Here is a 57671-nt window from a genome sequence, read left to right as displayed (position 1 = left end):
CTCACGAGGTCGCCTCGTCGGCGGGCGAGATCGGCCATCTCGGTGAACTGACCCGTCTCCTGGCAGAGTTGGTTGACCGGGGATTGCAGGGAGTTGCCCGCATCGCGATTCATCTTCGAGCGAGCCAGGGCGACCGCTTCATCGACACGACCCGCCGCTTGCAGCAAGCTGATCGCGACCTGCCAAGGGAAGATCCCCGTTTCCATCGGATCGGAACGTTCGGCCTTGGCGAGGAAGTGCTCGACCCCCTTGTTGATCTCGATCCCGGCCAGCGCCCGCAGGTAGATGAGGCTGTCCTCGTAGATGTCCTCGAAGGGAGCCGCCTCGGGATAGCGGTACTGCTCGGACAGACGACGCCCGTACTCGCAAAGCTGGATCGCCAGGAAAGTCTCTTGGCACTTCTCCAGAAGACGTGCCATCCGCACGACGGAACTCAAGTGGGAGGTATCGATGTGGTAGTTGTCATTGTCGAAGAGCCACGCGCGGTCCTTGAGCAGGAGGGGCACACTGGCGGCCGCCGGCGCGGAGCCTTCCTTGTCCTCGATCACGGCGGCGAGGTTGCGCGTCAACTCCTCGTGGAGCCGCTGGACCAGGAGCCGGACGCAAGCGTCACGGGCGGCCTTGGGAGTTCCCTGGTTAATGATTCCTTCACAGGCGGTGATCGCTTGGCAGGTGCCGTAGTAGTCGAGGATCAACGCGAGCCCCTTTTGGGGATGGACGCCCTGGGTGACCGCGATCTCGATGAGGTTCTCGGCCGCCTCGGGATCATCCTCATCGATGGTCACGTTTTCGATCGCTTCTCGAAGCGGCTCGAATTCCCCGACCATGTTGCAGTATTGAAAGGCCGAGGAGAGATCCCCGGCGTCAATGTAGCACTGGCCGATGTGGCGACAGGCTTCGATCACCTTCTGCTCGTAGACCGACTCTAGTTCCTTGGGCACCGTGCCGCTCAATCCGGTTTGCACCAGGGGGAGCCCCAATTCGTGGCGGATCTTCATGAGCAGGGCCTCGAAGAGGACGGCATAGTCGCCTTCCTTCTCGAGGGAGGAAACGAGCTTGTCGAAAAGGCCGTCCGCACCGCTGGTTTCGAGGGCCGCGGAGAGGTCGTCAAATGATTGATTGTCCATTCGTTCTCGTCTTTGGTTGGGAACTTCACGTTTCGGTTTCCTCTCATCCTAAGTCACGAGCGGTCAAGGCGGCAACCATCCTTCACAAGGACGGTGCACCGAAGGGCGCCGACCGATAGACTGTTCCTTGAGCGTCAAGCCGGCGTCGAGGGCCGAGGTGGATGTCTTCTCGTCCACGACCTCCGCTCCCGTCGCGGCGATGTGTCGGACGCTTGCGTTGGAGGTATGGAGCGACCCCATGATCTGCGTTTCGATTGCGCAAACGTCTCGCCATCTGGCCCTGGTTGATCTTTACAACGCCTCGGCGCGTTGTGATCTGATTGAAATCAGGCTCGATCGGTTCGAGAAATCCCCGGATGTCAACGAATTGATCAAAGCGGCGCGAAAGCCGGTGATCGTCTCTTGCCGCCGCCAGCAGGATGGCGGGAGTTGGCACGGCACCGAGGAAGCTCGACTGGCGCTGTTGCGGCAAGCGGTCGTCGAAGGGGCCGACTACGTCGAGATCGAACACGATTGTGTCAATCACGTGAAGAGATTCGGTCCGACGAAGCGAATCATCACCTTCACGAGTTGCGATGAGATTCCGAAGGACCTCGACGAGAAGTATCATCATTGCCTGGGCAGCGATCCGGATGTCATCAAGCTGACGTTGCCCGCCCGGACCCCGGAGGAAGCGTGGCCGTTCGTGAAGATCATGGCCAAGTCCGATGTCCCGACGGTGGCGGTTGGCTTGGGGAAGTCGGGGCGGATGCTCAACATCCTGGGGCCTCGTCTCGGGTCGCCGTGGAGCTACGCCGCCTTGGAGAAGGGGCTCGAAGCCGACTCGGGTTTGCTGAGCGTGTTCGATCTGGAAGAGGCGTATGACATTCGCAATATCGGTCGCAAGACCCCTCTCGTCGCGGTGACGGGGAACGCCGAGGAGCAGTTGGCGACCGCGCGGATCCTCAACCAGGCCTTCCAGATCCACAAGTCGCCGCTACGCTGTCTCCCGTTGGAAGTCGGAAGTATTCCGCTCTTCGCGAAGATCGCCAAGTCGATCCGGCTAGCGGGGCTGATCGTCGACGCGAAGCATCGCGAGGAGATTCTCGAGATCGTCACCAAGTGGTCGCGGTCGTGTCGTTTGGCCGAGTCGGCCGATGTGATCGCGATTCGCGAGGGGGAATGGCACGGGTTTCACACGCTCTCGCGTGCGGTGACCGCCTGCCTGGCGGAAGGGATCGATCGGAGTAATGAGGGAACCAAGTCGGTGTCGGGGCGGTCGGTCCTTGTCATCGGTGGCTCGGGAACGGCGCGAGCGATCGCGGCGACGTTGCTCGATCACGACGCACGCTTGGTCATGGCCGACGACGACAACGAACGAGCCGAGAAGATCGTCCACGAACTCGGCGGGCACGGTCGCTACGTGGCGAGAAATCAGGTCTTCTCGACGCTGAGTGACGGGATGGTCATTTGCAGCCACGATGAGAATCCCGGTCAGCCGGCGATCGACATTCCCATCACCATGGCGCGCCCCGGTCTCGCGTGTGTCGATCTGACGAGCTTTCCACAGCCGTCGGGATTCCTCAAGGAACTGGCTCGATTCAAGGGGGCACCGATCGAGCCGCTCGAGGTCTTCCTCCATCAGATGCAATACATCGCCAAACTCTTCACCGGCCACTTGCCTCCCATCGACAAGCTCCGGCAGTCGTTGGTCGACTTCGACATTGAGTCTGACCCTCGCGGCGACGAAGCCGAGGACGAGTACCAATCGATTTTTCTGTGAGTGAGTAGGTGGCGGCGAACGTTGTTCACGTCCCCGAGCAAGACGGGAGCGTTGGGGCCCAAGGGAGGCGCTGTTCGAGTCGTTCAACGGCCAGCGACGGTTGTCGCGGGGCGTTTCATTGCCCAAGGATCTCTTGGGCGCCATGCCAACGCTCGACCTGGGCATGCGGGAAACATTGTTGAGTGGGCCGAGCTACCGCCAAAGAGAGAGACGGAAGGTGGGTCGAGACCCACCCAACGACCGAGGCTTGAGAGACCCCTCTTTTCCCCCCTTGGACAAGGGAGGACTTCAGACGGCTCCCCCTTGTCCTCTCCGATGTTCCTCCTTGTCCTCTCTGATGCTTCCCCTTGTCCAAGGGGGAGATAGAGGGGGTCTCTTCTTTCTCCCCCCCGGCCGCGGCGGAACATTGACGCAACAAGGCGTCTTCACGGCGCCCACCGATCGCCTCTTCCTCCCAGCGGCTTGGGCCGACAGCCCCTCCTTCCCACGTTTCCGCGTTGCCTCATCTCGCGACATCGGATATGACTCTACACAACCGCTACGCGACTTTATGCCTTGAAGGAAAGACCACCCGCCATGCACTTATCTGTTCGCGCCCTCCTCTCGGGCATGATGTTCCTCCAGTATCTCGTCTGGGGACTATGGTTCGTGGTGCTCGGCGAGTTTCTCGCGAAGGGACTCAGCTTCGACGGCAGCAAGATCGGCCTGTGCTACATGGCCATTCCCTTGGCGGCGATGGTGTCCCCCTTCTTCGTCGGCTTGGTCGCCGACCGCTTCTTCGCCACCCAGTGGGTCCTGGCGGTCCTGCACATCGTCGGCGGCATCATCCTCTATTTCGCCTCGACGCAGGAGAGCTTTGGGGCGATGTTCCCGATGCTCTTCATCTACGCCCTCTGCTACATGCCGACTCTGGCGCTGACCAACTCACTCTCCTTCCGGCAGATGACCGATCCCTCCCGGCAATTCCCGGGCATTCGCGTCTGGGGTACGATCGGCTGGATCGTCGCCGGCATCTTCATCGGTCAGTTGCGTTACAGCGACACGAGTTGGTTTCTCCAAGTGTGGGGGCCGGCCATTGACAGCATCACCGGCGTGGAGGCGACTCGCATCCCCATGATGATTGCCTCGGTCACCGGCATCGTGATGGGCGTCTTCTGTCTCTTTCTGCCGCACACGCCGCCGAACAAGAGCGACGGACCGCCGAGCATTCGCGACATCTTGGGTCTCGACGCCTTGGCTCTCATGAAGGAGCGCTCCTTCGCCGTTTTCGTCATCGCGTCGTTCCTCGTCTGCATCCCGCTTCAGTTCTACTACGCCTTCACGAACATCTTCCTCAATGAACTGAACATGGAGTCGCCCGCCAGCAAGATGACCATGGGACAGATGTCCGAAATCTTCTTCATGCTGCTGATGCCCTTCTTCTTCGCTCGCCTTGGCGTCAAGTGGATGCTCATCGTCGGCATGGGAGCCTGGGTTATCCGCTACGCTCTCTTTAGCGCCGCCCAAGCGACGATGATCTCGTCCGGGGTCGATGCGGTTGGCGAGTATCCACTGTTGGATTTTGGCCCGCCGATGATGCTCTACATCGGCATCATCCTGCACGGGATCTGCTACGACTTTTTCTTCGTCACCGGCCAGATCTACGTCGATCACAAGGCGCCCGAGAAACTCCGGGGCGCGGCCCAGGGCTTCATCGCCTTCGTCACGCTCGGCGCCGGGGCGGCCGCGGGGGCGCTGATCTCGGGGTATGTCTTCGAGTGGTTCGCCGACGAGAATCTCGCCAGTGGCGCCCATTGGAATCGCTTCTGGCTCGTCCCGGCCATTGGGGCGGCGATCGTCCTGATCGCGTTCGGGTTCCTCTTCAAAGAGAAGGGAACGATCAGCATGGACGAAGTCGAGCAGGGAGCCGAGTCGGCCGAGGGGCAAACGCCCCAGGCGGGCTGACGCCGACGAGACATTGACGTGAGTTCGCCGGCGGACGTGAAGAAATGGTCGCCGGTGATGGGTTCCGGAAGTAGTGGGTCAAGACCCACCCTTCGAGTTCCCTGTGGGAGAGCGAGCCTCTTGTTCCCCCTCTCCCTGTGGGAGCGTGAGCCTCTTGTTCCCCTCTCCCTGTGGGAGAGTGAGCCTCTTGTTCCCCTCTCCCTGTGGGAGAGCGAGCCTCTTGTTCCCCTCTCCCTGTGGGAGCGTGAGCCTCTTGTTCCCCTCTCCCTGTGGGAGAGGGGTTAGGGGTGAGGGGGTTCGCATTCGCGAATCGCCCTTGATTCGCCGAGCCGGATCCTCCCTCCAGCCGGCGCGCTAGATTCCCCAATCTCTTCGAAGCCCAGCCCGCCAGGATCGCTTGGCGCTGCCTGGCTTGGAGAGGTGAGGAATACTCGACACCGCTACGAGCATGCCCACGCAAGCGTGAGCATGGCACCCATGAGTCTTTAGTCGCGATTTGAACGATCGGGTCATTGAGCCACGGGGGAACGTGGCTCAGTCTTCGTCGCTCAGCTCGTTGTCGGACCAACAGCCTGAGGAACTCGCCCCAACGTAGTAAATGCGGTTGCGGCCATTGCGTTTGGCGACGTAGAGGTTCGAATCGGCGAGCCCGATCAGTTCTTCCGGGGTCATCACCCGCTCGCCATTGGTCTCGGCGATCCCGACGCTGACGGTGACTTGGAACTCGCCGTCGGGACCGTCAAACGGTTCATCCGCCACGAGTCGCCGAAGCCGTTCCCCGAAGCCGACCGCCTTCTCGAGCGTCGACTCGGGAAGGAGAACGACGAACTCCTCGCCGCCGTAGCGCGCGAAGATTTCGTCGCGGCGGATCGTCTCTTTCAGGCGGGCGGTCAGCTCGCGCAGTACCGCGTCGCCGACGAGATGGCCGTGCTGGTCGTTGATCTCCTTGAAGTGATCGATGTCGAAGATCGCGAGTCCCAAGGGGCGCCGGTGGCGGGCGGTGCGGACCAACTCGCGCTCGATGGTTTCGAGAAAGTAGCGCTTGTTGTGGATCCCGGTGAGCCCGTCGTGGATCATCATCGAGTAGATCGTTTCGTGGTACTGCGTCTCGATGTGATCGCTGGAGAGGAACTTCATGATGGTCGAGCCGATGCGGACCAAGTCGCCGGCGACGAGGAATCGTTTCTCGATCGCCTCGTCGTTGACGAAGGTGCCGTTGGTCGAATCGAGGTCGGCCAGGACGTAGTTGCCGAGCTTGGGCTCGATCTTGGCGTGCTGCCGCGAGACCGCGGTATCTTCCAGTTCGATCTGGCATTCCTTGCCCCGACCGATCACGATCGGATCGTCGGGCAACTCGATGAGCTGCGGCCCGGTCTCGGTTGGATAGATTTTGACGAGACACCCCTTACCATCCGCCTTGAGCTGCGTCGGCAGTGGCGATCCCGTCTTCGCTATGATGGTTTGTTCAGTCGTCGGCGGGTGACCCACGGACCCTCCCTCTTCTTCCCCATTGGGATTCGGCGCCGCTCTCCCCCTCATCGCTGATTCAAGTGTACGAGATGAAGCCGGGGCGCCGCTAGTTCGATCACTGAAATCCTTCAAACGACCATTTCAGTTTGAGCGGAACAGCCTGCAAGACCACCTCGTCGCGGTCGACAACGGCCGTCCCAAACGGCTTTTTCCATCGACCGATCGGCAGCGTGGGGAAGGGTTTAGAGGCGAAAAACGACACCGGGCCGGATCCTCGCGTGAGGTTCCAGCCCGGCGTTCTGGTCGTCAATGTGGCGAAAGAGGATTGGGGCGTGCCGCTATTGGCCGGCGCCGTCGCCTTCCTCGTTGCCGGCGCCGGCAACGACAGGCTCCTCCTCCGTCTTCGGCGGAGCGATCGCCTCGAAGGCGAGCTTCTTGACCGCGTCCTCGCCTTCCCCTTCCTCTTGAACGGTCACCTTCACGGTGATGTTCTCGGTGAAGTTGCCCTTGAGCAACTCCTCGGAAAGGGGCTCCTCGATCAAATTCTCGATCGCGCGACGAAGCGGGCGAGCACCGAAGTCGGGGTTGTAGCCCTTCTCGATGATGAACTCGCGAGCGTCGTCGGAGAGGTCGAGCTTCATCTCGCGTTCGGCCATCCGCTCGCGAACCTTCTTGAGTTCCAGCTCGATGATGTGCTGGAGATTGTTGCGGTTGAGGCCGCGGAAGACGATCACGTCGCTGATACGGTTGAGGAACTCCGGACGGAACTCCTTCTCGACCCGCATCATCACCATCTCTTTCATCTTGTCGTAGGTGACGTCCTCGGTGCGTTTGGTGAAGCCGAACGAGGTTTGATCCTTGATCGCCTCGGCACCGATGTTGGTCGTCATGATGACGATGGTGTTCTTGAAGTCGACCTTGTGACCGTAGCTGTCGGTCAAGCGGCCTTCTTCCATGATCTGCAGCAAGATATTGAAGACGTCGGGATGGGCCTTCTCGATCTCGTCGAGCAGGACGACGGCATAGGGTCGCCGACGAATCTTCTCGGTGAGTTGGCCACCCTCCTCGTAGCCCACGTAACCGGGAGGAGCCCCGATCAGCCGACTGACGTTGTGCTTCTCCATGTACTCGCTCATGTCGATCTGAATGAGCGCGTCCTCGTTGCCGAACATGAATTCGGCCAGCGCCTTGGCGAGCAACGTCTTGCCGACGCCGGTCGGGCCCGCGAAGACGAAGACGCCGATCGGCTTGTTGGGATCCTTCAGTCCGGCGCGGCTGAGGCGAACCTTCCGCGAGAGCCCCTGGATCGCCTGCTCCTGGCTGACGACGCGAGCGTGCAGTTCGTCCTCCATCTTCAGCAGCCGTTCGGCCTCTTCACTCTCCAGACGCGTCAGCGGAACGCCGGTCATCTTCGAGACGACCTCGGCGACCACTTCCTCGTCGACGGCGCCGTCGATCTCCTTGGTCTTCTCGCGCCACTCGCGAGTGATGTTCTCCTTGCGCTGCTTGATCTTGTCGGCCTGATCGCGCAAGTGGGCGGCTTTCTCGAAGTCCTGGTTGGCGACCGCCTCTTCCTTCTCCTGATTGAGGCGTTCGACCTCGTCGTCGAGTTCCTTGAGGTCCGGCGGACGGGTCATCGCCTTGAGCCGGACGCGAGCGCCCGCCTCGTCGATGACGTCGATCGCCTTATCGGGCAGACAGCGCCCCGTGATGTAGCGGCTCGAAAGCTCGACCGCCTCGGACAGGGCGTCGTCGGTGATCTGGACGCGGTGATGCGCCTCGTAGCGATCGCGAAGGCCCTTGAGGATCTCGACGGCCTCGTCCCGGCTCGGCGGCTCGACGATGATCTGTTGGAAACGTCGCTCCAGAGCGCCGTCCTTCTCGATGTACTTGCGGTACTCGTCGAGGGTGGTGGCGCCGATGCACTGGATCTCGCCGCGAGCCAGCGCCGGCTTCAGGACGTTGCTGGCGTCGATCGCTCCCTCGGCCCCGCCGGCACCAACGAGCGTGTGCAACTCGTCGATGAACAGGATCGTGTTGCGGGCGCGGCGGACCTCGTTCATGACCGCCTTGATGCGCTCCTCGAACTGGCCGCGATACTTGGTGCCGGCGACCATCATCGCGAGGTCGAGCACGACGATGCGGCGGTCCCGAAGTAGTTCGGGGACATTGCCGCTGACGATCGCCTGGGCGAGGCCCTCGACGATGGCGGTCTTGCCGACGCCCGCCTCACCCAGCAGGACCGGGTTGTTCTTCGTGCGGCGACTGAGGATCTGGATGACCCGTTCAATCTCGTTGGTGCGGCCGATGACCGGATCGAGCTTGCTCTGGCGAGCCAATTCCGTCAGGTCTCGACCGAAGCTGTCCAGAGCGGGCGTCTTCGACTTGCTCCCGGTGGCGGTGCCGCCGCTGGGTCGTTCGCTCGCCTCGGAGGAGTCCATGCCGTGGCCGAGAAGGTTGAGCACCTCCTCGCGGACATCCTCGAGCTTGAGATTGAGGTTCATCAGGACCTGAGCGGCGACCCCCTCTTGCTCACGCAAGAGCCCCAGAAGCAGGTGCTCGGTACCGACGTAGTTGTGGTTTAGATTGCGGGCTTCCTCGATGGCATACTCGATGACCTTCTTGGCCCGCGGGGTGTGCGGCAGCTTGCCCATCGTGACCATATCCGGTCCCGCTTGGACAATCTTTTCGACCTCGAGTCGAATCTTGCGCAGATCGACGTCAAGGTTCTTTAGGACATTAGCGGCGACACCACTGCCTTCCTTGACCAGCCCAAGCAAGATATGCTCGGTGCCGATATATTCGTGGTTGAACCGCTGGGCCTCCTGGTTGGCCAATTGCATGACCTTGCGGGCCCGATCGGTGAAACGCTCGTACATAGGGTCAGCACTCCGGCGTTGTGTGGCTGGCGGTCGGCCTAGAGAGTCGAACGACGCCATGGTGCCCGATAGCGAGATCGCGACGAGCACCGTATGGTAGCACAACGACGCGATGCCACAAGGCAAACCTGTGGGAGGACGATGTCACGCTGCGCTCGTTGACGACCCGGAAGGGGCACCCCTCCCGTTCTGTCAATTCTAAGAGGCGATGCACCCACTTCAAGGAAGGGCCCTCATCCCGCCCCAGATGACGCCGCGAATCGCGCGCCACCTCGTCGTTGGGTTCCGCCAAACATCCCCCTTTTCCAGGGACACTTGGCAACCGAGATCGACGCCACCCCGAAGGGATCACCATGACCCGACCGCATGACACCGCGACCTTCCATACCCTCGTCCTCGGCGGCGGGATCCTCGGCCTCGCGGCCCTCTATCACCTCACTCGCATGGGCCATCGCCCCGTCGGTCTCGTCGAGCGATTCACCCTTGGACACTCCCACGGTAGCTCTCATGGTGCCTCGCGCATCATTCGCAGCACCTACGGCGACGTCGACTACGTCCACCTCATGCAACCCGCGGTCCGCGAGGAATGGCCCAGGCTCCAGCGCGACGCCGGCGAACAATTGATCATCCCGGTCGATAGCTGCTTTTACGGTACCGATGGCCCCGCCTTCAACGGCTACGTCGACAGCGCGACCGCGGCGGGCGCCGACGTCGAACGCCTCGACCCTGACGAGGCCCGCAAGCACTTTCCCCTCTTTCGCTTCCCCGGCGCCAAGACCGTCCTGCGCGACCATACCGCCGGGATGATCGCCGCCTCCCGAACCATGAGCGCCCTGGCTCGATGGAGCCAGCAGCACGGCGGCCAAGTCCTCGACCAGACCCGCGTCCGCGCCATCGAGTTGGATCGCGACCCGATTCGCCTCGTCACCGATCGAGGGACGCTCGCCACCGAACGACTCATCGTCGCCGTCGGAGCTTGGACCGGGGCGCTGGTTCCCTCGCTGGCGCCTCGTCTGAAGGTCCACCGCCAGACGGTCGGCTACTTCCGCCTGGAGGGTCCCGCCGAGCGGATGGCGCCCGAGCACTTCCCCGTTTGGTTCTACGTTCAGGATCGGGAAGACATCATCTACTACGGGCTTCCCGCCTTTGGAACCGGCGGGGTTAAAACGGCGCGACACGACACCATGTCCCCCGAGAGCGACGATCCCGAAGAGCTCGATCGACCGATCGACGAGAGCGTCCTCGCGACGACGCGGGCCTTTCTCGACGAGCACCTGAGCGTCGCGGTCGACGAGGTCGACGGCGCCGAGCACTGCCTCTACACCTGCACCGCCAACGAGGACTTCGTTCTCGGTCCGCACCCGGACAATCCTCGGGTCGTCGTGGCCGCCGGCGGTTCGGGTCACGCCTTCAAGTTCGGTCCCTTGCTCGGCCGGGTGCTGGCCGAACTCGCCGTCGAGGGTCGATCGAGCGTCCCGGAGTTCGAGGCGATGAGCACCCGATTCCAACCAACCTAGCCGCGAGTCCACGACTTCTTTGGGTGCCATGCCCCACCCTTGCGTGGGCATCCGGAGAGGGCGACGCTTGGACCGTCACCCTCGAAACGCAAGCAAGGCTTCGACTCACCCCGCCAAGCGACGAACGTCCCCATCGGAAGAATCCGGCTCACGCCACATCCCGCGAGGCGCCTCAAATGAATCACCTCGGTGCTTGACACGCCTATTCTTGTCGCTTAGCTTCCCATCTTGGCCTTTTTCCTCATTCTCGCGATCTAGGCACGCAGGCAACACCCGAGCCTTCCGCTTGGCAACGACGCCGGTGCTCGCGGGATGAAGAAACGAGCGCCTCGTTTCGGAAGAGTGCAGGGGGGTCGGCACTTCTTCTTCATCCGCAAGCCGTTCCACCAAGGGGAGTCCGACACGCATGAGTGAAGCCGTATCCGCGAAACCATCCGCTAACGACGTGAGGCTATTTTGGGCATGTTTCATCGCCCTGGTCGCCACGGCGTTCGGCTTCATCATCCGCGTCAGCCTCATCAATCAGTGGGGCGACGAGTTCGGTCTCAGCGAGACCCAGAAGGGCGAAATCCTCGGCGTCGGTCTTTGGCCGTTCGCGGTGAGCATCATTCTCTTCAGCCTGATCATCGACAAGATCGGCTACGGGGTGGCGATGATCTTCGCCTTCTGCTGCTACGTCGCCTCAAGTATCTGTTTGATGACCGCCAACCCGTCCAACGGCTACCAGGTCCTCTACTTCGGCTCGCTGATCCTCGCCCTCGGCAACGGAACCGTCGAAGCAGTCATCAATCCGGTTGTCGCCACGATGTTCTCCCAACAAAAGACCAAGTGGCTCAACATCCTCCATGCGGGCTGGCCGGGCGGCTTGGTGATCGCCGGCATCATCATGATCCTGATGGGCGGGATCGACGAGTGGCGCATCAAGGTCGCGCTCATCTTCATCCCGGCCATCGCCTTCGGCGTCCTGATGCTCGGCTGCAAGTTCCCTGTGCAAGAGCGGGTCAAGGCGGGGGTCAGCTATCGCGAAATGCTGCAAGAGACAGGCGTCCTTGGCGCCTTTGTCGCGTCGTTCCTGATGGTCGCGGAAGTCGGACGGTTCTTCGACTGGCCGATGATTCTGCAAGCGGGATTGATCATCTGTTTGGTCGTGGGCTTCGGTTTCTACGTCCAGGCGATTGGCCGGCTGATGTTCGCCTTCCTTCTTCTGGTGATGATCCTGTTGGCGACCACCGAACTCGGTACCGACAGTTGGGTCACCGCGTTGATGGAGCCCTCGATGGCCAAGATCGGGCTCGATGAGGGCTGGGTCCTCGTCTACACCTCATTCATCATGATGATCTTGCGCTTCTTCGCCGGCCCGATTGTTCACCGCATCTCGCCGCTGGGCCTCTTGGCGCTGAGCTGCGTCATCGCGGTGATCGGGCTTCTTTGTTTCTCGGTCGCCACCGTCGGCGTCATGATCCTCGTCGCGGCGACGATCTACGGGTTCGGCAAGACCTTCTTCTGGCCGACGATGCTCGGCGTCGTTTCGGAACAGTTCCCCAGGGGCGGCGCCGTCACGCTCAACACGATCGCCGGCGTTGGCATGCTCGGCGTCGGGGTCCTCGGTGGTCCGGGACTTGGCTTCGTCCAAGAGACGTCGATCGTGCACAAGCTCGAAACGACCGATCCGGAACTCTTCGAGCAAGTGCGCGGCGAGGAGACGCGAGGCATCTTCGGGACCTACGTGCCGATCGACCCGGAGAAGATCAAGGCGCTTCCCGAGGAGCAGCAAGCGGTCATCACCGGTATTCAGAACGAGGAGAAACGAGCCGCCTTCCGCACGGTCGCCATCCTCCCCTGCATCATGTTCGTCTGCTACCTGGGGCTGATCTTCTACTTCAAGGCTCGCGGTGGCTACAAGGCGGAGGTCCTCGTGGGCCACGAGGCCGACGACGCCGAGTTCACCGGCGGCACCGAGGGCCCCGGTGAAGGATAGTGCTCGGTGCCAACTTGAAATTGGTGTGGTCCCAACCCTTTTTCCGCTGGCTGACCAGCAGCCAGTGGCACCCAACGTTTCTGTTGGACTGGCGCGCTAGCGGACCTTCCCCCAATGCCAGCGATTCGACTCGCGGCGGTTCCCAGGAGCCGCCGTGTGGCGTTTTTGCCCGTCCCAGCGCCATTCCGACGCTGGGCAAGGGCTCCCTTCAGCCACGACGCCCATTTCCGGCAAAACGTGCTCCTGTTTGCTGATTCTAGTTTCGCTCTCCCACCCATCCCCTAAAGCGCCTACCATCCCCGCGACGCGTTGCGTCGTGAAGCCGCGACGGGCCGCTATCTAACGAGACAACAAGTTGACGACCGATGTCGCGTTGGTCCTCCGGCGAGGAACGCCGTCAACGCAGCCCCATGACTAGGCGCGCCGGAAACGCCCATCCCCGGCACCGCGACTTTTGCGAGCGGGATCGACCGCCCTCGGGACGGGGAAGCGGTTCGTTCCTATAACCCGGGGCGAACCGACGTCGGCACGCGGTGCGACGATGTCGGCTTGGGCAACGCCCGTAACTCATTCGTGGGAGACTCTTTCATGCCTGTGTCCGCTCTGCCCGGTTTGACCCTTTCCCTCTCCGCCATGTCGGTCTTGGAAGCTGCAGAGCGGGAGAATCGCCTGACGTTGGCCGGCTCGGTCGAGGAACTCGTCGCCTTCGCCGTGCCCAAGGACAAGGTCGATCCCGAGGGCTACTACACCGTCGGCTACGATGTCCCCGACAAGGGGTTCGTCCCCGAGGCGAAAGTCTGCCGCGTCCCCAACGGCATCGCCGCGAACTACTTCGACCCCTACATGCGTCGTCGCGACCCCGACTGCATGCTGATCGCCGACGAACAGGCCAGCGACAAGCCGACCTTCCGCAGCCGTTTTGGCATGGAGTTTGAGGGCGTTCGCGAGGAGACGCTCGCGTGGCTTCGGAACCAGCCGATCGCAGCCTTCTTCTTCGAGTCGGGACTGCCCGGCAAGCCGCTCAACGCGCTGGCGATCTGTCCCGCGAACGCCGGTTTCTTCGCGCTCGGCTTGGCACTGCTCCAGGGCATCGTTCCCCTCGAACGCGTCCTCGAACAGGGCGATGACTACTACCACGAAGCGGTCGTCTACGTCGCTCCGCCCTTCCGTCACACGCACTTCGACGGCAAGCAAGTCGTCGTTCACAACCGCCGGTTCGACGACAAGGACCGCTTGCACGAGCTCTTCAGCTACAACCTCTACCCAGGCCCGTCGGCGAAGAAGGGCGTCTACGGCATGCTCCTGACCCTGGGCGAACGCGACGAAGTTCCGTGGACCACCGCGCACTGCTCGACCGTCAAGGTCGTCACGCCCTACGACAACGTCACGACGATCATGCACGAAGGGGCATCGGGCGGCGGGAAGAGCGAGATGCTCGAGCACATGCACCGGACCGCGGACGGTCGATTGCAGCTCGGCCGCAATCTCGTCACCGACGACATCCGCTACGTCGCGATCCCGCGTGGCTGCCAACTCAAGCCCGTCACCGACGACATGGCGCTGTGCCACCCCGGCCTACAGCACCATCGCGATGGCACCGCCAACCGGCTTTGGCTCATGGACGCGGAACGAGCCTGGTTCGTGCGGGTCAACCACATCGACCGCTACGGCATCGACCCGCACATGGAGTCGATGTCGATTCACCCGCCGGGACCGCTATTGTTCCTCAACATCGAGGCGAAGCCCGGCGCCACCGCGCTAATTTGGGAACACATTGAGGACGAACCGGGCAAGCCGTGCCCCAATCCCCGGCTCGTCGTCCCGCGCGAGTACATCCCGGACGTGGTCGAAGGCTCGGTCCCGGTCGCGATCCGGAGTTTCGGCGTTCGTTGCCCTCCGTGTACCCGCGAGAAACCGACCTACGGCATCATGGGGCTCTTCCACGTCCTGCCACCGTCGTTGGCGTGGCTCTGGCGACTCGTCGCCCCGCGCGGCCATGGCAACCCGTCGATCGTCGATCAGGGCGGGATGCAGTCCGAGGGGGTTGGTTCGTACTGGCCCTTCGCGACCGGACGAAAGGTCGACCAAGCGAACATCCTTCTCAATCAAATCGTCGATACCGCCTCGACGCTATTCGTGCTCATTCCCAACCAGCACATCGGCTCGTGGGAAGTCGGCTTCGCCCCCCAATGGGTCGCTCGCGAATACCTCTCCCGTCGTGGCGGCGGCAGTTTCCGGAGAGAGGAACTCAGTAAGGCACGCTGCCCGCTGCTTGGGTACCATCGGGAAACGATCCAGGTCGAAGGTCAGATCATCGGCACTTGGTTCTTCGATGTCGCCAAGCAGCCGGAGGTCGGCGAGGAGGCGTACAACGCGGGTGCCCAACAATTGCGAAAGTTCTTCCACGATCAACTGAGCAGCTTCCTGCACGAGGATCTTGAGCCGCTCGGCAAAAAGATCATCCAGGCCTGCCTCGACGACGCCAGCGCGGACGAGTACGCCGAGTTGATTCCCTACGGGGAGGACGCGGAGTAATCCTCAACTCCCGACTACCTCACGGGTGACGGGGCATCGCGTCAAGGGTATCATTGCCCTCGCAAGGGGCGTGGGCATGCAAACAAGTCCCGCGCTCTCGCACGGAACCCTTGGCCTTTCGCTTCATCCTGGCCGAACACAGGAGGCGCGTTTCCCATGGCGATGCCGTCAACCGACTCGATTCCTCCGGAGCTCCAGGAGAACCTCCGCAAGCATCTGGAACCGGGAGAGAACGTCGTCTGGGCGCAGCAGCCCCAGGTGGCGTTCGTCTCCCTGACCACGATGGCTCCCTTCTTCTTCGGCGTCGTGTGGATGGGGATCACGCTCTTCTGGTTTTCCCATCTTTCCCACAACTTCTTCAACCAAGGGCCGGAGCGAATCAGCATCGTACCGGTCCTGGGCTTCGGCTTTCTCGCGATCGGTGTCGCCTTCCTCTTCTCGCCGATCTGGATCTATCACCGGCTGCAAAAGACGCTCTATCTAATCACCGACCGACGGGCGCTGATCCTACGAGGCACCTGGCCGGGGGCCGCGAAGAGCTATCCGCCCGATCGCTTTCAACACATCTACGCCAAGCAACACCGCGACGGCATGGGCAAGGTGGTCTTCGCGAAGAGGGAGTGGCACGACAGCAATGGTCAGCGCCGGACCGAGGAGATCGGTTTCTTCAATATCTCCGAGCCTCGCGAAGCCGAACAGCTCCTCAAGACGCTCGCCAGCCACCAAGGCTTCTGACGAAATGACCGCTTCGGGAGGGCGACGGGACCGAGCGCTTTCTGGCAGTGGATTTCCCGCGCGCACGGCGTAGAATGCCCTACTTGGGTCAAGGCGGAGTCTTTCCCACCGGCCGGGTGCCTGCGGTTCGCGAAGCACTCGTATCGGGTTCCACTGGGGAAACGCGTCTCCTTTTGTCCCCGTAGCTCAATCGGATAGAGCGCTGGCCTCCGAAGCCAGAGGTTGGAGGTTCGAATCCTCCCGGGGACGCTGCTCCCACCTCGACGTCCGCAAGTTCCCTTGTCGGCGTTTCCTGGAACGCACCTTCACGTTCGTACCAGTCTTCACGGCAGTTTCATCATGTTGACGGAACAGCGATCACCTCGACGGCTCTTTTGCCACGGATCAATAAAACGACCCGAAGCCGGGATGCTCACTCCGAGGAGAAAAGTCACGATGCTCGATCTCGCCCAGATCCGCGACGCCGTCCGCCATGAGGGTGGTGTCAGCCGTCGGTTGTTCCTCGCCTACGGGACCGCGTTGGCGTCCTTGCCTCACTTGTCGCGCTCGACCCATGCCGCGACAGCTCCCCGTTTCCCCGACGATCCGTTCACGCTCGGCGTCGCTTCGGGAGACCCCGACAGCCAGAGCGTTGTCCTCTGGACCCGACTCGCCCCCAAGCCGCTCGAGCCCCACGGGGGCATGACGCCCGAGCCGGTGGGCGTCGGCTGGGAGATCGCCGAGGACGAGTCGTTGAAGAAGGTCGTCGCCTCGGGAGAGACCGTCGCGACGCCGCAGCTCGGGCACTCCGTCCATGTCGAGGTCGATGGCCTCAAGCCCGATCGTTGGTACTGGTACCGTTTCCGCGCCGGGGAGGCCGAGAGCCCCATCGGCCGCACGCGGACGTTGCCCGCTCCGCACGCGAGCCCCGACCAACTCCGTTTCGCGTTCGCGTCGTGTCAGCACTACGAGCACGGCCTCTACACCGCCTACGACCAGATGGCCCGCGACGACGTCGATCTCGTCTTCCACTTGGGCGACTACATCTACGAGTATGCCGGGAAGGATAACCTCGTCCGCAAGCACGTCGGCGGGGAGATAACGTCGCTGGGCGACTACCGTGTTCGGCTCTCCCAGTACCGCGCCGACCCGCTGCTGCACGGCATGCACGCCCAATGCCCCTGGTTCGTCACCTGGGACGATCACGAGTTCGACAACAACTGCGCCAACGCGATCTCCGAGGAGAAAGGGGTCGATCCGGCCGACTTCCTCGTTCGTCGTGCGAACGCGTATCAGGCCTATTACGAGATGATGCCGCTGCGGCGTCGCTCGCTCCCGCGCGGCCCGCACATGCAGCTCTACCGGCGGGCGCCGTTCGGGCGACTCGCCGACCTGATGGTCCTCGACACCCGCCAGTATCGCGGCGATCAGCCCAACGGCGATGTCCGCTCGCCCCTCAATGACGCGGCTCTGGATCGAAACAACTCGATGCTGGGGCGTCGCCAACGCGACTGGCTCCACGCGACGCTGATCGGCTCCAAGGCGACGTGGAACGTTTTGGCCCAACAGGTGATGATGGGCATGGTCGGCTTCCCCAAGGAGGGGACCGCGACCTACTCAATGGACCAATGGCCGGGATACACTCACGAGCGGATGGAGCTGATGAAGTTCCTCGCCGATCGCCAGATTCCCAACCCGGTCATCCTCACCGGCGACATCCATTCCAACTGGGTCAACAACCTCCGCGTCGACGACCGCCAGCACGACACCGATGTCGTCGCGACCGAGTTCGTCACCACCTCGATCTCCAGTGGCGGCAACGGCGTCCAGCAAATTCGCGGCCAGGATCTCGTCCTCGCCGGCAACCCCTGCGTGCAGTTCCTCAACGCCGAGCGCGGCTACGTCCGCTGCACGCTCACCCCGACCGAGTGGACCAGCGACTACATGGTCGTCGACGATATCACCAAACCCGGCGGCAAGGTCTTCCCCCGCGCCAGCTTCGTCGTCGAAGCCGGCCAGCCGGGCGCCAAACCGGCATAGGTCAACCCTCCCAAGGAGCACCCATGCCCGAGGCACGCAACACGACCTTCATCACCGGCGTCAGCTCCGGTATCGGCCACGCGCTGGCCGCGACCATCCTCGACGCGGACGGAGACGTGATCGGTGTCAGCCGCCGCGAGCCCAAGGACCTGGCTCGCCGGGACAGCTTTCGCTTCCGCTCCCTCGACCTGAGCGAGAGCGATCGAATCGTCCCGACACTCATCGACCTTCTGCGCGACACCGGCGCGATCGATCTCGCGATCCTCAACGCGGGCATCCTCGGTACCTTCGGAGATCTCGCGGAGGCCGACCTCGACGAAATGCGCCATGTCATGGACGTCAACCTCTGGGCCAACAAGCTCGTCCTCGACGCCCTCTTCGCGGAGAGCCGCACTGTCCGCCAGGTTGTCACGATGTCGTCGGGAGCCGCTGTCAACGGCAACCGCGGTTGGCGGGGCTATTCCCTCTCCAAGGCGGCCCTGAACATGCTCACGAAGCTCTACGCCGCCGAAAGGCCCGGGACGCACTTCTGCGCGATCGCGCCCGGCCTGGTCGACACCGCGATGCAGGACCAGCTCTGCGGTATTCCGCCTTCGGAGACCTACCCGTCACTCGAGGTCTTGCGGAGCAAGCGAGAGACGTCCGACATGCCGACCTCGGAGGAACTCGCCCCGAGGCTCCTTGAGGTCATCGCCCGAGTCCCCGAGCACCTGCCAAGCGGCTCCTTCGCCGATATCCGCCAGTTGCCCTTCGAGGTGTGATCGACAGTTGTCCCCTCTACGGCGTTGTCATCGCGCAATGGCGTTCAAACGATCCCCTACTCTTCGGCACGGGCTGGCGAGCAGCCAGTGGCACCCGAACAGTCCGAGAGAAGCAAGGCTCCTACGGCAGCGGCAGATCCTTGAACTCGATCGGCACGCTGACGGTGCCGATACCGGTGGGAACCGTCGCGATCAGCTTCACGTCCGATCGCTTCGCGGGAACATCGACGAAGATGTACTCGAACCCGACACGCGAATCCTCGAGTACCAGCGTGCTGAGCCCACCGTTCTGGGCGAAACGGCTCCCGTCTCCGAGTTCGAGATAGACCTCCGGTTCGAGCAGGCTCCGTAGGTGACTCGGAATCGCCCGGCGATCGTCCAACCACTCGAACTCGAGCGCGAACGTGTAGATGCCGTCGTCCTCGAAGCTGTCGACCAGGTTGACGCGAAGATCGGTCGTGTTCTTCGTCTGCCGCTCATCCTTGGCCAGATCCTCGAACGTGAAGACGCTTTGGGCCGCGGGTAAGAGCAAGCCGATCTCCCCACGCAGCGACTTGATCGTCGTCGCCTCCCGTGGCGGCTGCTCCAGACGAAGCGTGAACTCCGTCACGATGCTCGTCGGGTCGACCTCGATCGTCAGTTCCTCGTCGCGGGCGAACGCGAGCGGTTCTCCCTTGTCCAGAATTGCCGCGAACTTCTCGAAGGGCACCGTGATCGCCAACGGCTTCAGACGCGGTTCGACCAAGACCTGCAAGTCGACGCGACACGAAGTGTCAGGTCGCGGCTGAAAGACGTTGCGCAATACGATCTGGGAGACCGCCAAACGCAGCGCCCCCGCGTAGTCGACCGGCGGCTGGACACCCGGGTTGCCGCTAATCCCGAGCGCGCGGCCCTGTGGATAGAGAAAGTAGGACGTGCCGGCTTGTTCGTTCATCTGATCGAGCGCCTGCCAAAAGGTCGTTTCCTTCGGCAGACTGACAAGGGCGTCGCTGATCGGCTGGTTCAGTTCCAGACGCATGTCGACCATGCGGTTGCCGGTCGCCTCCTCGATCTCCAAGAGAAGCTCCTCGACCGCGAGTTTCTTCGCGAAGGGGCCGATCCGTGAGCCTTCGACGTCGCGCTGCCGTTTCGCATCCCAAAGCGCGGGCAGGAGACGCTTCAAGCGATTGTGCTGCTCGGCCGAGAGCCCACGGTCATCGAGCGCCGGCAAGTACTCGATCGCGTCGGCGCCCAGCGAGCGGAGCGCTTCGCCCGCCTTCTCCCGATCGGACCGCTTGGGTGCGTCGAGCTCCTTGACGAGATTCTCGACACGCTGTTTCGTCTCGTCGACGGGTGGGGACGCCTCCAGCGCCACCGCGCCACCAAGTCCCACCAAGAGCCCGACGACCGAAGCGACACTCGAAACGCCCACGCGAATCGACACGGCAGCACTCCCTGCACTCGACAGATCGCCACGGGCCCCAATCCGGCGGACCGACGGTCCCGCGACTTCCCCGCAGCGGACTCATTGTAAACAAAGTCGGGATCGCGCACCCCTCCTGGGGAGAAGACTGGCAACACCTCCCCGGACACCGTACGCTGTCACTTCGATTGACGATCGCGTGCCCGCGCCGACGCGGAGTCGTCCCGTCGCCTTGGGCACCGAAAGTATTGACTCACGGGATAGGATCACCATGGACGCTGGGTTGGCCCACGCGACACACCCTCTCTTCGCGGCCGTCGGTGGCCAGGACTATTGGGACCATCTTCGCGAAGCGTTCCCCTACGGAGGCATCGGCGAGGCGATCGCCTTCGTTCTGATCGTCTTCATCATCGTGTTCGGAGGCGAGAAGCGGCGCCGGCTCGCCTCGGGCCCCTTCTGCTTCTGTGTCATGTCGATCGCGTTGTCGCTGATCGCCTCGGCGGTTCCGGCCTCGACGTCGCTCTACACGACGCTCGTCCTGGGATCGCTCTTCCTGCTTCTCTCGGCGATCGGCCGCTGCGTGATGGTCATCATCGTCGAATTGCTCCTAAGCAATTTCCTAACGGCGATGCCGAAGATCTTGCTCGACATGATCCAATGGCTCATCTACATCGTCGCGCTGATGATGGTCCTCAACGACGCCGGCATCCGCGCCGCCCAACTGGCGACCGGCTCGGCCCTGCTGACCGCGGTCATCGGACTGTCGCTGCGGGACACGATCGGCAACCTCTTCGCCGGTTTGGCGATCCAGGCCCAGCGGCCATTCGAGGTCGACGACTGGATTCAGTTCGACGACAAGTCCTACCACATCGGCAAGGTGATCGAGATCAACTGGCGCGCCACCACCGTGATCACCCTCGACCAAGTCGAGGTCGTCGTCCCCAACGCCACGCTCGGCCAAGGCCACATCCGCAACTTCAGCAAGCCCAACCCCTGGTCGCGGCGGTCGATCTTCGTCACCGTCCCCTACGCCGTCCCTCCGGTGCGCGTGCAGCAGATCATTCTCGACGCGATCGCCGACTCCTACGGCGTCCTGACCTACCCGGCGCCATCGGTCGTCACCAACGACTTCAACGATCGCGGTGTCGAGTTCTGGGTTCGGTTCTTCACGACCGAGTTCGACAAGCGCGATAAAGTCGACGGCTCGGCACGCGACCGGATCTGGTACGCGCTCAAGCGTCACGGCGTCGAGCTCCCCGTCGCCCAGCGCGAAGTCCGGCTCGAGCACAACAACGAGGACGCCGAGTCGCGCATGCAAGCCGCGGCGCTGGCCGAACGCCGCACCGTCCTGCGCGAGCTGCCGCTATTTGTCTCGCTCTCCGATCAAGCGATCGATCGTTTGGCGTCGATGGCCGAGACGAGACTCTATTCCGATGGCGAGGCGATCATTCGTCAGGGAGACGAGGGGGACGAGCTCTTCGTGATCGAGCAGGGGGATGTCCGCATCAGCAGCGGGATCGAGAACAAAGAGAGCCTGACGATCACCCAACTCGGACCGGGGACGTACTTCGGCGAGATGTCGTTGATGACGGGAGCGCGGCGCACCGCCACGGTGCGGGCGGTCGGCAACGTCGTCGTGCTGGTCGTCTGCAAGGCCGCCTTCCGGCAGATCCTGCTCGCGTTCCCGAGTTTGGTCGAGGAGATTTGCAAGACGATTTCCGAGCGTCGCCAAGAGCTCGGCGATCACCACGAGAATCTCCGCCGAATCGACGACAGTGCCCCCACCGCCGAAGACGGCCTTCTCTCCCGCGTCCGCGAGTTCTTCTCGCTGTAGACTCTCCTGTACTCTCCTGTGCTCCCCCTTGTCCAAGGGGGAGATAGAGGGGGGCTTCCCTTCTTCTTCTCCATCACGCCGGATCGCCTCGGTTGCTCGCCAATGGACAAGAGGCCCTAGAAAACGCCACCAATCGACGGGCGACGACGTTCCAAACTCCGGGGCTCGTGTTCGCGAGGCGAACCCAGATTGACGAGCGATCAACCCCTTTCGCATCACTGACGATCGTCCCGTGCATCGCCTCTGATCCGCCAACAGGTTCGGGACTGCCTCAGCCGCGAAGCGACGACGGTTGCTAGCTAGGGGTTTCAACCCCTGGTTTGGGAAGGATTTGGTTCGAGCCCCGAAGGTGGCGACGGTAGCCTGTGAACTACCTGCGCCCCTCTGGGGCTTCATGAATGGATCGGCATCATTTCCAGGGGTTGCCACCTCTGGCGACGAACCCCCGACTAGCAGCCCGTTGATTTAAGCGGGCCATGGCGAGAACGAGCGATGTTGGCCCAGATCAAGGAGAAGAAACGCAGGCGAATCCGCCGGTCCGTCGAGTTTCTCCAACGCCGAGATTGGCCAAGAGGGCCGTTCGTAGCCGGCAGCGAATAGATGTTGGGAGAACGGATGCCGTCGATGGGAGCCAGGGGGGAGCAACGGCACTCGGGCCAAATGAGCAACCGGACAACGAAGGCGTTGGTAGCGACGTCCGTCAGTTCGGGAAGTTGAGCCGGGCGGCGGGATTGGTGTCGATCGAGAGATTGATCAACGGATAGTTGGGATAGACGCCACGGAAGTCGAACATGTAGCTCGGATTCTGGGTTCCGAACTCCTGGTAGTGCCGCGGGAGCATGTAGCCGGGCACGGGCGGCTCGCTGTACCAAACGGTCTCGCCGCGGATCGGGAACTTGTTGCGACGGTGACGGTGCTTCCACTTGCCCGCTTGGGCGACTTCGGGCAGTGTGATCATCAAAACCAGCAGTGCGCAGGCGGTGACGAACGAGCGTCTCATGGCGGAACTCCTCGGCAATCGTTGGTCGAGTCTGGTCAAATCAGATCGAATGGGCCGACGTGCGTTCCCTGCGACGACGAACTACTCTCCTGCGCATTATGACTGACGAGCGTCCGTCCGCGTCGAATCGGCGGACATCCGATGCGAACGACCGCCTTCCCAGCGCGCCACGATCGCGCCAGTCCCTACAAGCGTGCCCAGTATCGACTCAACCCAACGCCCGCGACGAGAATTGGCTCAAGTCATCAACGCGTGTCCCGGGGAGAATCGCCCATGCGACGACGACCGCCGATTGGTATCCTTGGTGAAGGCCGGGGCCACCGGCGGGAACCACAGCGAGAAGGGCACCGACGTTGAATACGCCATCGTTCGAGCAGGAAGCCGAAGAGTTCCGCCAACTGCACACCCGGCTGCGCGAGGAGATCGGCAAGGCGATCGTCGGCCAGCGAGAGATCATCGACGGCGTCCTGACCTGTGTCTTCGCGGGGGGCCACGCCTTGCTCGAGGGCGTGCCGGGCCTGGGCAAGACCTATCTCGTCCGTACCCTCTCCGAAGTCCTCGATCTTCCGTTCAAACGCATTCAGTTCACGCCCGACTTGATGCCGGCGGACATCATCGGGACCAACGTCCTGGCCACCGGCGACTCGGGCGATCGCAAGCTCGTCTTCCAACCCGGCCCGGTCTTTGCCCAGATCGTCTTGGCCGACGAGATCAACCGGGCCACCCCGAAGACACAGTCGGCCCTGCTTGAGGCGATGCAGGAGCACTCCGTCACCGTCGGAGGGACGATCCATCGCTTGGACGAGCCCTTCTTCGTCATGGGAACGCAAAACCCGGTGGAGCAGGAGGGGACATATCCGCTCCCCGAGGCTCAACTCGACCGCTTCTTCTTCAAGCTGCTGGTCGAATCGCCCAAGCGAGAGGAGATTGCCGGGATTTTGGAGAGGACGACCACGGAGAAGAAGCCGGAAATCAACTCGGTGGTCGACGGCCGGGAGATCGCTCGCTTCCAGCAACTCGTCCGGGAGGTGCTGATTGCCCCGCACGTGACCGACTACGCGGTGCGTCTCGTGCTGGCGACTCATCCGTCGAGCGAGTTCGCTCCGGTGACCGTCGGCCGTTTCGTGCGGTTGGGGAGCAGTCCGCGCGGGGCGCAGACGCTCGTGCTGGCCGCGAAGGTCCGCGCCCTGGTTGAGGGGCGGATCAACGTCAGCTACGACGACGTCCGCGCCGGAGCGGTCGCGGCGCTTCAGCATCGGCTATTGCTCAACTTCGAAGCCCACGCGGAGGGTGTCGTCGCCGACCAGGTCGTGCACGAAGTGATCGAGGGGACGCCGGAGAAGGCTTCCGACTGACCCGAATTGCTCCGAGAGTCTCGTCGCTGCGCCGATTCTGACGATTCGGGCACGGGAAAGTCGAAAAGCGGGGCCGGGGAGCGGCGAGCATTGCTTGCGGCGAAGGCCAAGGTGAGCTACAACGGCAAAGAGAGTAGCCGCGCGGCGATGCGGCTGCTAGCGTAACCCTTCTTCGAGGTAGTCACCGCGAAGGGTGCCGCGGCACATCGAACGCGATCGGGTCTGGACGGAACAAGGCCATGGTCTGCATGCCCAGGGATGGTGACGGAGCCGGATTTTGCACGCGATGAAGTTGTCCAAAGTTCTCAATCTGGTCACGCTGATTATCGCGGCGATCCTCGCCGTCATCTTCATTCTTGACCTCGTTCTCGGCCTTCCCTTCGGTCGCTACAGCCTGATGACCGACATCATCGTCCTGGTCGCGGCGGGCCTCATTATTTGGCAGGGCTGGGAAACGCACAAGCAGTTCTAACGCCGCGTGACTCACGTTTACGTGGGCATGCGAAGCGACTCATGCTCGCGCGATCATGCCGCGAAACGCCCATCCTCCAGGAACAACCTCGGACCGAGATCTCGGCTACCGGCGCCGACGTGGCCCCAGGTCCTTCGCATTGATGATGATCGTGTCGGTATCACTGACGGCCGACGAGCCCGGTTCGTCATCCTCGATCAAGTCCTCAATGGACGGATGCATTGGCTGCCAGTCCCGCTTGCAGCGGGCGGCGATGACGGTCACGTTGTCCGTTCCCCCGCGCCGATTGGCCTCCGCGATCAGCGTCTTGCAGATCGTTTCGGCGGACCCTTGCCGACGAAGGATCTCGGCGATCGACGCGTCGGTCACGTGCTTGGTCAGCCCATCGCTACACAACAGTAGCGTATCCCCGAGGAAGAGCTCTTCGGTCTCGACGTCGGGTTTGACCTCCCGATCGGGGCCAACGACATTCCAGAGGACCATGTCGAGATGGGAACTCTCGGCCTCCTCGAGATCGAGCTCCCCTTCCTCAATAAGCTTCTCGGCCAAGTTGTGATCCCGCGTCAGGCGCCGGAGGACCGCATTGCGCATCAAATAGCAGCGACTGTCGCCAGCGTGGACGACGAAGAGCTTCGGCCACAACAGGTACGCCATCGTGATCGTCGTGCCCATCCCGCGATCCTCCGCATCGGGCGCGACGCAATCGTCCATCGACGCTTGGCAGTGCGTTAGGCAATGGCGCAAGTCGTCGACGAACGAGGACTCGTTGGACGCGTCGATCCGTCGATGGCGCGTGGCGAGATTGTGGACGCATTGGCCGATGGTTTGGACAGCGATCTGGCTGGCGGTCTCCCCGCCCTTGACTCCACCGACGCCGTCGGCGATGACGAGGAGCTTCGCGGGAGAAGGATCACTCGAGGCCGGAATTGGGGAGTGCGACTTTCCATCGAAGTAGGATTGGGCGACGTCGGCGATGAGCAGCCGATCCTGGTTGGTGTCGCGGACGCGGCCAATGTCAGTGGCGCCATGGCAGTCGATCAGACTCGACATTCTCGACCTGCTCCTCCGCCAAGGTCCGCGCCGTCGGCGCTGCCCCTCCACGAAATGTCACCTTCGCGGGTCACGGCAACAAGGCCCCTGGCGGGGTTCCCGGCCCCGCGGTGACGGGGCCGCCCGGACGAGAGTCGGGCTCGAACGACTCGGCGAACGAGGGAGCCTGACGGAGACTCTCTTCGCAAGGGGGTACCTATTATCGTAGAGAACCCTTCGGCTAGCTGAAAGACGCACTTCCGCTCATGGAGGCGAATTGACGCCGATGATGCAAAAGGGCTCGGCCCGACGTTGTCTCGAAGACCGACCAGGCGCCAAGGCGCAACTCGACATGGTCCCCGACATGAATGGGACAGTGCCGCGGCTCGATCGCCGAGAGACGCTGGCTCCCCGCGGCGATCTCCAGCAAGAGATCCGACCCACGCGAGCGGCGACGCACGACGTGACCGCCGACGTCTCCATCGGTGGTACGAAGGTGGACCTGCTCGGGGCGTACTCCCACCGTAACTTCTAACGGCAAGTGACCGAGAACGTCGCCAGTGCAATCCCACTGAAGTGAAAAAATTCCGTCGTCGCTGGTCAGATTCCACCGGTTCTCCAGGCGTTCCAGTCGCCCAAGAAAGAACCTCATCGGTGGATCGCCAATAAATTCCGCCACGAAGCGAGCGGACGGGCTGTCGTAGACCTCCTCGGGAGGCCCGACTTGCAGGAGTCGCCCCTCATCCACCACCGCCAGCCGCGTCGCGAGCGCCATCGCTTCGGCATGGTCATGAGTGACATGAACCAGGGTCATCCCTCGGTCCGCAATCAATCGTCGTAGATAGTCGCGCAACTCCGCCCGGCGCGGGGGATCGAGCTTCCCGGTCGGCTCGTCGAGAAGCAACAAGTCCGCCCCCCGGACGATCGCGCGACCCAGGGCGGTTCGCTGACGTTCTCCCGCGGAGAGTTCATCGACTCGTCGGTCGAGCAGGTGCTCCAAGCCAAGGGTTTCGGCGGCCTCCGCGACGGAGCGTTCAATCACCGCGTTTTCCGCACGGAGATCCTGGCTCGAGTTGCTCCAGCGGTCCCAGAAGAGCCGAGCCGAGTTGATGCCGGCATGGAGACTGGCCCCGAGCCGAAGATTGTGGCGGACCGAGGTTCCCGGAAGGAGAGCCGGCTCCTCGAACATCATCGCGAGCTCCCGTTCGCGGGGGGGGATCCCGGCAGCGTCCCTTCCACGAAGGAGCAGTCGGCCACTGGTCGGCTGTTCCAACCCGGCGAGGAGCCGGAGGAGGGTCGACTTGCCGGAGCCGGACGGTCCGACGATGACGAGGTGCTCGCCGGGGGCGATTTCGAGCGAGAACTGATCCAAAACGGCCCGTTTTCCGTCGAAAGTCTTGCCGATTTGATCGAAAACGACCGCATTCATGACCAAATCCAACAAAAACGGGCCCATTTCTCGCACCGACGCGCCGTTCCAGCAACCACGAACGACGTCCCGACGGGCTCCTGCCGGGGTCGTCGGGAACTCCATCCTCCGTCCCCGCGATTCATTGTCAACGGCTACTCCCGAGCGACTTCGATCCCCGACAGAGCGTCGCTGATGGTTGTCGCTTCCGACTGATCCAGATATCCTTTGGAGATCAAGCCAAAGAAGGCCGTGAGGGAACAGGCCCTTTCCCAGCGGGGAAAGAGGACCGTCCGGAAAGGGATGGAGAGGAAATGGGTATTTTCAGTGGCAAGACAGGTCTCGTCCTGGGCGTCGCCAACGATCGGAGTATCGCGTGGGCGATGAGCGAGGCCCTGGTCGCGGAAGGCGCGGAACTCGGCTTCAGTCATCTCCCCGGCGAGCGCAGCGAGCGGCGCGTCCGCCAGTTGGCCGAACCGCACAACGCCAAACTCATCATGCCCTTGGACGTGCAGAAGGATGAGGAAATCGACGCCTTCTTCGACAAGGCCAAGGAGATCTACGGCAAGATCGACTTCGTCATCCACTCGATCGCCTACGCCCCGACCAAGGAACTCCAGAACCCTTACTACATGATCAGCCGCGAGGGCTGGCACATGGCGATGGATATCAGCGCCTACAGCCTCCTGGCGACGACCCGCGCGGCCCTTCCGCTCATGCCCGACGGTGGGTCGATCGTCACGCTCACCTACTTCGGAGGCGAGAAGGTCATGCCGGGCTACAACGTCATGGGCGTCTGCAAGGCGGCGCTCGAACACACCGTCCGTTACCTCGCGTGGGACTTGGGCGAGAAGAACGTTCGCGTCAACGCTCTGAGCGCCGGCCCGATGCGGACGCTAAGCTCCGCCGGGATCTCCGACTTCGACGAGATGCGCGAGCACCAGGCGCAGAAGAGTTGCTTGAAGCGAAACGTCGATCCCAAGGAACTCGGGTCGACCGGCATCTACCTGCTCAGCGACATGTCCAACGGCGTCACCGGCGAGACGATCCACGTCGATTGTGGGTACAATATCGTCGGGCTGTAGCGCCGAACTATGGTGGTGGGGTCATGACCACGCTGACTGAAGCATGTCTTATGCCCGAGGGTGGCCCAGATTGCTCGTCAATCTGGGTTCGCACCGCGAACACGAGTCCCGGAGTTTGGAACGACGTCGGCTGTCGATGGATGACGTCTTCCGGAGTCTCTTGTGGCTTCGCCACCTCGGTTGACAAGCAACCGAGGCCACCCGGTCTTTTGTGGCGGGTGGCCCAGATTGCTCGCCAATCTGGGTTCGCACCGCGAACACGAGTCCCGGAGTTCGGAACGTCGTCGGCTGTCGATTGATGGTGTCTTCCGGAGTCTCTTGTGGCTTCGCCACCTCGGTTGACAAGCAACCGAGGCTACCCGGCCTTTTGTGGCTGCGCCGCGGGTGGCCCAGATTGCTCGTCAATCTGGGTTCGCACCGCGAACACGAGTCCCGGAGTTTGGAACGTCGTCGGCTGTCGATGGATGACGTCTTCCGGAGTCTCTTGTGGCTTCGCCACCTCGGTTGACAAGCAACCGAGGCCACCCGGCCTTTTCTGGCGGGTGGCCCAGATTGCTCGTCAATCTGGGTTCGCACCGCGAACACGAGTCCCGGAGTTCGGAACGTCGTCGGCTGTCGATTGATGGTGTCTTCCGGAGTCTCTTGTGGCTTCGCCACCTCGGTTGGCAAGCAACCGAGGCCACCCGGCCTATTCTGGCGGGTGGCCCAGATTGCTCGCCAATCTGGGTTCGCACCGCGAACACGAGTCCCGGAGTTTGGAACGTCGTCGGCTGTCGATGGATGGTGTCTTTCGGAGTCTCTTGTGGCTGCGCCACCTCGGTTGACAAGCAACCGAGGCCACCCGGCCTCTTGTGGCGGGTGGCCCAGATTGCTCGCCAATCTGGGTTCGCACCGCGAACACGAGTCCCGGAGTTTGGAACGTCGTCGGCTGTCGATTGATGGTGTCTTTCGGAGTCTCTTGTGGCTGCGCCACCTCGGTTGACAAGCAACCGAGGCCACCCGGCCTTTTCTGGCGGGTGGCCCAGATTGCTCGTCAATCTGGGTTCGCACCGCGAACACGAGTCCCGGAGTTCGGAACGCCGTCGGCTGTCGATTGATGGTGTCTTTCGGAGTCTCTTGTGGCTGCGCCACCTCGGTTGGCAAGCAACCGAGGCCACCCGGCCTTTTCTGGCTGCGCCACCTCGGTTGGCAAGCAACCGAGGCCACTCGGCGCGATGGGGAGGAAGAAGGGAAGCCCCTGTGAAAAAGTGAAGCCTCCCTCTATCTTCCCCTTGTCCAAGGGGGGAAAGAGGGGGGGCGGCTCTTCGGCTCATGAACTTCGCTTGAGCGAACGCCCAAACCTCGATGGTGGATCAAGACCCGCCCTACTCGCGGTCAGCTTCCACCTTCCTCGTGGCGAGACCCAGTCGACTCGTCCTCTTCCTGCCGAGACGCTTTCTCCTGGCGACCCTTGGCTTCGTCGGCGATGAGGCCCTGGGCGAGGAACCCGGCGGCACAAATGTCGGCGAGATCCTCGTCGGAAAGCTGGCCGGCGATCTCGCGAGAACTCTCCGTGGCGGTCGCCTTAGAGACATCCGCGCCGCGCATCTCCTCGGCGGCCTGCTCGGGGTTCGACTCCTTCAGACGCTGCAACTCTTCCAACGTCTTCTGGATTTGCTGACGTTTCTCTCCCGTCTCCGCCATCAGCACGAAGGCCGCTTCGTCGAGCATCGGTCTCGCTCCTCGTTGCTCCGTGAGAAGATCTCGCGAATCACCACCTTTCCAATCATACACGATGGACGCGGATGCTGGGAAAGCTCCCGGCAGAAAGCGGCCGTCAAGCGGCCCCCAACGGCTCCTTCATCGCGTCCTCGGTCTTCAGGATCGCGAGAAACTCGGTGCGTGTGGGAGCGTGTAGTGCCGTCTGCCGGACCTTCCATTGCTTGAAGAGCTGCGCGATCTCGCCACCAAGTCGGCGCTGGTCCGCCTCGTGCTTCGGGGGCACGAGGATCAGCGCGACGAGCTGAGCGGGCCGGCCGTCGAACGATTGGAAGTCGACTCCCGTCGGCGACATCCCGACGGCGATCGCGGGACTTGGCAGACCTTCGATCCCGGCGGTCGGCAGCGCGATGCAGTTCTGCGTGCCGCTGGCCATCTGCCGCTCGCGGCGCCAGACCGACTCGGCGATGACACTTGCCTCGATCCCGACGTCGGCACTCACCAGAGCGGCCAACTCCTCGATCGCCCCCTTCCTATCGTTCGCCTCGAGCGGGTTGACAAATCCATGAGCCGTGATGCAGGAGGCCAGTGACAGCGACTTGTCCGTGCTGAGCAGCGCTTTGACCAACGGCCCGCACATGATGGAGGTCCCCATCGCGGTGATGACCAACGCGACGAAGAGTTGTTCGCCGATCAAGCCGTTGCGCAGCGCGAGGAAGCCGAGGATGATCTCCATCGACCCGCGCGAGTTGAGCCCGAACGCGACCGCCCACGACTCGCGGTTCTCAAGCCCCGAGAGCTTCGCCCCGAGGAGAGCTCCGGCGATCTTGCCGACACACGCGATCGTGAAGAAGACGACCACCAACGGGAGATGGAAGTTCTCGGCGAAGTTGACCCGCAGCCCGATCGTCGCAAAGAAGACCGGCGCGAAGATGAACGAAATGAACTGATCGAGCATCCAGCGGGTCCGGCGGTTGAAGTGGGGCGAGTCTCCCACCGCGACACCGACCAGGAAGGCTCCGAAAATCGCGTGCACTCCGATCCACTCGGTCAGGGCCGCGCAGAAGAACGCCAGGGCGACGAGGGCGGCCAAGAGCCCGCCGGGCCAATGCGTGTACGCTTGAAGCCATGGCAAGATCCGGTGGCAGAGCCAGCGGCCGATCGTCAGCATCCCGAGCGCGAACCCGATGGTCATCAGGATCGTCGTCGCGACGCCGCCACCAGTTCCCTGCCCTTGAATCATCGCCAGGATCGCCGCGAAGAGGAGCCAGCCGATGAGGTCGTTGAGAACCGCCGCCGCGATGCAGATCGCCCCGAAGTTGGTGCGGTAGAGGTTCAGGTCCATCAGCGTCTTCGACAGGATCGGCAGCGAGGAGATCGACAGCGCCGTGGCGACGAATAGGGCGAAGTTGAGCAGGTTCGCCTTCGGCTCGAACCCGATCATCGTCGGCAGGGTCCAAGCGACCCCGAACCCGATCGCGAAGGGGAAGATGATGCTCAACGCGCCCACGAGCAGAACCGCCCTGCCCTGGGCGAAGACCGTCTTGAGGTCCATCTCCAGCCCGGTCACGAGCAGAAAGAGGGCGATGTAGACGTTGGTGAGTCCGGAGAGAACGAGGGCGTTGGCCCCCTTGGCGGGAAAGAGCTCGTCGAAGATCCCTGGGGCGACGGTTCCCAGGATCGTCGGTCCCAACACCACGCCCGCGAGCATCTCGCCGAGGACGGCCGGTTGGCCGATCCAGAGGGAAGCTTCGCCCAGAATCCGGGCCACGATCAAGAGCGTGCCCAGGCTAAGGAACATGATGGAAAGTTGCTCGTTGCTGAGCTGATCCATGAGAGCCCCCTTCGTGAAGCGTGCCGCCCACGCTACCGGATAGGGCGCCGTCTCGACAAGTCGAGTTGACGTTGAATCGGGGAAGGGAGAACTTCTTGTCTGGGGGGATTTAGGGGGCTCTTCGGTCTTCGTAGAGACGAACGCCGTCGGCTGTCGATGGATGGTGTCTTCCGGAGTCTCTTGTGGCTGCGCCACCTCGGTTGGCAAGCAACCGAGGCCACCCGGTCTCTTGTGGCGGGTGGCCCAGATTGCTCGCCAATCTGGGTTCGCTCGGCGAACACGAGTCCCGGAGTTCGGAACGTCGTCGGCTGTCGATTGGTGGTGTCTTTCGGAGTCTCTTGTGGCTGCGCCACCTCGGTTGGCAAGCAACCGAGGCCACCCGGTCTCTTGTGGCGGGTGGCCCAGATTGCTTGTCAATCTGGGTTCGCTCAGCGAACACGAGTCCCGGAGTTTGGAACGTCGTCGGCTGTCGATTGATGGTGTCTTTCGGAGTCTCTTGTGGCTGCGCCACCTCGGTTGGCAAGCAACCGAGGCCACCCGGTCTCTTGTGGCGGGTGGCCCAGATTGCTTGTCAATCTGGGTTCGCTCAGCGAACACGAGTCCCGGAGTTCGGAACGTCGTCGGCTGTCGATTGATGGTGTCTTTCGGAGTCTCTTGTGGCTGCGCCACCTCGGTTGGCAAGCAACCGAGGCCACCCGGTCTTTTGTGGCGGGTGGCCCAGATTGCTCGCCAATCTGGGTTCGCTCAGCGAACACGAGTCCCGGAGTTTGGAACGTCGTCGGCTGTCGATTGATGGTGTCTTTCGGAGTCTCTTGTGGCTGCGCCACCTCGGTTGGCAAGCAACCGAGGCCACCCGGTCTCTTGTGGCGGGTGGCCCAGATTGCTCGCCAATCTGGGTTCGAACCGCGAACACGAGTCCCGGAATTCGGAACGCCGTCGGCTGTCGATGGATGACGTCTTCCGGAGTCTCTTGTGGCTGCGCCACCTCGGTTGACAAGCAACCGAGGCCACCCGGCCTCTTGTGGCTTCGCCAGCTCGGTTGGCAAGCAACCGAGGCCACCCGGGAGCGAATAGCTCAACGGGTTGTTAGCCTTCGTCGTCGGGGGCGAAGGCGGGAACACGCATCGAACCGCTGACGATCTTGCCGTCACGGATGACGTGGTATTTGACCGGTTGGTGAGAAGTAAGCTCATCCCACTGCATCACGTAGCGAACGTTCTCCGGCTCGATCATCTCCCAGTCGTGAAGACCGATGAGGATATCGCCTGGCTGGAAGCCTGAACGCGAGGCGGCCGAACCGGACGCGACGTCGAGCAAGAGCAAGCCACCGTTGAGGTCATCGTGAACCCCCTCGACGCGCGAGGCCGGGACACTCCGCGTGCTGATCCCGAAGATCCTCCAAAGAACCTCGTCGTCGCTGAGTCCCTTGGGAGGCGTGATCGTGAGCCAGATCTGTTTCGGGTTGGTGTCGCCGCGACGAATGCTGAAGACGAGCTTCTCGCCATACTTGCGGTTCCAGAAGATCCGATTGACGTCAAAGCTGAGGCTGACGCGTTGCCCGTCGACGGTGAGCAACTGATCGCCCTCGCGAAAACCGAGCTTGGCCGCGGGGCTGTCGGGCTCGACATGGCGGACCTGCACGATGGAGTTCGACTCGCGATCGCTGCCGTTGTTGCGACGCTCCTCAATGACCAAGCCATGGTTCGTGACCGAGGAGGACGTCGAGTTCATCAGATTCTGGACAATGCGTCGCACTTCGTCGGTCGGAATCGCGAAGCCGATCCCTTGAGCGTTCGAGCGAATCGCGACGTTGATGCCCAGCAAGTCGCCGTTGATGTTGATCAGCGGGCCGCCGGAGTTGCCCGGATTGATGCTCGCGTCGGTTTGAAGCAGTTCCTCGAAGAGTTCGCCGTTGGGCAAGCGGAGCTCGCGGTCGACGGCGCTGACGATGCCCGTCGTCACGCTGGTGTCGAGTCCGTAGGGGTTGCCGATGGCGATGACGGTCTCGCCGACGATCGGCTGGTCGACACCCCAGAGGGGCAGGTAGGGAAAGCTTCGGCCCGAATCGACCTTGAGCAGCGCCAAGTCGGCGCGACTGTCGTCCGCGACAACGTGAGCCTTGTACTCTTGTTTGTCGGACGTGGTGACAGTAATCGTGTCGACTTCCTCGACGACGTGGAAGTTCGTCACCAGGAAGCCACGCGGGTCGATGAGCACCCCGGTGCCGAGGCCTCGCACCCGGCCACCGGCATCCGCGCTGTCGAAGCGAGCGGGGATGGTCCGAAGGGTGCGGATGTTGACGATCGCGGCTTTGGTCTTGTCAATCGCTCGGACAACCGGCGTCCGCCGCAGGTCCTCGGCGTTGCCGACGAGGGGAGCGGAAAAGAGGACGACGAGCAAGAGCGGAAAGGATCGAGCGGCAATGGACTTCATTCAACCGAACTCCGGGGACTGGATGCCGACCAGCGAGCGTCTCGCGTGAGCCTTCGTAGGATACGGTGGGCCAAGGCATACTGAGAAGCCCTCTTCAAGACGCGAGCCCTCAAATCATACCATCCTAGGGTGGGGTTTTTCCAGCGACTCCTATTTGGGGAATTGGAGCGCGTCGCTCGAACTCCTCCAAAAAGAGTAGCTCCCGCCACCACGAGAATCGTCATCATCCGAATCGTCCCCCCAGGGGACCTCGGCAAGCCACCACGATGGAGCCAATGATGAATGCCAAAGATGTTCTCCGCGCCGATCTGTCCCGAGCCCACATGATGCTGAAAATGTTGCTCGGCGATTTGTCCGACGAGGACCTCCTCCTGCGTGCCGTGCCCGGCTGCAACCACCTCGCGTGGCAGCTTGGACACTTAATCGCCACCGAGCATCAAGTCGGCGAGATGATCGAGGAGGGGGCGATGCCGATGCTACCGGCGGGTTTCATCGACCAGCATGGCGACGACACCGCGTCGCTCGACGATCCCGACGCGTTTCTGTCCAAGGAGGCGTACCTCGAGCTCTACGAGAAGCAGCGGGAGACGTTCCTGGGCATGCTCGATCGGATTGAGGAGGCCAGACTCGACGAGCCTTCTCCCGAACGGATGAAGCGGCTCGCCCCAAACATCGGCGAGATGTTTCACCTAATGGGCAGTCACGAGCTCAACCATGTGGGCCAGATCACTCCAGTACGCCGCAAGCTCGGCAAACCGATCGTGATGTAGGGATGACGTCCGCTTGGCCGCGGTGGCAAGGCGTGTTCGTTGGCACCGGCTGACAAGCAGCCAGTGACACCCGGCGACGAAATGTTGGGGCGAGAGGCTCGGCGCGCGGACCGCTTGGAGAGAGGAAGAACCCCCTCACCCCTAACCCCTCTCCCACGGGGAGAGGGGAACAAAAGGCAAACTCTCCCACGGGGAGAGGGGAACAAAAGGCAAACTCTCCCACGGGGAGAGGGGAACAAAAGGCAAACTCTCCCACGGGGAGAGGGGAACAAGAGGCAAACTCTCCCACGGGGAGAGGGGAACAAGAGGCAAACTCTCCCACGGGGAGAGGGGAACAAGAGGCAAACTCTCCCACGGGGAGAGGGGAACAAGAGGCAAACTCTCCCACGGGGAGAGGGGAACAAAAGGGCGGAGACCGGAAGTCGGAAACTACTTGTTCCCGAGCGTCTTCTCGAGCGTGGTGATGTTCTCGTCCATCTTCTCGAGGTAGTAGTCGGAACCAGCGTCCTGAGGACCGCTGGCGAGAGGATCGAGCGAGGCGACCGGCACGCCGGCCTCCTTCGCGATCTCCTTGGCGACGCGGGTGCTGTACTGCGGCTCGGTGAAGACGCCACCGGCACCCGACTTGCGAATCGTTTGGATCAGCTTGCGCATCTGCCCGACCGAGGGATCGTGACCGGGCGACCCGAAAACGTTGGCGACGATTTCGAGACCGTTGTTGCGGGCCATGTAGTCGAAGATCTCGTGCATCGCGACGATCCGCTTGTTCTCGAGACCGCCACAGACCTTCTTCATGCGTCCCGCCAGCTCATCGAGCTTGGTCGCGTAGGCCTCGGCGTTGGTGAGGTAGAGGCTCGCGTTGGAGGGATCGGCTTTCGCGAGCGCCGAACCGATGTAGCGAACCTGCTGGGCGGCGAGCAAGGGATCCGAGAAGAAGTGCGGGTTGGCCCCTCCCGCGTGATGGTGATGATGGCCGACGCCGTGCGAGTGCGAGTGGGAATGGCCGTGATCATTGTCCTTGCCCTCCTCCTTGAACTTGAGCAGATCCTTGGAGGCGATGCCCTTGGAGGTATCGACGACGACGAGCTTCGGATTGACGCGATTGACTTGACGGGCGGTGAATTCCTCAAGACCCGCCCCGTTCATGACGAGGACCTTGGAGCGAGCGATCCGCTTGATGTCCGTGGGGGTCAGGTCGTAGTCGTGCGGACATCCCATGTCGGCGGGAAGCATGAGTTCGACATGGACGTTGGGAGCGTCGCCGACGACCGCCTTGGTAAAGAGATAGATCGGAAAGAAGGTGCAGAGGACGTCGAGTTCCTTCGCCGCGGCACGACTTTCCCGAGGGCCGTGTTGCTGGCCGAAGACTCCCACCGTCGCGGCGACCATTGCCACCACCAGTGATCCGACCACCCAGCGACGTGCCTTGTTCTTACCCCAATTCATTCCAACTCTCCCTGGTCGCGATCAATCGCGGACGTAACTTCCTGCACCCAACCAATACGCAGGAGATTATACGTTGTTATCCCGAAAAGGTTCAACGTGATTGTCCGGCGAACGATCGTCCTGGAGCGAGGATGGTCGCGAACGCCCTCGCGCCGCTAGGAGCAGGAGGGCTCCCGCAAGGAGCAGTTCCACGAGGGGCGCATCGACGAGGGTCGCGACCCGAAAGAGGAACCGCTGGGGGAGATAGGCCCGCTGAGCGACGGAAACCGCTGGCAGCCAATGGGTTGTATCGTCCACTGCAATCGCCGCGAGCCCAAGCGAGCCCCCCGCGAGCAATGCCGTCCCCACCCGCCAGAGGGTGGGTCGCGACCAAGAGCGGATGGCCCAGACTACCACGGGAGCCATCAGCACGATCCAGAACCCGTGGCACGCCAGCAGGGCCGAGAGGGGTGGTCCACAGCCCCACGGCCCGCAGATTGAGTGATCCCACGTCGCCGTTGGAAGGTCCGCGAGGCGCAGGGTACCGTAGAGCAGCATCCCCCAGAGGGCGACGCCGAGAACCTTCATGGTGGACTCCTCTGCTGTTCGCGAGCGCACGGGCTGACAAGTAGCCCGTGGCACCCGAAAAGTTAGATGGGCCAGTGCGCTAGGCCACTTCGGAAGCCGACCCAAATGGGACTAGACCTCTTGCGAGGCCCAGTCGCGCGGCTCGAGGTACTCGAGCAGTTCCGCTTCGCGGCTGCCCGGCTCGATTTGGTAATCGTACGTCCAGCGAACGATCGGGGGGAGCGACATCAAGATCGATTCAATCCGTCCGCTCGTCTTGAGTCCGAAGAGCGTGCCACGATCGTAGACGAGGTTGAACTCAACGTAGCGGCCCCGACGGTGCTGCTGGAACATCCGCTCGCGATCGCCGTAGGTCATGTCCTTGCGTTTCTTGACGATCGGGACATACGCCTCGAGGAAGTGATCGCCCGCGTCCTTGACGAAGTCGAAGACCGCCTCGGGGTCGTCCTTGAGGTAGTCGAAGAAGATCCCACCGATGCCCCGGGCCTCCTTGCGGTGGGGCAGGTGGAAGTACTCGTCACACCAGGTCTTGAGGCGTTGGTAGTCCGCCACCGGGGCGTGGCGTTGGCAAACATCGCGCCAGACCTGATGGAAGGCGATGCAGTCCTCGCGAAAGGGGTAGTACGGCGTCAGATCGGCTCCACCGCCGAACCAGGCGTTCTCCCCCTTGGTGATGAATCGGAAGTTCGCGTGAACCGTCGGCACGTAGGGGTTGCGTGGGTGGAGCACCAGCGAGATCCCACACGCGGAGAACTCGCGTCCCTCGCCGGGCATGCTCTTGGCGAACTCCTCGGTGAATTCGCCCCCGACTTGGGAGAAGTTGACGCCCGCCTTCTCGAAGATGGTTCCCTCCGCCAAGACGCGGGAACGCCCTCCTCCCTTCTGCTCGAAGTTCCAAGCGTCCTCGCGGAAGGGCGTTCCGTCGAGATCGCCGAGTGTGGTGGTGATGACATCTTGAAGATTGGCGAAATAGTCAGCGACTTGCTGCCGAAAATCGGGCACTCTTCTCTCCTCGAATCCTTTGGGCGACTAGGATTAGGGCCGCAAAATCCGGATAGGTTGCGGCATCGGGCGAGGGGGTGATTTCCCCCGCTGTTTCGCTACCTTAACACAGTTCGTTGGAGAGAGTTCCGTGGAATTACGGGTGCGATTGACGCCCGTCACTCCCGTCCAACAAGTCCGAGGAAAGGTTCGATCGAGATGATTCAGATCCGAAAATTCTCCATCCTTCCGCGCGTTCCCGAGCGGATCAAGGCTCTTGAGCGGATCGCCAGCAATCTGTGGTGGGCATGGAATCCCGAGGCGATCTCTCTCTTTCGTCGGCTTGACGAGAATCTCTTCTCCGCGACCAATCACAACGCCATCAAGATGCTCGGCCTGGTCGATCAGGATCGCCTCGACCAGCTCGTCGACGACTCGGGCTTTCTATCGCATCTCGACAACGTCACCCAGGCCCTCGATGACTACATGTCGGCTTCCACGTGGTTCAAGGAGGAACACGGCGACCGCACCGACATGAAGGTCGCTTATTTCTCCGCGGAGTTCGGCCTGCACGAAAGCTTGCCGATCTACTCCGGCGGCTTGGGCGTCCTCGCGGGCGATCACCTCAAGGCCGCCAGCGATCTCGGCATTCCCCTGGTCGGCGTCGGCCTGCTCTACCAGCAGGGCTACTTCCGCCAATACCTCAACGCCGACGGCTGGCAGCAAGAGCACTATCCGCAGAACGACTTCTACACGATGGTTTGCGAGATCGAACGCGACGGATCCGGCGAAGAGGTCAAGGTCAGCATCGAGTACCCCGGACGCACCGTCGTCGCCCGGGTCTGGAAAGTCCAAGTCGGACGCGTTCCGCTCTACTTGCTCGATGCCAACATCCCCGAAAACTCCCCCGAGGATCGCCAGATCACCGCCCAACTCTACGGCGGCGACCAGGACATGCGCGTTCGCCAAGAGCTTCTCTTGGGCGTCGGCGGCTTGCGGGCGGTGCGGGCCCTTGGCATCGAACCCTCGGTTTGCCACATGAACGAAGGCCACTCCGCCTTCCTCTCCATCGAGAAAATCGCCACCGCGATGGAGAAGCACAAGATCGACTTCGACACCGCCTCGAAGACCGTCGCCTCCGGATGCGTCTTCACGACCCACACGCCGGTCGAGGCGGGCAACGACATGTTCCCTCCCTACCTCGTCGACACGTACATGGCGCCCTTCTACAAGCGGCTGGGCATCGATCGCGAGAAGTTCATGGGACTGGGGCGTCAGCACCCCGAGGACAAGGGCGAACCCTTCTGCATGACGGTCCTGGCGCTGCGTCTGGCCAATCACGCCAACGGCGTGAGCAAGCTGCACGGCCAAGTCAGCCGACGCATGTGGAAGAAGATCTGGCCCGACGTGCCCGAGGGGGACGTGCCGATCTCGTCCATCACCAACGGCATCCACGTGAAGAGCGTCCTCTCCGCGGAGATGAGTCAGCTCTACGATCGCTACCTCGGCGTCGACTGGGGCGATCGTCCCGGCGATCACTCGATCTGGCAACGCGTCGAGCAGATTCCCGACGCGGAACTGTGGCGGATTCACGAACGGCGCAAGGAACGACTCGTCGCCTTCGCCCGGCGCCGCATGAAGCGTCAACTCGGCGTCCGCAACGCGCCGGCCTCCGAAATCCAGATGGCCGACTCGATCCTCGACCCCGACGCGCTGACCATCGGGTTCGCGCGCCGCTTCGCGACCTACAAGCGGGGGACACTGATCTTCCGTGATCTCGACCGGCTCGCGAAGATCGTCAACGATCCGAATCGGCCCGTGCAGTTCATCTTCGCCGGCAAGGCTCACCCGCGCGACAACGGCGGCAAGGAGCTTATCGCTCACATTGTCCACGTCAGTCGTCGCGACGAGTTCCGGCGCCGAATCGTCTTCCTCGAGGACTACGATCTCAACGTCGCTCGCTACCTCGTTCAGGGGGTCGATGTCTGGCTCAACAACCCGCGTCGTCCGCTCGAGGCGAGCGGCACCAGCGGCATGAAGGGCCCGACCAACGGCAACCTCAACATGAGTGTCTTGGACGGCTGGTGGGTCGAGGGCTTCGCCCACGACAACGGATGGGCGATCGGTGGCGGCGAGGAATACAGCGACCTCAACTACCAGGACGAGGTCGAGAGCCGGGCGATGTACGAACTCCTTGAGAAGGAGGTCGCTCCGCTCTACTACGGTCGCCAAGCCGACGGCTTGCCGCGTGGCTGGATCCACTACATGAAGCGCTCGATGATGACGGTCTGCCCGACCTTCAACACCAACCGCATGGTCCAAGAGTACACCGAGCGGTTCTACATCGACGCCCACGACGGCTTCGTCGATCTCACCAAGGGCGACCTTTCGACCGGACGCGAGTACGCCCAATGGCTTCGACGCGTCGAGCAGGAGTGGAAGAACGTCGCCGTCGAGGATGTCACCACGCTCGGCGACGATCACGTCAAGGTCGGCGGCGACTTGCGCGTGATGGCTCGGATCAAGCTCGGCTCACTGCAGCCCAGCGACGTCAATGTCGAACTCTACCACGGCGATCTCGACGCGGCGGGCCAGATCAGTTCCCCCAACACCGTGGCGATGTCCGGGAACGGTTCGGGCGACGGCGGGGTCTTCTCCTTTGAAGGTTCCATCCCGTGCCAGGCCAGCGGTCAGCATGGCTACGCCGTCCGCGTCTTGCCTCAGAACCCGCACCTCGATCGGCTCGAGCCGGGTCTCATTCGCTGGGGCTAAGCATGAGTGACTTGCGGCAGGAGCGCCACGTGACCGACCAACGCGAGGCGCTCCTCGTCTGCAACGACCTGATCTTCCAATCAAAGATTGTCGGAACGGCCCGCGAACTCGGACTCGCGATGCGGGTCGTCCCCACCCCTCGACAGGCGATCGCTACGATCGGGGATCAGACCTGTCTGGCGATCGTCGACCTTGCCGATCACGCCGCCACCTCCCCCGACATCCTCGCCCAGCTCCGAACGACGTTGCCCGAGGACGCCACGCTCCTGGCCTACGGCTCCCACGTCGACGTCGACCATCTCCGCGCCGCCCGCGCCGCCGGCTGCGATCCGGTCCTCCCCCGCAGCGACTTCACCGCCCGCTTGGTCGAGATCCTAAACGGCGCGGTTCAGTCGGATGACCCGGCAAACGCCGACAGCGCCGACTCGTAGACCGCCAAGTCACCCGCCGAGAAGAGCACGAAGCGGACTTCGTCCATCAGGAAGTCATCGAGTGTTTGCCGAACGGTCGCGAGCGCGATCGGAGCGGCCCGCTCGATCGGGAACCCATAGACGCCGGTACTGATCGACGGGAACGCGATCGACTTGCATCCGTGTTCGTGAGCGAGACGGAGACTCGTCGCGTAGACGCCCGCGAGCAACCGATCGCTCTCCTCGGGGGAGGCCTGACCCCAGATCGGGCCGACGCCGTGAATGACGTGTTTGGCGTCGAGTTCCCCCGCGCCGGTGGTCACCGCGCTGCCGGTGGCGCAGCCTCCCCGTTCGGCCCTGATCCGATCGCATTCCCGCATGATCGAGGGGCCACCGGCCCGATGGATCGCCCCGTCGACGCCCCCACCACCGGCCAGCGCGCTGTTGGCCGCGTTGACGATCGCGTCGACCGACTGTTTCGTGATATCTCCCTGGAGGAGTGTCACCTTCGTGGCACCAAACGTCACCATCGCTCACCTCTCTCTGCGATCGAGTCAACTAGTTCGCGTCGGTCGAGACCTCCGCGGGGGCGGGAGACTCCCCTTCGCCGGAAGGTCCTCCTTCCTCCGGTTCCGGGGAAGGCTGTCGCCGAAACCGGTCGCGGACAAACTGCCGCGCGTCCCAGACCAACGTGAAGAGAGTCGGCACCAACACCAGCGTCAAGAGTGTCGACACGACGATCCCGCCAAGGACCACGCTTCCGAGACCTCGATAGATCTCGCTGCCGGCACCGGGCACGATGACTAGCGGCAACAGTCCAAGCACCGTCGTCGTCGCCGACATGAAGATCGGCCGGATACGGGTCCGCGTGCTGTCGAGCACCGACTCGCGGGCGATCAGCGAACTGCGGCGTTCGAAGTCCTCGTCGATTCCCTCGTCGTAGCCGGAGAGATGACGCATCTCCTCCTGTTCGTCGCGGATCAACTGCAACGCCTGATCAACGATCAGGATCGCGTTGTTGACCACGGTCCCGATCAGAATGACGAAGCCGAGCATCGTCACGACATCGAGCGAGGTGACTCTCCCGAGGAAATACATCGTCGCCAGGTTGGTGACGAAGAGGGCGCCGAAGCCGCCGACGGCCGCCTGCGGCACACTCGCCATGATGACCAACGGGTAGAGGAACGACTCGAAGAGTCCCGCCATGACCAGATACGTGATCAGCGCCGCCAACAGGAGGTTGAACCACAGCGCCGACCAGGCCTCGGTCAACTTGTCGGCGGTTCCCGCAAGCTCGACTCGGTAGCGCCCCTCCTCGGTCACTCCGCTAGCGACGAGTTGATCGACGACGCTATTCTGAATGGTTTGCCTGGCGATCTCCAGCGGCGTCGATTGCGAAGGGGTGACCTGGATCGTGATCGCCCGGCGGCGACCGCGGTGGTTGATCTGCTCGGGCCCGCTGCTCAGCTCGATCCGCGCGACCACGGAGAGTGGGACGAGTTGGCCGTCATCGGTCGAGATGTAGAGTTGATCGAGTTGGTCGATGCGCTTGGCGTGCTGCTCCTCGCCGATGATCTCCAGGTCGATCTTCTGATTTTCGTCGTAGTAGTCGCCCGTGTATGCGCCGTCGACGAGGGCGTCGATCGCGTAGCCAAGTTCGCTGGCGGAAATTCCCAGGTCGGCGGCCTGCTCCCACTTGGGAACGACGTGGATCTCGGGATTGGCGACGTCGAGTCCGGGAACGGGGCGCAACTGACTGCCGAAGAGCGGACTGGCGGGGTCGGCGGCCTGGGCGGCCATCATGCCAAAAGCTTGGCGGCCAATCTCGACGAGCTTCTCCACGCGGTCGCCGGTGATCTCGATGTCGATTGTCCGGCCTCCACTGAGCGCGTTCTCGAAGAGACTGGTCTGGGTCACCACCGCGATCATTCCGGGGATGCCCCCCGTCGCTTCGCGCAGCGGCGGGATCAGCTCCGCGACCCGTGCTCCGTCGGTCGCCCGCGCCCCCATGAAGAGGTTGCGGGCGCTAGCGACAAAGAAGAAGTGTTCGATGCCTGGGATGCCCGCTTCCTCCGCGGCTCCCGACTCGGGATCCCACAGCGGCGCGAGCTTCTTCTCGACCCGCTTGCCGATGTCGACCATGTGGTCGTAGTTGTACCCCGGCGGGGGAATGAGGAACCCGATGAGCAGGTTGCGATTGCCCTGCGGCAGGTACTCGACACTCGGCCAAAGAAGCCAGCTTCCCCCGATCGAGACCCCGATGCAGACCACAACCGTGGCGATCCGAGCCAGCGTCGAGCGCTGAATGCCCCGATTGATCCCGAGCACTGCGCGGACAAAGCCACCGCCGAGCCGACTCTCGCTACCGCTTCCGCTCCCGCGCCGGAGGATCTGGGCCGAGGCCGCCGGAATGACCAGGACCGCGACCACCAGCGAGAGCGCCACCGCGCAACTGATCGCCAGGGCGATGTCGCGAAAGAGCTGCCCCGCCTCCCCCTCGATAAAGATGACGGGCACGAAGACCGCCAACGTGGTCAAGGTCGACGCGAGCACCGCGCCCCACACCTCGAGCGTCCCGTCGCGCGCCGCTTGCACCTTCGACTTGCCCATCTCGAAGTGACGATAGATGCTCTCCATGACGACGATGGCGTTGTCGACCACCATGCCGACCGCGAACGCCATCCCCGCGAGACTGATGACGTTGAGCGTGCGGCCGAACTGCCAGAAGAGAAAGAAGGTGCCGATGATGCTCGCCGGGATCGCCACCCCGATGATCACCGTCGGCCAAAAGTTCCTCAGGAAGATCAACAGGATCAAGAAGGTGAGGATGCCGGCGACCGCGATGTTCGACTGCACCAGCGAGATCGACTCGCTGATATAGTCGGTCTCGTCGTAGACTTGTTCGAGTTCGAGCCCTCGTTCCGCGAGCAACCCGTTGTTGAGCTGGTCGACCTTCTCCCGCAGCCCCTCCATCAGTGTCAGCACATTGGCACCCGTGCGCCGAAGGATCTGTAGCGCGATGGTGGTTTGGCCCTTCTGCCGGACGATGCTGTCGGGCTTTTTTGTGCCGAGCTGGACGATCGCGACATCGCGAACGTAGACCGGCTGTCCGTCGCGCCGAGCGATGATGACTTGCTCGACCTGCTCGGGGGTGCGAAACCGGCCGAGCGTCCGCAGCACGTAGCGCCGCTTCCCCTCCCAGACATCACCGCCGGAGGTGTCCTTGTTCTGGCCGACCAGGGCTTCGCGCAAGTCGGCGATGGTCAGCTCCCGCGCCGCCAACCGGTGCGGGTCGACGATCACCTCGAGCCGACGTTCGCGTCCGCCGAAGGTGTTGACCGCGCCGACGCCGTTGACCTTCTCGAGTTCCGGCTCGACGATCTTCTGGGCGAAGGTCCGTTCCTTCTCGATGTCGATCTCGTCCTCGTGCCCCGGACTGGGGCGGAGCATCAACCACGCGACCGCCCGGCTGTTGGAACTGTTGAGGCTGCTGATCACGGGACGGTCGGCGTCGGGCGGATACTCCTTCACCTGGTTGAGGCGGTTGTCGACGAGTTGCCGGGCGGCGTCGATGTCGGTCCCGACGGGGAACTCGAGGACGATGTTGCCGTTGGAGTCGCTACTTTCCGATTCGAGCTTCGATAGCCCCTCGACGGTGTTGAGTTGCTCCTCCTGTTCGTCGACGATCTCCCGCTCGATCTCGAAGGAACTGGCTCCCGGCCAGCGGGTCGCGACGGTGATCTGCGGAATCTCGACCTCCGGCGTCAATTGCACCGGCATCCGCGTCACCCCGACCAAGCCGAAGAGGATCAGCAGCATCACGCCCACGGCAACTTTCACCGGGTTCTCGATGGCGAAACGAATCAATGGCATACGAGCAACTCTTCAAAGGACCGCTTGACCCGCGAAACACGATCGCCGCTATGACTTCGACGGCGCCTCGAGGACACTGACCGGTTGCCCCGGACGAAGACGTTCATTGCCTTCGATCACGACGCGATCGCCCGGCTTGACGTCGCCACGCACCTCGATGAGGTTGCCGACCGTCGCCCCCAATCGGATCACCGCCGGAGCGACCGTCAGCCCGCCCGGCGCGCCATCGGCTTGACTCGGCATCGGTTTCACGACGAAGACCATCGGCACCGCTTCTCCCAGGACCAACGCGTCCTTGGGAACGAAGACCCCTTCGCTGACGTCCCCGGCGGGCAAGTCGACCCGCGCGAGCATGCCGGCGCGGAGTCCCGGCGTTTCGCCGTCGCGAAAGTTCTTCATCCGCACCATCACCGGAAAGAGACGGCTCTTCCGGTCGGCCTCGGGCACGATCTGGCGAACCGTCCCCTCGAGCAGCCGGTCCTTGATGCTGTCGAAGCTGACATGGACCTGCTGACCGAGCTTCACCTTGCCGATGTAGCGCCCCGGCACCGGGACGCGGACATCGACCTCCTCCAAGTCGATGATCTCGACGACGGGGCCGCCGCGCGTCACCCATTCGCCAACTTGCGTCTGTTCCTTCGTCACGTAGCCGTCGAACGGAGCCTTGATCACATGGCGGTCGATCAGCGACTCGAGCCGTTTGATCTCCGACTCCTGGGCGGCGACCATCGCCTTGGCCCGCTCGACCTGCTCGGCCCGCGGCCCGTTGGTCGCTTCCTCGTGCGCCGCCTCGAACTCGGCCACCATCTGCTTGGCGCGATCGGCCTCGGCGCGGGCTTCGTCGAGTTCCTCCACGCTGGCGGACAACTTGAGCTTCCGGGTGCGCTCGAGCTTCGACTGCGCCAGCGACGCCACCGCTTTCGCGGCCTCCATCCGCGCCTTGGCGGCGGCGATCACTTCCGACCGCGTGCCGTTGTTGAGCTCGTCGTACTCCTGCTTTCGCGCCTCGAGCATGGCCTGAGCGGTCGCGAGTTCGTGCTCGAGCACGGTCGTTTCCAACCGGGCCAGGACGTCCCCTTTCTTCACCGCGTCCCCCTCGCGGAAGGGGAACTCGATCACCGCTCCCTCCTCCTTGCTGGCGACCAACGCCCGCCGAAGCGGTTCGACATCGCCGACGACGGTGACGGTCGCCTCCTGCTCGATCGTTCGTGCGAGAGCGACGTTGACCGGCGTGGGGCCGCCCCCTTGGGCGAAGAGTGACGAAGCCGCGGTAAGTAGGGCGATCCAGGAAGCCAGCGGAGTCGAACGACGCATGAAGAAGTCTCGCATCCAGAACGGAGGAAAGGTGGAGCCCAAATCACCCCCCATGCTGTCGTATCGGACGATTCATTGCTAGCCGAGGCTCGCGAAAACTGGGAGGACTCGATCGGTTCCCGTACACTGAGCCTACCGGACGCGGTCGGCCGTCGTCGCCTCGTCCAACGTCCGAACCTTCGTCCCTGGCAGTCGTTGGCAGTCCGTTGATGGAAGCCGGCAGCGCGTCGATCAACGGACCGCTAGCAGTCCTGATCGGCAAGTTCGTTCGATGACATCTCGGCCCTCAGACCACGCGGAAATGTGCTGAATCAGAGGTGTGTCCCGCATGCCCACGGCGAGCGTGGGCAGGCACTCAAGACTCATTTAGGGAATGAACTGACCAAACGGGACACTAGACGAGAGGAAGCGAACCGTCCATGCTCTTAGAGATCGCTCAGATGGGTCAACCTGTCCTCCGCGCCGTCGGCGGGGAGGTTGATGTCGAGACCATCCGCACGCCGGAGTTCCAAGCCTTCCTCGATTCGATGATCGAGACGATGCACGAGGGGCACGGGATCGGGCTGGCGGCGCCGCAAGTCTTCAAGAGTTCGCGGATCTTCGTCGCCAACATCATGCCGATGCCGACCGAGAAAAGCGACGGCGGGGTCGAGGTCTTCATCAACCCGAAGATCCTCGGCTTCTCCGAAGAGGCTTCGGGAACGTGGGAAGGGTGCCTGAGCATCGAGGGGATTCTCGTCTACGTCACCCGTCCGTTGGGCATTCAAGTCGAGTACCTCGATCGCCACGCGGAACAGAAGTCGATGGTGATTGAAGGTTACGCCGCGCGGGTCTTCCAGCACGAGTTCGATCATCTCGACGGCATCCTCACCCTCGACCGCGCCGAGGACACCCGCGACATCATCATCGCCACCGAGCTCGACGCCGCCCAAGAGGACCGTCGCCGCCGGGCCCAAGCCAGCGATGAGGAGGAGGATGCGTAGAGCGACGGTTCAACGGCGGCGTGTTACCTACCGTCCTCCCTGGACGTAGATCTTCAAGTTCGGTTTCGCCTGCGACAGTTCAGTAGCAGCTTCCTGGGTAACCTTTGTGCCGTGCAGTCTCAATTCCCGTAGCGAAGGGGCCTTTGCAATCTCCGCGAGAGCGGCGTTCGTGATGTCCGCATCGCGAATGGAAAGAGTGGTAAGCGAAGACATCGTCGAGAAGACGGCGGAACTCTCGTCGGTGATACCTGTCCACCACACTTCGAGGGAACGCAAACCCGAGGCCCGTCCTTGCGAACGGGCAGCACGCGCCGCGACGGCCTGAGCGACACCGCGAAGATCCTCGTCGTCGAAGGATCGCCCGGTAAAGGCCAATGTCGTGAGCGATTCGAGATCCGCGAGCGATGACCAGTCCTCGACCTCGGTACCGCGAATCCACAGCATTCGTAGTCGAGGAAGTTCGCTCAGGGACTCCAAGCCCTCCGACGTGATCCTGGTACTATCAAGCCACAACTCCTCCAAGCGTGGAAAGGACCGAAGTTGGGCGAGGCCCGCATCGGTCACCCGTCCTCCGCCAAGGCTGAGAGACTTGAGGTTCGACAGCGACGACAACCTACGCAGCGTCTCGTCATCGGACTCGTTCTTTACGCCGAGGCCGTCGCAACTCCGAACGCGATGAATCAGCTCCAATATCTCTTCGCGTGGCACAACGGAGTAGCCGAGATAGATCTGACGCGATCGGGAGGCGAATAGTCGATGCAGCGGCGCCCTGCCGGTCAAGACATCGATCCAAGGGGCGGCCGGAACAACCTCGTCGTTCACGTTCACCCCGAGTCGTACCAACTGATCGACCGCCGCCTCCTCGCGGTTGTATCGGTACAGGCTCATCCCGAACAACAGGGCGAAGAGAACGAACGGCACGTAGACGAGCAGCCGAGGATGCCGGAGAAGTCCTCGCATCAAGCCTCCGCCAGGCCATCGTCGGCGACCATCTCGCGTTGTCGTCGCGTCGGCGGACATGATGCCTCCTCCGTTGCCGCGGTTGGTGGGCCAAGGCCCACCCTACGATGGGAAACCTCCGCCAAGATTGTGGTCTTGCGTCACTCGTGTCAGGCAATGGCCTAACCTACGGGAACACGGGGGTTCCCCTCTCCCCGTGGGAGAGGGGTTAGGGGTGAGGGGGTTCCCATTCGCGAGCAAACCTTGAGTCACGGAGCCGGAATGTCCCTCATCCGTCTCGCCTCGCTCGCCAAGCTTGTGGTCTTGCGTCACTCGTGTCAGGCAATGGCCTGACCTACGGGGAGCGGATGGCGCAACCGGCTCGGTCGGTGGGGAACATCATCGTCCCCGCGTGCCCACGGAGACCGTGCGCATGGCACCTGGCACTGTACATCAGGACCGACGAATTGGTTCTCGAAGCCCACGCTAGAAGAGACGATTATAACCGTTGAGGGCGGCGACGCGATAGGCTTCGGCCATGGTGGGGTAGTTGAAGGTTGTGTTGATGAAGTAGAGCAGGGTGTTGGCACTGCCCGATTGCGACATGATCGCTTGGCCGATGTGGATGATCTCGGCCGCGTGGGCGCCGAAGCAGTGGATCCCCAGCAGCTCGAGCGACTCGCGATGGAAGAGGAGCTTGAGCATGCCGACGTCTTGCCCGGTGATCTGGCCTCGGGCGATGTTGCGAAACAGGGCGCTGCCGACCTCGTAGGGGACGTTCTCCTCGGTGAGCTTACGTTCGGTTTTGCCGAGGGAGCTGATCTCCGGACTGGTGTAGATGCCGGTCGGGACTTCCCGGATCAGGGCGTACTCCGCGTGCCCCGTCGCGCAGTGAATCGCGACGAAACGCCCCTGCACGTACGCGGCGCTCGCCAACGAGGGCCAACCAATAACGTCGCCGACGGCGTAGATGTGTGGCAGCGCCGTTTGAAAGCACTCGTTGATCTCGATTTGGCCACGGGCGTTGATGCCGATGCCCAGGTGCTCAAGCCCCAAATTGTCGGCGTTGCCGGTACGGCCATTGGCCCACAGCAGCGCCTCGGTCTTGATCTGCTTGCCCGACTTAAGGTGGAGAATGACCCCATCCTCGACTCCTTCGACGCGGTCGTACTCCTCACCGTGCCGAATGCGGATGCCCATGTCGCGCATGTGGTAGGCCAGCGCGTCGATGATCTCGTCGTCGAGAAACTCGAGCAGTTGCTTGCGGGTGTTGACGAGGTTGATCTGCATGCCGACGTATTTGAGCATCGTCGCGTATTCGCAGCCGATGACGCCGGCGCCGTAGATGCTGATCGTCCGCGGGGTCCAATTGATGTTCAGCAGCGTATCGCTGTCGAAGATGCGCGGATGGTTAAAGTCGACGCCCGGCGGCCGGTAGGGACGCGAGCCGGTCGCGATCACGAAGGCATCAGCGCTGATCACCTTCGATAGTCCGCTCGGCTCGGTCACTTCGAGTCGATTCACGTCGATGAAGCGGGCATTGCCACCCCAGAGGTCGACGCGGTTGCGGTTGTAGAAACTCGAGCGCATCGAGACCTGTTTCTCGATCACCGACCGAGCGCTCTCGCGCAGCTCGGGAAGCGTGAGCTGAACGTTCATGCCGCGGCCGCGAAAGATCGGGCTGGAGTTCACCTCCGCCATCTGGGAAATCGACCAGCGCAGCGCCTTGCTGGGGATCGTCCCCCAGTGGGTGCAGCCGCCCCCGATCTCGATATGCCGCTCGACCATCGCGACCGACTTGCCATCCTTGGCGGCTTGGATCGCGGCCCCCTCGCCACCGGGGCCGCTGCCAATCACGATCAGGTCGTAGTGGGGTTCGTTGCCGAACATGCCGTGGGCTCTTTTCCGAGTTCTTTCACTTGCTTGCTCAAGGCCAAGAGATCGTGCCACGTCGGGCGCGACGCCGGCTGTGATACGAAATCGACCAATCCGCGGAAGCTAGCGTTTCACGCCTCTTCGCGCTGGGCCCGCCACTGGGCGATCCGCGTCGCGTCGGTTGCGCGGTCCTTCTCCATCTGCTCGCGCAAATGACGTTTCTGCTCCGGGGTCGCGAGCGAGAACATCGTGGTATTGGTCATCGGGGTGAAGGGACGCACGACTTTGCCCGCGACGACTTCCGCCAGGTAGAGCGTGCGGTCTCCCGTCTCCATCCGCTCCTCGACCCGGCACTCCAGCCACGCGGGAGCGTCCGACAGAATCGGGCTCCCCGTCTTCCCCTCCGTGTAGGCCCGCTGCGAGAGCTTGTCGGCGTGATGCCCCGAACGCATTCCGAAATCGGCGATGAGATCCATCTGATCATCGCCCACCAGGTGTAGGGCGAAGGTGTCACTCGCCTCGATGAGCGACCACGTGAAGTGGTGATTCGCGAGGCCGATCACGACCCGAGGCATCTCGGGGACAATCGACGCTTCGTTGACGAAGGTCGCGACGAGCCCGCCGCGGCGATCCTCGTCCGCCGACGTCACCAGCCAGACGGGCACCTCGACCTTGCCAAACACCTGTTCAATCACGGTTCTCTTCCTCTTCTTGCTTCGCTCCTGCATTCTATCTATGAACTCGTCGCGTCCACCAAGCCGAGGGAGTCCCCATGACGACCGATTCCGACGCAATCTGGTCCCCTCGGCGCCCCTCTACCCTCTTGACGGCTCCCGCCGTGACGGTCCCCGCGAGGATGCGGCGGATGTGGGATTGGTCGAGCGCCCGACTCGAAGATCTCGCGGCACTCTTGGCCGAAGCGCAACTCCCCGAGGAGGTCGTGACGATCGCCGTGGTCGGGTCGCTCAGTCGACGGGAAGCGAGCCACCATTCCGATCTCGATCTCCTGGTGATCGTCCGCGACTCGCCCGATCGCCACCCCGCCGAGGCCAAGGCGTTGCTCGCAAGCATTCAGCAAAGGCTCTCCCCCGTGACGCTGGCGGAGTCCGATCCGGTCGGGATCTTCACCACGCCGATCGACGAGCGATCGCTGCTCGATCGGACGACGCTCGGCCAGATCGACGAGGCCCCCGCGGTCTTCGGCAAACGATTTCATCTCTTGCTCGAGGGCATTCCCCTCAACGGCGCCGAGGCGTATCAGCGGCTCGCGCACGGCGTGGTCGATCGCTATCGCGAGCGGGAGACGATTGAGGGGAATTGTTGCTGGGCGACGCTGCTCGATGACTTGGTGCGCTATCACCGTAGCCTTTCGCTACGGGCTCGCTGGCGGCGCGATGGGCGTGCCAGCCCCGCGATGCGAATGATCAAGTTCGCCCACGCACGTCGCCTTTCCTACGCGGGATTACTTGCGCTCCTTGCCGAGTCCTCCCTGCGGGAGCCACGCCACGTCGACTGGCTCGCGGCGCATCTTTGGCGAACTCCGCTGGAACGTCTCGCCCTGATCCACGAGGCGACGAGTGACGACGGACTGAACGAGATCCTGACCCTCCACGCCAACTACCTCGATCTCATGGCCAACCCCGAGGTGCGCGAGAGCCTTCACGCGAAGGACTCGGACAAGGACGAGTCAACCGGTAGTGATCACCAGCGTGAGTTGCTCGCCAACGGCGTCGCGCTGGCCGAGCGGTTGCAGCGGTTCTTTCTCCGCCATGGAGAGCGTTGGGGAACGGCGTTCGCGTCGTCTTGGTGGATGTGAAGGCTGGTCCAAGGGCGAATTCTTCGCGGTGGAACTCTCAAACGCAGCGCGAACGACGTATCAGGGGGTGAAAGAGTGTTTCTCTTCTTTTAGGAGGAAGAATCATGACGCTCTGGAGTAACTTCATCGACTTTCTGCGTCCGTTCGACGAACTTGAGCCCGAAGAGACCAACAAGGTCGACGAGGATCTTGAGTCGAACGACCCGTAGCGCCCGTTCCCTCTCGCGAACGGATCGGACGCCTGTCAACGATCGGAACGCGAGGCAGATGAGCACCAAGTCACCCACCACGGGCATCTCGCCCCCCTCGCGTTCGCTCCTTTTCCTGCTGTTGATTCAACGCTGGTAAATCGGCAGGTAACCGTTGTCGAGTTGCAGGATCGTCAGGTTCAGCGACGTCGTGTAAACGGGGCCGATATAGCCTTCGGACCAACTACCGTTGGCCTTTTGCTTCTTGATGATAACGTCGAAGATGCCCTTGCGGTAGCGGTCCCACTTGTCGTCGCCCTGGCGATAGACGACTTGCGAATAGTAGTAGTGGGCGTAGTGCCAGTGGCCGTAGGATTGCGATCGTCCGCTGGTCGGTCCGAGCGTCTTGTCGGCGTAGTCGATCAGTTTGGCGACGATCGGATTGTCGTACTCGCCTCCACTATAGAGACACGCGACCGCGGCCGCGGTGATCGGCGGTCGAGCCGAGCCGCTGGTCTTGAGACTGTAGCGAACGCCCCCGGTCGCCGGATCGGTGCAGCGTTCAATGTACTTGATCCCCTTGTCGACGATCTCCTTGGGCACGCCGATGCCGGCATTGCGACACGCGCGCAGTGACTGCATCTGCGTGATCGTCACCGAACCCTCGTCGAAGCCATGCCCATCACGAGCCGAAACGTAGCCCCAGCCACCATCGACCGTTTGGGCCTTGCCCGAGAACTCGACCGCCCGGCTAAGGACCTCGATCAGCCGCCGGCGCCGACTCACGTCCTCCTCCTCGCCGAGGATCTGCGAGAGAAAGAGCATCGAGAAGCCGTGGCCGTACATGTATCGCCCATCGAGCTGGGGATGCCCGATCAGCCCGTTGGGTTGCACTTGGTCGAGGAGGTAGCCGATGGCCGCTTGGACATTCTCGGCGTAGCGGCCTTGCATCGCGGTGTTGCCATCGAGCAGTAGCGCCATCCCGGCCAACGACGTCATCGCGACCGGGTACATGCCGCCGTCGGCCTCCCAGCGTCCACTGCGCGCTTGCACGTTCGCGAGGTACTTGAGCCCGCGATCGATCGAACGGCGCTGATTGGTCGTCTGTGTCTTGGCGGCGGCCGAGCTCGCTCCCAACCCACCGGCCAAGATAGCCCCCAGCGACCACGTAAAACCTCGGCGCGTGATCACGGCTTCGGCTCCTTCCCGCTCTCCGGCTTCATCGTCGGCGGCTTCTGAAACAGATCGCCGAGTTGCTTGATCGAATCGATCCAACCGCGTGCCGCCTCGACCCGCTTCTCCTGCTTGGCCATCTCGCCCGAGAGAAGATCGACCCGCACCGTCACGTTCCACGAGCGAAGCTCCATCCAGCGTTTGGCGGCATCGTGCGCCAGTTCCCCGAAGGAGGTGTACTCGTCGTACTCCTTGTCGGCGAGTGTTGAACCGTCCTTCTTCGACAGAATCTCGACGCGGGTCGCAAGCTGTCGCGTCCCTCCGGGATGCTCCTTGATTCGGCTCTCGAAGACGAAAAGGATCGGCAAGTCGACGCGCGGCCCGACGATGACGGTGCGTCCCTCGAGCTTGCGGTCCCAGAGCCGAGTCCCATCCTTCTTGTCGTAGGCCCTCAGCGGACCGTTGACCGTCGCCACTTCCAGATTCGCCGTCGGGTGCATGTAGCGCACGTGGTTGCCGAACCGGAAATCGTGGGCGACGTAGTAGTGATCGTCATCGGAGAAAACGTTGATGACGCGAACTTTGCGAAGGTCGTCCTTCTCCAATCGATCCTCGAGGATCAATTCCCCGCTGTGGCGATCGAGGACGGTGAGCTTGCCTTCCGGCGCGAGGACCGCGAGGAAGTGCTCCCGACCGAGAAAGTAGCGCGACGTCCTGGGGAACTGATGGGACCAGACCTCTTCCCGCAGCCAGGGATCCCAAAGTTGGACCTCCAGATGATCCGCGGTCGACGTCGTCAATAGCATGTGCCGACCGTGAAAGTCACGGCGACTGACCAAGCGGCGGTCCTTCTCGTCTCGGCGTAGCACCGTCCCGTCGCGGGTGCTGTAAACGGTGGCGCTGCCGTCACGCGCCATGATGAAGAGGACTTCCTCGTCGCCGAAGACCGTCACCCCATCGGGGAGGTCTTTCCGGTACCACAAGTCTTCCCCGGTGAGCGAGTCGACAACGATCAGCTCCTTCCCGGAACGAATGCAAAGGAAGCCCGGCCCCGACGGTCCCAAGACCGGTATCGGCGGACGCGACGAGCTGTTGGGCGCGAACCAGGACTGGGTCCGCCGCCGATCCTTGTCCTCCTTCTCGTTGGGACGACTTCCGATCGTGGCGACGCGAGACCAAAGCTGCTTCTTCTCCAAGCCGGAAAATGCATAGATCTTCGGCGAGATGCTGAAGAAGAAGAGGTGCCCGGTGCTCTCACACTCGATCGTGTTGTTGTTCCAATTGACGACGCGCGGCATGTCGATCTTCGCCTGCCAGTGCGTCTCGCCGGTGCGTCGATCAAGGACGTTCAGTTGGTACTTGTTGAGATCGAACTGAAAGTGCCGGTCGTCGTAGAAGGGGAGCGTCGTCTCCTGGGTGCCCAGGAAGCGGTGGGCGCGCATCGCGCGGGTCTTCTTCGTCACGGTGAGTCGTGCCCCGCTGAACTCCCCCCAGTCGAGTCGCTTGGGAGGCTGGTCGCGGTGCCGCTGGAGAAAGGTCGCGTGCATCTGGGCGCCACTGGAACCGTCCCCGAGGGGAATCTCGGGGTAGCGACTCGCGAGCATCTGCTGAAAGTGCCGCGCGTCCTCGATATGCCCATGTTCCTCGGCGATCTCCGCCAGCGAAGCGACCGCTTCCGCCGCGAGCCACTTGTCCTCCGAGGCGGCGGCCTCGAGATAGTACTGCTCCGCCTCGGTCCATGCCCCCCGCTTCGCCAACCGGTCCGCGAGCATCAAACTCGCCTGGTCTCCCATCGGCAAACCGGCGAGTTCGAACGCTAGCTGCTTGATCGGCTCGATCTCGCCACCGAGCCCGCGCGGCGCCGCGTCGTCGCGACTGGTGTTCGCGAAGAGCCCGAGCCCGTCGTCAAGATCGCCACCCAGCTGATCCGCCAACGCGGGGAGGTGGGACAGGTCCGTCCCCGAGTCCCTGATCGGACGTTCCCCGCGGTCGAGTTCGCGCAGCAACACGCTGCCGAGTCGATCTTGAATCTGTTGGCGCCTTGCGACGTCGGCGCCGTCGTGGAGTCGCTTGAGGAACGCACGTACCCAGGTCCGCTGGGAACGTCCCAAATCCTTGTCCGCCTCGACGATGGGGCGATCGAGCGGCAGTAGCTTGTGGTGCTCGACGGCGTCGAGCGCTTCGTGATCGTTGCCGTGCAAGCGGTGGAACTCCGCGAGAAGACGGTAGTAGATCCCTTCGTCGGCGGCGCTGGCGGTGTAAGGCAGGAGTCGATCGACCAAGAGGGCCGCGACGTCGGCGTCGGCCAACGCCTCCTTGCCGGCGATGTCAAACAGAATGGACCGAGCGGCGAGCTGCGCGCTGGAGACAATGCCCGACTCGAGTGCTTGGAAGAGATCCCGCACCGCGAGGGAGGCTTTGTCGTCCGCGAGCCGAAGATGGGCCCGCCAGAGCAGCCCGTCCGGGTCGTTGATGTTCCGCGCAAGCCGTTCGCTGACATCACGATCAACGTCATGCCGCCACGGAAGGGTTTCGAGTCCTTGGATCCCGGTCGCCAAGAGCCCGTGAGACGAGACGACCAGATTGCCGAGCGGAGGTCGGCCACGCCCGCTGGAGAATTCCCGTTGGACGCCCTTGGCCAATTCGACCGTCGCGATCCGTCCATCGTAGAGCGGAACCAGGTAGTCGCCGCCGACGAACGCCCCTCGCCCGGAGAGCCGAGGCAGTTCGACAACCCACTGCTGCTTGCCGTCTTCGATCCCGATCGCCCGGAGGTAGTTCCGTCCCGCGAGGACGAGAAGCTTCTTCCAGCTTCCCGCCACGAAGATGTCATCCTTGCGTTCGATCCGCCAACGCAGTTCGCCGGTGTAGAGGTCGAGGCAACGCACCGACTTTCCAGTCGGCGCCGTCACGATGACCGAGTCGTCGACCACGAGCGGCCCATCGGTCGCCGCTCCGGTCGATGGTGGCGGCAGCATCGCTCCCGTATGACTGCGCCGGCCGCGATGAATGCTGTCCTCGGAATGGGCATGGTGCCAAAGAACTTCCTGGCTGACCGGATCGAACGCCGCGATACGGAACAGATTCGTCTGGCACAAGAGCAGCCCCTTGGCCGCGATCGGCGTCGCCAACTGGGAGCGCCGAAACGAATCGTTGTCGACGCGGAACTCGGCAGTCGCGATCGGCTGGCTCCAAAGCTGTGCGCCACTGGTCGCCTCGACGCAAAAGAGACGGATCTCCGAACGCGATTCCCCGAGCAGGTAGAGCTTGCCGTCGAGCGCCAGCGGCGGGCCGTAGTAGTACGCCGGCTCGAGTTCCCGATCGGCCCCGACTCCCTTGGGCGGTTTGAGGCTCCACGCGGTCTCTCCGGTCGCGATGTCGACCGCGACGAGGCTCGTCGGCCCCGCCGGCATCTGCGGATTGAGTGTCAGGTCGTCGACAAAGAAGACGCGTTCGCCGTCGGTGGTCAAGGTGCCGTGGACGCCGTTGGCCACGAGCGAGAAGTAGAGCAACCACGGGCTCAACGACCCGTGCCGCACCTGCGGCGAGGTCCTTGGCGGCTCGTCGGTGACGATATGGCTACGCACGTACCAGCGTTTCTTCCCGGATCGGGAATCGAACGCCCACACGCCGCGAAAATCACGGAACAGGACGACGTCCCCCACGACGAGGGGCCGGCTTTCGGTCACTGTGAGACGTCCGCCATTGGCGTTCATCTCCAGGATCGACTCCAGGCTTTTCTCGAGCTCATCGATCTCGGTCATGGGATGCGCCCACGTCGGCGAAAGCAACGGCACCAGCTCGTCGACTTCCGCTTCCGGGGCGCCGGCGCGCGAACGGCGATTCAGGTCCCCCGCGGCTCCCAACACCCGATCGAGTCGTCGACTCTCGCCCCCCAACCGAAGTCGAGGCTGGCCGATCGCGTCGACCGCGAAGCGAGCCGGTTCCTGCTGCCCGACCAGCACCAGCGCCGCGGCCCGCTTGGCACGCATCACGTCGGTCACTTCATCGCGATGAATGGGACACGCTAGCAAGCGATCGAGCAGGTGAACCGCGAGACCCGGCTGGCCGACATCCAGATGAAAACTGGCGAGATGATTGGCCGCCTCGAATCCCGAGCGAGTGAGAAAGAAACGCCGAACGACTTGAGCGACGCTCACGGGATCGTTGCGGGTGAGCGCCTTGCGAAGAATGGCGGCGGCTTGATCTTCGTAGTGACGGCGATACTCGGCGACGAAATCGGGGCCACTCTCGATGATCTGTCTCTCCGTCGCCTCGGCGACGCTC

The 57671-nt window shown here is 62.9% G+C and carries 39 protein-coding genes and 1 tRNA gene (2 of these 40 running past the window's edge); 18 read left to right on the top strand and 22 right to left on the bottom strand.

Features of this window, described 5'->3' with window-relative positions; genetic code table 11:
- Positions 1 to 1127, bottom strand: the 5' portion of a protein-coding gene (locus Pan216_RS27265; RefSeq protein ID WP_145263265.1) for a hypothetical protein. 49 nt of this gene lie to the left of the window's left edge; only the first 1127 of its 1176 coding nucleotides appear in the window; it begins with the start codon at positions 1125 to 1127; its stop codon lies off the left edge, out of view.
- A 238-nt stretch (positions 1128 to 1365) separates the two neighbouring features.
- Here Pan216_RS27265 and Pan216_RS27260 point away from each other — a divergent pair, with 238 nt between their 5' ends.
- Positions 1366 to 2889 (top strand): type I 3-dehydroquinate dehydratase, encoded by a 1524-nt coding sequence (locus Pan216_RS27260; RefSeq protein ID WP_419193068.1) that lies wholly within the window; start codon positions 1366 to 1368, stop codon positions 2887 to 2889.
- A gap of 576 nt (positions 2890 to 3465) precedes the next feature.
- Positions 3466 to 4833: an MFS transporter gene (locus tag Pan216_RS27255; protein WP_145263261.1), complete on the top strand. Its 1368-nt coding sequence runs from the start codon at positions 3466 to 3468 to the stop codon at positions 4831 to 4833.
- A gap of 534 nt (positions 4834 to 5367) precedes the next feature.
- Here the strand turns inward: Pan216_RS27255 and Pan216_RS27250 are convergent.
- From Pan216_RS27250 to Pan216_RS27245, 3 genes are all read right to left on the bottom strand, one after another.
- A complete protein-coding gene (locus Pan216_RS27250) occupies positions 5368 to 6321 on the bottom strand; it encodes a GGDEF domain-containing protein (protein WP_419193067.1) in 954 nt (317 codons plus the stop codon).
- A gap of 97 nt (positions 6322 to 6418) precedes the next feature.
- Positions 6419 to 6565 (bottom strand): hypothetical protein, encoded by a 147-nt coding sequence (locus Pan216_RS28650; RefSeq protein WP_419193066.1) that lies wholly within the window; start codon positions 6563 to 6565, stop codon positions 6419 to 6421.
- Positions 6566 to 6641: 76 nt separating this feature from the next.
- Positions 6642 to 9182, bottom strand: a complete 2541-nt coding sequence (locus Pan216_RS27245; RefSeq protein WP_145263257.1) for an ATP-dependent Clp protease ATP-binding subunit — start codon at positions 9180 to 9182, stop codon at positions 6642 to 6644.
- Positions 9183 to 9535: 353 nt separating this feature from the next.
- Between Pan216_RS27245 and Pan216_RS27240 the strand changes: the two genes are divergently transcribed.
- The 7 genes from Pan216_RS27240 to Pan216_RS27210 all read left to right on the top strand — a co-directional run bounded on the left by Pan216_RS27240 (position 9536) and on the right by Pan216_RS27210 (position 18727).
- Entirely contained in the window at positions 9536 to 10699 is a 1164-nt protein-coding gene (locus Pan216_RS27240; protein WP_145263255.1) for an FAD-dependent oxidoreductase, read from the top strand.
- Between the two features lie 406 nt (positions 10700 to 11105).
- Positions 11106 to 12677 (top strand): MFS transporter, encoded by a 1572-nt coding sequence (locus tag Pan216_RS27235; protein ID WP_145263253.1) that lies wholly within the window; start codon positions 11106 to 11108, stop codon positions 12675 to 12677.
- 588 nt (positions 12678 to 13265) lie between these two features.
- The gene (locus tag Pan216_RS27230; protein ID WP_145263251.1) at positions 13266 to 15212 is read left to right on the top strand and encodes a DUF4914 family protein; all 1947 of its coding nucleotides are present in this window, start codon (positions 13266 to 13268) and stop codon (positions 15210 to 15212) included.
- Between the two features lie 156 nt (positions 15213 to 15368).
- Positions 15369 to 15947 carry a hypothetical protein gene (locus Pan216_RS27225; protein WP_145263249.1) on the top strand — a complete coding sequence of 193 codons (579 nt, stop codon included), beginning with the start codon at positions 15369 to 15371 and terminating at the stop codon, positions 15945 to 15947.
- A gap of 175 nt (positions 15948 to 16122) precedes the next feature.
- Positions 16123 to 16196 (top strand) — tRNA-Arg (locus tag Pan216_RS27220).
- A 186-nt stretch (positions 16197 to 16382) separates the two neighbouring features.
- The gene (locus tag Pan216_RS27215) at positions 16383 to 17966 is read left to right on the top strand and encodes an alkaline phosphatase D family protein (protein WP_145263247.1); all 1584 of its coding nucleotides are present in this window, start codon (positions 16383 to 16385) and stop codon (positions 17964 to 17966) included.
- A gap of 23 nt (positions 17967 to 17989) precedes the next feature.
- Positions 17990 to 18727, top strand: coding sequence for an SDR family NAD(P)-dependent oxidoreductase (locus Pan216_RS27210; protein WP_145263245.1), 738 nt, complete (start codon positions 17990 to 17992; stop codon positions 18725 to 18727).
- Positions 18728 to 18848: 121 nt separating this feature from the next.
- Here the strand turns inward: Pan216_RS27210 and Pan216_RS27205 are convergent, their stop codons facing one another.
- Positions 18849 to 20150 (bottom strand): hypothetical protein, encoded by a 1302-nt coding sequence (locus tag Pan216_RS27205; protein ID WP_419193065.1) that lies wholly within the window; start codon positions 20148 to 20150, stop codon positions 18849 to 18851.
- A 250-nt stretch (positions 20151 to 20400) separates the two neighbouring features.
- On the opposite strand from Pan216_RS27205, the gene Pan216_RS27200 reads away from it, so the two are divergent.
- A complete protein-coding gene (locus tag Pan216_RS27200) occupies positions 20401 to 21963 on the top strand; it encodes a mechanosensitive ion channel family protein (protein ID WP_419193064.1) in 1563 nt (520 codons plus the stop codon).
- A gap of 700 nt (positions 21964 to 22663) precedes the next feature.
- On the opposite strand, the gene Pan216_RS27195 is transcribed toward Pan216_RS27200, so the two are convergent.
- Complete coding sequence (locus tag Pan216_RS27195; RefSeq protein ID WP_145263239.1) at positions 22664 to 22963, bottom strand: hypothetical protein; 300 nt, start codon at positions 22961 to 22963, stop codon at positions 22664 to 22666.
- A 353-nt stretch (positions 22964 to 23316) separates the two neighbouring features.
- Here Pan216_RS27195 and Pan216_RS27190 point away from each other — a divergent pair, with 353 nt between their 5' ends.
- Positions 23317 to 24318 carry an AAA family ATPase gene (locus tag Pan216_RS27190; RefSeq protein ID WP_145263237.1) on the top strand — a complete coding sequence of 334 codons (1002 nt, stop codon included), beginning with the start codon at positions 23317 to 23319 and terminating at the stop codon, positions 24316 to 24318.
- A gap of 286 nt (positions 24319 to 24604) precedes the next feature.
- Entirely contained in the window at positions 24605 to 24790 is a 186-nt protein-coding gene (locus Pan216_RS27185; protein ID WP_145263236.1) for a hypothetical protein, read from the top strand.
- A gap of 105 nt (positions 24791 to 24895) precedes the next feature.
- Here the strand turns inward: Pan216_RS27185 and Pan216_RS27180 are convergent, their stop codons facing one another.
- Both Pan216_RS27180 and Pan216_RS27175 read right to left on the bottom strand, forming a co-directional pair.
- Entirely contained in the window at positions 24896 to 25840 is a 945-nt protein-coding gene (locus Pan216_RS27180) for a PP2C family protein-serine/threonine phosphatase (RefSeq protein ID WP_145263234.1), read from the bottom strand.
- Positions 25841 to 26060: 220 nt separating this feature from the next.
- Positions 26061 to 27248, bottom strand: coding sequence for an ABC transporter ATP-binding protein (locus tag Pan216_RS27175; RefSeq protein WP_419193063.1), 1188 nt, complete (start codon positions 27246 to 27248; stop codon positions 26061 to 26063).
- A 293-nt stretch (positions 27249 to 27541) separates the two neighbouring features.
- On the opposite strand from Pan216_RS27175, the gene Pan216_RS27170 reads away from it, so the two are divergent.
- Positions 27542 to 28312, top strand: a complete 771-nt coding sequence (locus Pan216_RS27170; RefSeq protein WP_145263230.1) for an enoyl-ACP reductase FabI — start codon at positions 27542 to 27544, stop codon at positions 28310 to 28312.
- A gap of 1374 nt (positions 28313 to 29686) precedes the next feature.
- On the opposite strand, the gene Pan216_RS27165 is transcribed toward Pan216_RS27170, so the two are convergent.
- From Pan216_RS27165 to Pan216_RS27155, 3 genes are all read right to left on the bottom strand, one after another.
- Positions 29687 to 30022 (bottom strand): hypothetical protein, encoded by a 336-nt coding sequence (locus tag Pan216_RS27165; protein ID WP_145263228.1) that lies wholly within the window; start codon positions 30020 to 30022, stop codon positions 29687 to 29689.
- A 106-nt stretch (positions 30023 to 30128) separates the two neighbouring features.
- A complete protein-coding gene (locus Pan216_RS27160) occupies positions 30129 to 31844 on the bottom strand; it encodes a cation:proton antiporter domain-containing protein (protein ID WP_145263226.1) in 1716 nt (571 codons plus the stop codon).
- 1086 nt (positions 31845 to 32930) lie between these two features.
- Entirely contained in the window at positions 32931 to 34277 is a 1347-nt protein-coding gene (locus Pan216_RS27155) for a S1C family serine protease (protein ID WP_145263224.1), read from the bottom strand.
- 275 nt (positions 34278 to 34552) lie between these two features.
- Between Pan216_RS27155 and Pan216_RS27150 the strand changes: the two genes are divergently transcribed.
- Positions 34553 to 35047 (top strand): DinB family protein, encoded by a 495-nt coding sequence (locus Pan216_RS27150; RefSeq protein ID WP_419193062.1) that lies wholly within the window; start codon positions 34553 to 34555, stop codon positions 35045 to 35047.
- A gap of 429 nt (positions 35048 to 35476) precedes the next feature.
- On the opposite strand, the gene Pan216_RS27145 is transcribed toward Pan216_RS27150, so the two are convergent.
- From Pan216_RS27145 to hemF, 3 genes are all read right to left on the bottom strand, one after another.
- Entirely contained in the window at positions 35477 to 36493 is a 1017-nt protein-coding gene (locus tag Pan216_RS27145; protein WP_145263220.1) for a metal ABC transporter substrate-binding protein, read from the bottom strand.
- Positions 36494 to 36559: 66 nt separating this feature from the next.
- Positions 36560 to 37060 (bottom strand): hypothetical protein, encoded by a 501-nt coding sequence (locus tag Pan216_RS27140; RefSeq protein ID WP_145263218.1) that lies wholly within the window; start codon positions 37058 to 37060, stop codon positions 36560 to 36562.
- Positions 37061 to 37171: 111 nt separating this feature from the next.
- The gene (gene hemF / locus Pan216_RS27135; RefSeq protein WP_145263216.1) at positions 37172 to 38062 is read right to left on the bottom strand and encodes an oxygen-dependent coproporphyrinogen oxidase; all 891 of its coding nucleotides are present in this window, start codon (positions 38060 to 38062) and stop codon (positions 37172 to 37174) included.
- A 198-nt stretch (positions 38063 to 38260) separates the two neighbouring features.
- On the opposite strand from hemF, the gene glgP reads away from it, so the two are divergent.
- Together glgP and Pan216_RS27125 are read left to right on the top strand one after the other, a co-directional pair.
- Complete coding sequence (gene glgP / locus Pan216_RS27130) at positions 38261 to 40813, top strand: alpha-glucan family phosphorylase (protein ID WP_145263214.1); 2553 nt, start codon at positions 38261 to 38263, stop codon at positions 40811 to 40813.
- Positions 40814 to 40815: 2 nt separating this feature from the next.
- Entirely contained in the window at positions 40816 to 41244 is a 429-nt protein-coding gene (locus Pan216_RS27125; RefSeq protein ID WP_145263212.1) for a response regulator, read from the top strand.
- Here the strand turns inward: Pan216_RS27125 and Pan216_RS27120 are convergent.
- From Pan216_RS27120 to Pan216_RS27110, 3 genes are read right to left on the bottom strand one after another with little or no spacing between them, the layout of a single operon-like run.
- Positions 41202 to 41753 (bottom strand): O-acetyl-ADP-ribose deacetylase, encoded by a 552-nt coding sequence (locus Pan216_RS27120; RefSeq protein WP_145263210.1) that lies wholly within the window; start codon positions 41751 to 41753, stop codon positions 41202 to 41204. The two genes, Pan216_RS27125 and Pan216_RS27120, sit on opposite strands and share 43 nt — an antisense overlap.
- A gap of 28 nt (positions 41754 to 41781) precedes the next feature.
- Entirely contained in the window at positions 41782 to 45096 is a 3315-nt protein-coding gene (locus tag Pan216_RS27115) for an efflux RND transporter permease subunit (protein WP_145263208.1), read from the bottom strand.
- A 48-nt stretch (positions 45097 to 45144) separates the two neighbouring features.
- Positions 45145 to 46410 carry an efflux RND transporter periplasmic adaptor subunit gene (locus Pan216_RS27110; RefSeq protein ID WP_419193061.1) on the bottom strand — a complete coding sequence of 422 codons (1266 nt, stop codon included), beginning with the start codon at positions 46408 to 46410 and terminating at the stop codon, positions 45145 to 45147.
- Between the two features lie 419 nt (positions 46411 to 46829).
- On the opposite strand from Pan216_RS27110, the gene def reads away from it, so the two are divergent.
- On the top strand, positions 46830 to 47393 hold the full coding sequence (gene def / locus Pan216_RS27105) for a peptide deformylase (protein WP_145263204.1): 564 nt from the start codon (positions 46830 to 46832) through the stop codon (positions 47391 to 47393).
- 27 nt (positions 47394 to 47420) lie between these two features.
- Here the strand turns inward: def and Pan216_RS27100 are convergent, their stop codons facing one another.
- From Pan216_RS27100 to Pan216_RS27090, 3 genes are all read right to left on the bottom strand, one after another.
- Entirely contained in the window at positions 47421 to 48353 is a 933-nt protein-coding gene (locus tag Pan216_RS27100; RefSeq protein WP_419193060.1) for a leucine-rich repeat domain-containing protein, read from the bottom strand.
- Between the two features lie 465 nt (positions 48354 to 48818).
- The gene (sthA, locus tag Pan216_RS27095; protein ID WP_145263200.1) at positions 48819 to 50222 is read right to left on the bottom strand and encodes a Si-specific NAD(P)(+) transhydrogenase; all 1404 of its coding nucleotides are present in this window, start codon (positions 50220 to 50222) and stop codon (positions 48819 to 48821) included.
- Positions 50223 to 50338: 116 nt separating this feature from the next.
- Positions 50339 to 50902, bottom strand: coding sequence for a flavin reductase family protein (locus Pan216_RS27090; protein ID WP_419193059.1), 564 nt, complete (start codon positions 50900 to 50902; stop codon positions 50339 to 50341).
- A 77-nt stretch (positions 50903 to 50979) separates the two neighbouring features.
- On the opposite strand from Pan216_RS27090, the gene Pan216_RS27085 reads away from it, so the two are divergent.
- Positions 50980 to 52023: a nucleotidyltransferase domain-containing protein gene (locus tag Pan216_RS27085; protein WP_145263196.1), complete on the top strand. Its 1044-nt coding sequence runs from the start codon at positions 50980 to 50982 to the stop codon at positions 52021 to 52023.
- Positions 52024 to 52358: 335 nt separating this feature from the next.
- On the opposite strand, the gene Pan216_RS27080 is transcribed toward Pan216_RS27085, so the two are convergent.
- Both Pan216_RS27080 and Pan216_RS27075 read right to left on the bottom strand, forming a co-directional pair.
- Positions 52359 to 53402: a prenyltransferase/squalene oxidase repeat-containing protein gene (locus tag Pan216_RS27080; protein WP_419193058.1), complete on the bottom strand. Its 1044-nt coding sequence runs from the start codon at positions 53400 to 53402 to the stop codon at positions 52359 to 52361.
- Positions 53399 to 57671, bottom strand: the 3' portion of a protein-coding gene (locus Pan216_RS27075; protein WP_145263194.1) for an outer membrane protein assembly factor BamB family protein. It continues 719 nt past the right edge of the window; only the last 4273 of its 4992 coding nucleotides appear in the window; its start codon lies beyond the right edge, outside the window; the stop codon is at positions 53399 to 53401. The genes Pan216_RS27080 and Pan216_RS27075 overlap by 4 nt, the downstream gene beginning before the upstream one ends.

The organism is Kolteria novifilia (assembly GCA_007748055.1).
GTDB classification, from domain to species: Bacteria; Planctomycetota; Planctomycetia; order Kolteriales; family Kolteriaceae; genus Kolteria; species Kolteria novifilia.
The sequence above is the reverse complement of the archived record's forward strand: the minus strand, read 5'-3'. Positions and strand labels throughout refer to the sequence as shown.

Coding starts and splice junctions, on each gene's coding strand:
- Pan216_RS27260 (WP_419193068.1), top strand. CDS start 1,366: ATGATCTGCGTTTCGATTGCGCAAACGTCTCGCCATCTGGCCCTGGTT.
- Pan216_RS27255 (WP_145263261.1), top strand. CDS start 3,466: ATGCACTTATCTGTTCGCGCCCTCCTCTCGGGCATGATGTTCCTCCAG.
- Pan216_RS27245 (WP_145263257.1), bottom strand. CDS start 9,182: ATGTACGAGCGTTTCACCGATCGGGCCCGCAAGGTCATGCAATTGGCC.
- Pan216_RS27240 (WP_145263255.1), top strand. CDS start 9,536: ATGACCCGACCGCATGACACCGCGACCTTCCATACCCTCGTCCTCGGC.
- Pan216_RS27235 (WP_145263253.1), top strand. CDS start 11,106: ATGAGTGAAGCCGTATCCGCGAAACCATCCGCTAACGACGTGAGGCTA.
- Pan216_RS27230 (WP_145263251.1), top strand. CDS start 13,266: ATGCCTGTGTCCGCTCTGCCCGGTTTGACCCTTTCCCTCTCCGCCATG.
- Pan216_RS27225 (WP_145263249.1), top strand. CDS start 15,369: ATGGCGATGCCGTCAACCGACTCGATTCCTCCGGAGCTCCAGGAGAAC.
- Pan216_RS27215 (WP_145263247.1), top strand. CDS start 16,383: ATGCTCGATCTCGCCCAGATCCGCGACGCCGTCCGCCATGAGGGTGGT.
- Pan216_RS27210 (WP_145263245.1), top strand. CDS start 17,990: ATGCCCGAGGCACGCAACACGACCTTCATCACCGGCGTCAGCTCCGGT.
- Pan216_RS27200 (WP_419193064.1), top strand. CDS start 20,401: ATGGACGCTGGGTTGGCCCACGCGACACACCCTCTCTTCGCGGCCGTC.
- Pan216_RS27195 (WP_145263239.1), bottom strand. CDS start 22,963: ATGAGACGCTCGTTCGTCACCGCCTGCGCACTGCTGGTTTTGATGATC.
- Pan216_RS27185 (WP_145263236.1), top strand. CDS start 24,605: ATGAAGTTGTCCAAAGTTCTCAATCTGGTCACGCTGATTATCGCGGCG.
- Pan216_RS27180 (WP_145263234.1), bottom strand. CDS start 25,840: ATGTCGAGTCTGATCGACTGCCATGGCGCCACTGACATTGGCCGCGTC.
- Pan216_RS27175 (WP_419193063.1), bottom strand. CDS start 27,248: ATGAATGCGGTCGTTTTCGATCAAATCGGCAAGACTTTCGACGGAAAA.
- Pan216_RS27170 (WP_145263230.1), top strand. CDS start 27,542: ATGGGTATTTTCAGTGGCAAGACAGGTCTCGTCCTGGGCGTCGCCAAC.
- Pan216_RS27165 (WP_145263228.1), bottom strand. CDS start 30,022: ATGCTCGACGAAGCGGCCTTCGTGCTGATGGCGGAGACGGGAGAGAAA.
- Pan216_RS27160 (WP_145263226.1), bottom strand. CDS start 31,844: ATGGATCAGCTCAGCAACGAGCAACTTTCCATCATGTTCCTTAGCCTG.
- Pan216_RS27155 (WP_145263224.1), bottom strand. CDS start 34,277: ATGAAGTCCATTGCCGCTCGATCCTTTCCGCTCTTGCTCGTCGTCCTC.
- Pan216_RS27150 (WP_419193062.1), top strand. CDS start 34,553: ATGATGAATGCCAAAGATGTTCTCCGCGCCGATCTGTCCCGAGCCCAC.
- Pan216_RS27145 (WP_145263220.1), bottom strand. CDS start 36,493: ATGAATTGGGGTAAGAACAAGGCACGTCGCTGGGTGGTCGGATCACTG.
- Pan216_RS27140 (WP_145263218.1), bottom strand. CDS start 37,060: ATGAAGGTTCTCGGCGTCGCCCTCTGGGGGATGCTGCTCTACGGTACC.
- glgP (WP_145263214.1), top strand. CDS start 38,261: ATGATTCAGATCCGAAAATTCTCCATCCTTCCGCGCGTTCCCGAGCGG.
- Pan216_RS27125 (WP_145263212.1), top strand. CDS start 40,816: ATGAGTGACTTGCGGCAGGAGCGCCACGTGACCGACCAACGCGAGGCG.
- Pan216_RS27120 (WP_145263210.1), bottom strand. CDS start 41,753: ATGGTGACGTTTGGTGCCACGAAGGTGACACTCCTCCAGGGAGATATC.
- Pan216_RS27115 (WP_145263208.1), bottom strand. CDS start 45,096: ATGCCATTGATTCGTTTCGCCATCGAGAACCCGGTGAAAGTTGCCGTG.
- Pan216_RS27110 (WP_419193061.1), bottom strand. CDS start 46,410: ATGCGTCGTTCGACTCCGCTGGCTTCCTGGATCGCCCTACTTACCGCG.
- def (WP_145263204.1), top strand. CDS start 46,830: ATGCTCTTAGAGATCGCTCAGATGGGTCAACCTGTCCTCCGCGCCGTC.
- Pan216_RS27100 (WP_419193060.1), bottom strand. CDS start 48,353: ATGCGAGGACTTCTCCGGCATCCTCGGCTGCTCGTCTACGTGCCGTTC.
- sthA (WP_145263200.1), bottom strand. CDS start 50,222: ATGTTCGGCAACGAACCCCACTACGACCTGATCGTGATTGGCAGCGGC.
- Pan216_RS27085 (WP_145263196.1), top strand. CDS start 50,980: ATGACGACCGATTCCGACGCAATCTGGTCCCCTCGGCGCCCCTCTACC.